Here is a 57671-nt window from a genome sequence, read left to right on the forward strand (position 1 = left end):
ACATCCCAAAGCCCTTCCTTAAACTGCTTAAGGATGCGCTGGAACTGACAAAAGAAGACCTAGTACCCGGAGGCCGTTATCATAATTTCAGCGACTTCTTCACTTTCCCAAATCCCGGGCGTAAAGAGTTGGAATATAAAGCACTTCCACCGTTGAAAAGTAAAGCCCTCGAAGAAAATAAGAACATTTTCGCCGGCTGGGCAAAGCGCGACTTTATCCTGCATTTCCCGTATCAAAAATACGACTACATTATTAACATACTCAATACTTCCGCGGAAGATCCGAAAGTCAAGGAGATTAAGATCTCTCAATACAGGCTTGCAAAGGATTCCGAGGTGGTTAAAGCGCTCGTTAATGCCCTCAAACATGGCAAAAAGGTCACCGTCTTCATGGAACTCAAAGCACGTTTCGATGAAGAATCTAATATGGAATATTCTAAACTGCTGGAAAGCGCCGGCGCGAGAGTGCTATATAGCCTGCCCGGGTTGAAAGTTCACAGCAAGACCGCCCTCATACTGCGCGAAGAGAAGGGCGAGTTAAAAAAATATGGCTACTTTGCAACCGGCAATTTCAATGAGAAGACAGCAAAACTCTATACCGATCTTGGACTACTTACATCCGACTCCCGCCTCGTAGATGAACTGGAAAAGGTGTTTGATCACCTCGAAGGAAATTCCGGTAAACCCGAATTCAAACATCTTCTTGTCGGCAAGTTCAACATGAGACATTCTTTTTACAATCTCATCGACCGCGAAACCGCAAACGCAAAAAAAGGTAAAGAAGCATACATCATTGCAAAAATGAACGGGCTCGAAGAACCAAACATTATCAAGCGCCTTTACGAAGCCAGTAATGCCGGGGTTACCATTAAACTTATCGTGCGGGGTATCTGCTGTCTAGTGCCCGGAGTAAAAGGCATGAGCGAAAATATCGAAGTTATCAGCATACTCGACCGCTTCCTCGAACACTCTCGCATGTATTACTTTTATAATGACGGTAAGGATGAAATGTACCTGGCTTCTGCCGACTGGATGAAACGCAACCTGAGAAAACGGATCGAAGTCGGATTTCCCGTTTACGATGAGAATATTAAAGAGATGTTAAAGGATTTGCTGGACATTCAATTGAGAGATAATACAAAAGCGCGGATCATCGATAAAAAACAGACAAACAAATACAAACAGGATGACAACATTATGAAAGTACGTACCCAGTACGCTACTTATGATTATATGAAGAAGAATTATTCGTAGTGCCCTCGCATCTCCTCTTTATCACATGCAGTATATTATCCTGAATATCCTTCATTATAGCCTTACACCATATCCTTGAGTAAAAATTAAACGACGTCGACATTACGAACTTGCTCGTCAGGTGTAATACCACACCACCTTCTACCGGCTCCAGCTCGTACTTACCTTCCAGCACGTCGAAGTACTTACTCCCCACCGTAACATGCTCATCCAGTGCCGTCAACGGGATAGAGTTCGGATCGGCATCTATTGTAAATGTAAATGACTTCTTCGGATCCCACTCCGTTACCGTCTCGGTAAAGTATAATCCCCTGTCGAACTCCGCTATTCTCACGCCCCCAATACCCTCTTTGTCCAGTTCAGCCTTTATTGGTCTGGGGAATCCCATAAAAAGAAAAAGTGTGCTTTCGTTCTCTTTCTCGTCTATCTCATATACCCTTACTATATTCTCCCATACCTTATCCTCTGTGGAATTTATCATTATCGAAGTCTGCTCAGTAACGAATTCCTTCCCAGGTTCCACTTTATTCTCAATGGGGATCGTTAAAAAAGGAAGCAATACTACGGAACATAATACAATCGTATTGATCTTCTTCCCCGCTCGTGAGACAAAGTATGCAGTCAGTCCTCCAAGTGAACCCATAATAAGAAATACAGGTAACGCCATTATTATGCATATTAATCCTTCCAGTGCGAATATAAATGAAAAGAAAAGGAGCAAAACAACCGTTATCCATGGGGCAAGCAGGCAATATACCAGTGAAGTACCGGGTTTTGCCACGTAGGCGGTTATATATCCCGCGGCAAACGGCATTACAAAAATAAACGCAAATGACATTAACGTAGTGCCCTGAAAAGCAAAGTCCGTCCAGTCGATCTGCAATCCGAATATTAATCTTGCAAACAGTGCATACAATACACCCGTTACAACTGCCAGCAGAAATACTAAATAACTTTTCATGCTGACTGGAATTGTTTTGTTGATTCCTCCACGCTGTAGATTTCCACTTCGTGTTCCTTTCCCTTGAGTAAAAATCTTCCCATAAGTTCCTTTCGGTACGCTTCAGGAAATTCCACTATGTCTAATACTTCCCTCGATATCAAAAAGTTGCTTCCGAGTGTGTTACACTCTTCCTGTATCCTTGAAGCTGTATTGATAACATCGCCGTGGTACACGATCTCTTTTTTTGAATCCCCTATTTCCCCTACTATAACCTTACCGAAATGCAATCCGGCTTTTATCTTTGGAAACATGCCGAACCGTTTTACGTAATCTTCCTGCAATGTGTCGAGCTTATGCTTTATTTTAAAGAAACACCTTATGCAATTCGCTTTTCGTAAACCGTTCTTCTTCGTCCATGTAATGACAACCTGATCTCCCGCGTATTGGAATATCTCACCCCTCGTGCTTACTATTGGATCGTTCACGTCAAAGAAATAATTGTTCAGAAATTTGTGATATTCTAATGGGCGTGTTCTTTCGGCAAGTGTTGTTGATGATGTCAGATCGAGAAACATAAAGAACCTTTCCTCCTCGATCGGCTTGTAGTATTTACCCGACATATACCTCATCAATACGTTCTGTCCAAGCAGGTAATTCATCTGGCTTATGTAAATTACCAGTATGCTCACCACTATTGCGAATATAAGTATCCTTAAAAATTCATCACGCAATATAAAATCCTTTACCTGCCCGCTTGTGATCACCTGCATGAATCCGGTATTCTCCAGTCTCGCTTCATTCAGTACCCATACTAATAGTACTGAGAATGACACAGCCGCGACATAAAATATCAGCCTGAACAACAGAATATAAGAAAACTTTAGCTTCCTGTATCTCGGACGAAAAAGATATATCTCGAACGCTGAGCTTAATGCAAAAATAAGGAATCCCATAAGCATTCCCTCGATAATGGAGTTCAGGCTTATCTTAAAAAAGATAAGAGAAAACACCATCCCAACAACTATTCCAATAAGCGCGGAATATAGTATCTGCAATAACTTTTCTCTGTTATTTTCTTTTCCGTTCTCCACTACTTCTTGAATTGGATCTCCTTATAATCTTTGAATAGGTCTTTTACCTTATTCCTCTGATATTTTCCGGTTGATGTTACCGGTATTGTATCCGAGAATATCACGACCTTCGGAGCTTTATGGAAAGGCAGTTTTGATTTGCATTCAGCAATTATTTTCTCTTTTAATTTTTCACTCTCCTCATCGGATGCAGGTGCTTCTTTCAGCATCACCAGCGCTCCAACCTCCTCACCATACCAGTCGTTATCGAATCCTACTGCTATCCCTGCTTTTACTTCGTCCAGTGAAGAAAGCACCTCGTCTATTTCCAGTGGCGATAAGTTTACCCCGCCTCGTATAATTAATTCCTTCAACCGTCCCGTAATAAAAAAATACGGTCTTCGGTTTTCATCGTATTTGAAAAATCCCTCGTCACCGCTCCTGAACCACCCGAACTCGAATGTCTTCCTGTTCACTTCATCATTATTAAAATAATACTTCATAACATTATGCCCTCTAATTACTATCTCACCTTTCTCATCTTCGTCCATTGAATTCCCCTTTTCGTCGTGGATCTGCATATCATTACAGTCTATCGGGATTCCTATAGCAGGAAATCCAAAATCGTTCTGCCACTTGTAATGTTCTTCTTTGGAAAGGTCAATTGGAATAAAACATGAATAACACGTCGTCTCCGAAAGCCCGTACCCGTGCACTATCCTGAGCCCGAACCTCTCTTCGAAATTCCTAGCGATCTCGCATGTAAGCGGTCCCGCTCCGCAAATAATATGTGAAAATCCGGACAGGTCATGCTTCGATGCATCTTCATCGGAGTGTAGAAGGAATTGCAATAACGTTGGAACAACACTCACCACTTTAACCTTCTCATCAGCGAGTCTTTTGAGAAATTTGTCTGTCTGAAATTTCTGATTAAGAACCATCCTCCCGCCATAAAACATCGTTGTCATTATCGTTACCACCGTCCCGTTAACGTGGTGTATCGGCAGTACGCACATCATCGTATCCCCGCGGTGTAGTCCATGCCACCCGGATATACTGTACGCATCTACCATTAAATTATACTGGGTTAAAACAACTCCTTTTGGATTACCTGTCGTCCCGGAAGTGTAAACGATCATCGCTTCCATTTCCTTATTTTCATATGGCGCTATCTTATTGTGAAGCTCCTCGTCACTCCAGCCATATTCATCGAAATTGAACACCTCAAATGCATCATTCTTGACCCCGGATAGCTTTTCAAGATACTCATTCCGGGTAAATACAATCTTTGTCTGTGAGTTTTCCAGAATGTATTTTACTCTATCTATCTCTTCACTTACATTTATGGGAACGATCACAGCACCTATATACCAGCAAGCAAAATACAATATTACTGTATCAGCGTGATTGTGTGAAAATGTTGCTATCCTGTCCTCTTTATTTATACCCTGATTCAGCAGATATTTCGCTAATATCCGTACTTTTTTGATAAATTCCCCGTAAGTATATGATTTCTTATCTCCTGCTTCATTATAGAAGACTAAGTACTCTTTATCTCTGTCCTTTTCTGCTCTCTCATCAAGCAGTTCTTTAATGTTTTGATATTTTACAAGGTAGTCCGTTGCGGACTTATCACTGAAATTATGCGCTTGTAAAATTGTATGCCTCGTAATTTCGTCCACTTAATTACTGTTAAATATATTCAAATTGTGGTGATTAATGTTTATTTTTTGAGCAAACGCTTTAAAAAAGTATCCTAAATATACTAAATTTATTGGTAATCTATAAATGAAAAAACAGTTAATCTTCCTCGCTTTAGCAATATTCGCCTTTGTTACATCTTGCTCTAACAATGACACTAAAACAGATAATATATTTTATCTAAACCAGCCTCTTGGTCTGGAAACCATGGAGCCGGTAATGTCAAACTCCAACCAGGTCATATGGGCGCTCTCGATTATGATGGAGGGACTTGTAGAATACAATCGCGAAAATGAGATCGTACCCGCTATCGCTAAAAAATGGGAGATATCTGAGGACGGTACTGTTTATACTTTCACTTTACGCGATGATGTCTTTTTCCATGACGATGCCTGTTTCCCGGACGGCAAAGGAAGGAAAGTTACCGCCGCCGATTTTAAATACTGCCTCGAACGTGTCAATGATCCGAAAACCAAAACCCGTGGCTCATGGGTATTCCGCGACAAAATAAAGGGCGTCCAGGAATACATAGACTCCCGTTCGGGTAAGTCCGCCGGAGCAAGCGAAGTAAAAGAGATAACTGGCATTAAAGCGTTAAATGATTCCACACTTCAGATAGAGCTTACACAGCCTTTTGCTCCTTTCCTGAGCATTCTCACTATGACATATGGCTTTGTTTATCCGCATGAGGCGGTCGAACACTATGGAGACAGTTTTAGCCAACATCCTGTCGGCACCGGTCCGTTTAAATTTAAACACTGGGACTTCGATAAAGAGCTTGTTTACGAAAAGAATCCTAACTACTGGGGAAAAGACTCAGCCGGGAATCAATATCCGTATCTCGACGGCATTCAAATGACATTTACACAGTCATCCGAGACCGAGTATCTCGATTTTGTAAATGGACGCTATGATTTCCACCTCCCCTCATCCGAAACTATCGACCAGCTTATCGACGAGAACGGCAACCTGACCGACCCCGGCTCTCGTGACTTCGACCTCGTCCGCAAACCGTGGCTCCAGACGGTCTTCTTTGGCATGATGCAGGATAAGAACCTCCCCGGTGGTATGACCGGTCCATTCGCAGGAAATAAAAAACTCCGCCAGGCGCTCAATTACGCCATCGATCGCGAAAAAATTATAAAATACGTACTAAAAAACCGTGGCACTCCCGCTCATAATGGTCCAATACCCGTCGGAATGCCCGGATACAATCCTGACATAAAAGGATATACTTACGATAAACAAAAAGCATTACAACTCCTGGATGAAGCAGGCTACCCAAACGGAAAAGGTCTCTCCCTCACGCTCTACATGGGTAACGATGAAATTCAAAAGACCATCGCTATCGCTGTACAGGATCAGCTGAAAGAACTTGGCATCGACCTCAAGCTCGAACAGATGTTGCAGGCTACTCTCATTTCTCAGCAGGAAGAAGGAAAATTCCCTTTCTGGCGGGCAAGCTGGGGTGCTGACTACTTCGACCCGGAAAATTTTATGGCGCTGTTTTACAGCAAAAACATCACACCAAATGGACCTAATCGTGTCGGCTACAGCAATCCCGAAGTGGATAAGCTTTATGAGGAAGGCTTAAAAGAAACTGATTTCGAAAAGCGCAAACAGATATATGATAAACTCCAGCAGATAGTAGTTGATGACGCCGCCTGGCTTTACATGTATTATAACCAGCAGGTATATCTTGTTAAGAAAAACATCGAAGGGTTTTATTTGAATGGACTTAATATTATCAATCTGAAGTATACAAAGAAACAATAAAAAAGCCCCATTGTCATAGGGGCTTCGGGGGAAAGATTTTGTAAATTTATTTTTCCGGTTTATTTAACCAACACCATTCTTTTTGTTTGTATGAAGCCGTCCGCTTCCAGTCTATAGAAATACACTCCGCTCGAATATCTCGATGCATTCCATGTCGCCTCATAGCTTCCGGCAGACATAAATCCATCATATAACGAAATTACTTCCCTGCCAAGCATATCGTATATCTTAAGCTTTACATTAGAATTTTCGGGTATGTCAAATCTTATCGTCGATGACGGGTTGAACGGATTTGGATAGTTCTGGTATAGTGTATATTTGGATGGAACTTCCGTACCATTTCCCACATTCGTGAGAACACTCAGAGTATCCAGTGTGAACGATACATTCGTATTTTGTGATACCATAAATAGCATTGTTATCGTCGAGTAACCCATCCTGTCCGCTATTAATGTATATTGCCCGGTCTCTATCGAATCGAAATAGAACTTTTGATCTTCCCCGCTGACATCATATGAATAAAAACTACCGCTTCTCTTTAAAAATACTATCGTACCCGCTTTGTAATCGAATGAACCGGTAGACGGATAACCCTCTGGTATATAGTTTAGATTTGCTGTTCCGTTTACTGAACCTATTGCCGACGATAGATCATCACTGCTTATTATCCTCTGTACATGAATATCTATGTTAGATAAACTCTGGAATAATGGTAATCTTGTCGCCGTTATCCATGAATTTGATTCTGGATAATATGTTGGTACATATATAAAATCAGAGGTTCCGGAAGGATAGCTGTCATCTTCATCGTCCGGAAACGTTAAGATAATGTCGCATTCTCCTTCCGGTACTCTGTCCAGGATGTATTCACCCGATTGATGGCCGACGCTTCCCACATCAGCCGTATCGAGATACACAATCTTTTTTGAATATATATCCAGCTTACACGCGTATACCACACCATGTGGAACTGGCTCGTTGTTGTCACTATATAAAATTCTTCCTTGGATCGTCCTGTAAGGTACAGGCTTCCATATTGCTATATTATATGCTGTATCTCCCCCTGCTGACCAGAAATTACCTGCCGCAACTATATTTGAATTATATGTCTTTATCGCGCTGACACTTCCGCTCATGCCACTTGCGAATTTCCCCCAGCTATTCCCATCCCAGCTTGCGATCCTGTTCACAAAAAATTGATCCTGAGAACTGCCGGCATACCTGAATTTACCTCCGGCTACTAACTTACCGCTTATTGTTTGAAGAGCATTTACATCATCTTCTACACCGGAACCGAGCGTCCACCATATACCGATCGAAAGCTGCGCGATGTGCTTACTAAACTTTCCGCCTGCAACTAGCTTACCATCTAAAACCGTGAGTGCATTCACTTCATCCGTTAATCCGATTCCGGCATTCTTCCAATCCGAACCGTGAAGCTCTGCGACTTTGCCTGTGAAATTTCCTCCGGCTGTCAGCATCCCGTCATTTACTATCAGTACGTTTACATCTGCATTCAAGCCGTCTCCTGTTTCAGACCATGACGATCCGCTCCATGTACCAACTCTCTTTACCTGTGTCGAACCAGAGCTTGTAAACTTACCGCCCGCTATGAGTTTGCTATTATATACAGTTAACGCGTTTACATTATTATTAAGACCGTTTCCGAGCGCTGACCAGCTTGTACCGTTCCATTTTGCTATGTTCTTCGCCGTAACTGCATCGATTACATTAAATTTTCCGCCGACCACTAATGATCCGTTCCATACAGCAAGCGAATATATCTCTGTATTCTTAACTGCGCCCATTGATTCCCAATGATCGCCCGTCCACCTTGCAAGTCCATAAACCGGCACACCGTTTATTGAGGAAAATGTTCCGCCCGCTATCAGGTCGCCGTTATAAACTTCTAAGGCTTTTATCTCTCCGTTAAATTTACTGTTCTGAAATTTTCTCCATCCATAATAATCATCAGCATAAATATACCCGCTGGAGAAAAATCCCGTCAGGATAGTAAGTAATAATATTTTAGTCCAGATTCTACTCAAGTTACAGTAAATTTAGTAAATTAATTTATAAACAATAGCAATTATTAGTTTTTTTACTTATTTTTATATACAAATCTAAGCTATAATATTGTATTTATATAAAAAAATCAATGCATCAGAAAAACTTTTTCTAATCCATTGATCATTTTTTTAAAGTCTTTTTAAATTCGTTTAGTGTCATAGACTCCTCCCATAGCTTATCAAATGTATAGCATATCAGATCGGCAAAGCTAGTGTTCTTAACTATAATGTCACTTGCTTCAGGTTTTCCCTTTACTTCTTTTAATATATTCAAAAAAACCGTTTCCCTATCAAACACCATTGCGTTCTGGGATACGGTTTTTGCAAATCTCGTCTTTACTCCGTCCTTTTCAAATTGCTCGCAAAGATCTATCAACTCCTCTTTAGTTATCTCGGTCCACTTGTTATCTATCTTGACCTTAAAATCTTTTGTTATCTCATAGATGGCTTTCAACTCGCCACCCCTTTTGAAGAACTTCTTTACTTCATCTCCCTGTTCTTTAGAAACAACCGCCCTTAACCTATTCATCAAAAGTATCTGCTCGTTTGAGCTCTTTATCAATTGCTCAACTCTTAACTGGCGGTGCTTATTAAAGCCCCGGAGAAGCTCGATATCGTGGGAACTTTCCTCTTCTGAGTCAGCTTTGTATAAAGCTTTGAACTCGTTAAAGGTGTTCTCGAGCGAATCGAGCCTCACCATATTGGACCTTTTTATCTCCCTTTCAATTTTGTCTTTTACTACCTCAGGATCAATGATCTCGTACTTGTTCTTCGTCGGTGTCTCTATCTCATTGCATATACCCTTTTCAGTGAACGATTTTAATATCTCATATACAGACGTCCTCGGAATATTAGCCGAATCAGCTATCTCGGTCGCGGTCATCACTTTGCCGCTCATTAGCGACATGAATACCTTCGACTCGTTTACAGTGAATCCTAGATTTTCTAGCTTTTGTATTTTGTCTTTCATCCTGGACTAAAAGCGGGAGGAACCCGGAGGCTCCTTCCTTAAACCGCCTTCTTCATTATTAAATGGTTTATTTTCCGCTTTATCAGTTTCCCCCACATGCTTTCGAGGAAACTCCTATTTTCTTTCGCCCAGTTTATCACCCCGTGGATCTTTCCGTCCGGCAATACACCCTCGATGATCGAGAGGTCAAGTGCAACCTTAACAGAGTATTCCCCATACTCTGCTATGAAATGAGGATAGTATAGGTTCGTGATCTTTTCAAAATTCATTGTGTATGTAACATCTTCTACTTCGTCTATAAATATGATCGCTTCCATTTTACCCTTCCCTTAATTTTTCTGTGACCTTGCCCCCGTGTTTGTAGATGGGAATATTATCCAATCTACATGGATTTTTCTCTCTGCCATGTTTTGGAAAGTTAGGTTTATTTTACCCCTTGGTATGCTGACCTACAATTTTTGTTGTTATAAGCCTAACAACAAAATATACGAAATAAACATTATTGTCAATAGTTTATTTTTGACCACATTATCGTCTAGTCCAGAATAGAAAGCCTATGGATAGGTATTGTTAAATTAATAATTAAGGATGAGGATAAAAAAAAAGACCCTTCCTTTTAAAGAAAGGGTCTTAAATTTATAAACTTATTTTGCAATTGCAGTAATATTAATACCGCTCATATCGGAGGTTACATTGATTGCCGTTGCGCCGCTTTGATCGGTAGCCGATGTGTACCATGTTGACACAAAATCTTCATCTTCGTCTTCTGGAAAGCATATTAGTAAATCTATTTCCCCTGATATACCTGTAAATGAATAGTTACCTCCACCGTCCGTTACAGTAGTACCTAAAACGTTTGACCTGTTATGTTGATAGATCATTACAGTTATTCCTGCAAGGGGTTGACCTTTGCCATAAACGGTTCCACTCACATTAGACTGTGGTTTAAAAGATGAGTCTGCATTTACATTAAAACTAAAAATAAATAGGACAGCAAAAAAAAGCGGAAACAAAAAGATTTTTGTGGTTTTCATATTTCTCATTTTTAAATTAATGAATGGTAGATTAAAATTACAATAACAATATATTATTGTCAAGTACCCAAAAAAAATCATTACTAAAAAACAAACAAAATATATTAAAATTTATTATTTCTTAATATTATCTAAAAATTCTTCCCGAACTTTATTACATTAAAATTATATTTCTCCCTTATCTTGTCTATTTTCTCCGTGATCTTTTCAAACTTATCCGTATCGTAGAATAAACTTTCCTGTATCGCTTTGTCTTCATCTATCAATTCATTGAACCTTACACCTATTAGCCTAACTTTCTTTCCCCTTTCCATTAACTTGTTTAGGAGTATCACCGCGTCACTATAAAAATCCGGTTCGAGATTGGAATACTTTACCGTCGTAAATGATTTTTGATTTATTTTAAAATCGAAGTACTTCACCTTCACCGTGATCGTCCTTGCCTTAATTCCATTCTTTCTCATAAGCGCGCATGACCTCTCCAATAAATAGTTCATCTGCTTCTTTAAAAATTCAATATCGTCCGTATTCTCATTCAGCGTCGTCTCCTTCGAAAGCGATTTCCTGTCACCGCTCTCTGTGTGGACTTCCCTGTTGTCGACACCATTAGCCACCCTCAATAAGAACGACGAATAATGCCCTATCTCCCTTTCATAAAACTCAACGTCATATTTCAATATATCACGAATGTATTCGATATTATATTTGAGAAGCTTCTCTTGTAACTTCTTACCGACCCCCGGTATTCTCTCTATCTTTAGACCGGCAAGGAACTCCTTTTCCTTTCCCGGCTCTACATAAGTTATCCCGTCCGGCTTGTTAAAATCCGATGCGATCTTCGAGCAAAGCTTCGTCCCCGATATTCCTATCGAACATGTAATGTCCAGCGTATTTTTTATTTCGTCCTTTATTGCTTGGGCTAGTTTCTGCGCGTCATACTCATAATTAAAAAGCACGTCCGTCACATCCATGTATGCTTCATCTATGCTGATCGGTTGTATCTGTGAAGTGTAATTCTCGAATATCACTCTCACCTTCTTTGAATAGTCGCCGTACAATCCCCTCGTCCCGCGGATGAACACCGCATCGGGTGCCAGCTTTATCGCCTTAAATAATGGCATCGCCGTCTTTACTCCCAGCTTCCTCGCCTTGTAATTCGGACACGTTACTATCCCCCGCAGATCCTTCTTCGTACCGCCGACCACAAGAGGCTTTTCCCTCAGCTTAGGATTGATCGCCTCTTCGCACGACGCAAAAAAAGCATCCATATCGATGTGGAATATAACACGCTTTTTTTCATTTGACCCAATATCCATAATAATCTAAGGTTATCTAAAATTAAACATTTCCTAAAACATTATCCACAGATTCCGAAGGAATATCAGTGTTCAAACTTATATGAAAATCATCTCTCAAGTATTAATTCTTAGTGGCCATGTGTAAATCATCGGCCCCGACGAGTCGGGGTAAAATTGTGAGGCTTTTTGCGCTCCTCCGATTCGTCGGAGGACGGGGAAATATTGTCCGAGCAATACTTACTAACAAATTATTTAAGTAATTAAATGCGAGTTTATTTCCCGAGCAAAAAACGGAACAATTGTTAGATGATTTACACCTTGAGCCTACATACCACTATGTATCAAGATTATGTTTAATTTCTTACCCATATTCCCTATTTTTCCGAAAACCCAAATCCCCTTTTCCCATGAGCAAATTCAAGTTTTCCCAGCGCCTCCATTACAAATTCGATAACATTATGTCCCGCGGCGCGGCGGCTCTTATCGGATGGCTCGGTATTGCATCGCTTTTGCTTATCGTCATTGCAAGCTTCATTGTGGTCGTCGGGCACATTCATCCGGCAGATACACCTGAAGATATGGGATTCATCGAAGCCACATGGCAGAGCCTGATGCGTGCAATAGATTCGGGAACTATAGGCGGTGATATAGGCTGGGGATACAGGATTGTAATGCTGGGCGTAACTGTGGGCGGTATATTCGTCGTCAGTATTCTTATAGGTGTAATAACAAGCGGTATAGAGTCCAGGCTCGATACCATGCGCAAGGGACGGTCATTCGTGATAGAGAAAGGACACACGCTCTTACTGGGCTGGTCTAATAAGATCGTACCCATAATATCAGAACTTATCGTAGCTAACGAAAACCAGAAAAACCCCTCCGTTGTCATACTTGCCGGTAAAGACAAAGTTGAAATGGAGGACGAGATACGTGAAAAAATTCCTAACTTAAAAAATACACGGGTGATCTGCCGGAGCGGAAGCCCCCTCGACCTTACCGACCTGCAGATCGTAAATCCAAACGATGCTAAATCCATTATCATACTTGCGCCGGAAGACAATAACCCCGACATCGATGTCATAAAAACCGTTCTCGCAATTACGAACAGTCCTAAACGAAAGACCGGAAAATACCACATCGTCGCCGAAATAAAAGACGAAAAGAATCTAGAGGTTGGAAGCATAGTCGGTGGTGAAGAAGCCGTGCTCCTGCTCGGCGAAGACCTCATCTCCCGTATTACAGTGCAGACGTGCCGGCAGTCCGGGCTCAGCGTTATCTATACGGAACTCCTGGACTACGGTGGTGACGAGATCTACTTCTCCCGCGAGCCAAAGCTCATCGGCAAAACATACAAAGACGCAATCTACTCTTACGAAGACTCTGCCATTATGGGCATAAAACAGGGCGACGGCGAAGTGCTGATTAATCCGCCGATGGATACGGTGCTGACCGACGGCGCCGAGGTAATTGCTGTCTCAGAAGATGACGACACCGTCCGCCATTCCGGGAAGACCTCATTCGGCACTATCGAAGACACCATCGTGAATCCCGTTCCCGCGGGGCAAAAGCCCGAACGGACTCTCATTATCGGGTGGAACCAGTCCGGCGACTCTATCGTGACGGAACTCGATACATACGTTGCGCCGGGATCGGAAGTCGTGATCGTGGCTGATACCCCCTTCGTAGAAAACGAGCTGAACAATATTAACCACAGGATCGGTAATCAGAAGATCACTCACATTCGCGGAAACACCACCTCGCGTGACATGCTCGAATCGCTGGATCTCCCGTCCTACGACCATATTATCGTCCTCTGCTACTCCCGTATATACGACATGCAAAAGTCCGACGCAATGACGCTCATCACGCTTCTCCATTTGCGCGATATTTCGCAGAAGCTCGGCACAACCTTTAATATAGTGAGTGAGATGCAGGACATCGGTAATAAGGAACTTGCGGAGGTCACAAAGGCGAACGACTTCATCGTTAGCGACCGTCTCATCAGCCTCATGCTTGCCCAGCTCTCCGAGAGCCGGGACTTAAAGGATGTCTTCGATCAACTGCTCAACGCGGAGGGTTCGGAGATATATCTAAAACCTGTGACGGACTATGTAAAGACCGGTGTGGAGATGGATTTTTATACGGTGCTGGAGTCGGCGGCGCGCAAGGGGCAGACCGCGCTCGGCTACCGCAAGTCCGAGCACTTCGACAGCCCGGAACACGCTTACGGTGTGAACCTCAACCCTGTAAAGTCAAAGAAAATTACATTCAATGAGCGCGATAAGGTGATCGTGCTGGCGGAGGATTAATAAATAACACCCGGTTGTCATTGCCTACCTGTCGCAGGCAGGCGAGGGAAGCGTAGCGAAGCCCTAGATAATTCTCCCGGTTGTCATTGCGAGGGAAGCGTAGCGACGAAGCAATCTCCTGATACCTTTGGACTTAAAAACGATTAAAACAAGTTTCTCTCTTTGCGTAAACTGAATGCGTAAAATACCATGATTAGAATAATTCTCCCCTTTGTCATTGCGAGGGAAGCGTAGCGACGAAGCAATCTCCTGACACCTTTGGACTTAAAGCGATTAAAACAAGTTTCTCTCTTTGCGTAAACTGAATGCGTTAAATACCATGCCAAGAAACTATTATATATACATTCTCGCAAATAAGACTCACTCTGTTCTATATACCGGTGTAACCAATAACCTCATTGCGCGTGTACTTCAGCATAAAGAACAAAAAACAGAGGGCTTTACTAAAAGGTACAAGGTTACAAAACTGGTTTACTACGAATCCACAACAGATGTCAGTCAAGCTATTACACGTGAGAAACAGATCAAAGGCGGATCGAGGCAAAAGAAAATAGAGCTGGTTAAATCACTAAATCCAGAATGGAAAGATCTCTCTAATGATTTCATATGAATTTAAGATTCTATGTTTACTCCTTGAGGGGATTGCCGCGCTCCGTTGCACTTCGCTCGCAATGACAAGCGTGGTAGTTTTTTCTTTTTTTCAGCAACAATAATATGATGTCAATGAGCGTCGTGCAGGTCGGCGAGGATCCGCTCCGCTGTGTGTGCAGGCGGTGAGGCAAGTGAACGCGCGCAGACCTTCCAGTATCAGGTGAAGACCTGACTATTTAACATATTTACTTTTCTATAATGGCAGAGAATCACCTCTCACCATGGTAGGTTGATTTAAAGAACGGTACGGGCGCCTCACGTGTCCGCCCAATTTACACATGTTCCAAGTATGGGTTGATTTAAAGTTCGGCGACAATAACTACCGAATCTTCTGCTATCGGTTGATTTCTCCGAAGGTCCATAGGACTCTTCGAGAGTGCCTACGGCAAAAGTTCGGCGACAATAATAGTGTTGTTGGTGACGGTTCATTTTTATTCACCTATAACACCAACAACGGCGTTTAAAGGGGTTTTATTTTTTAACCCCCCTCTTTCCCTCTACGAGGTCGTAGACCCACTTTCTAAAAGGGGGGATGTGTGATGTTATTGTCCCATTTTACACATGTTCTAATCCCGTCAAGGACGGAACGCGGAACGGATGCTTTCTAAGAAGAAAGCCTGCCGCTTGTAGGTTGATTAGGTAAGGCAAAGCCTTCCTGAAATTGGTATAAATTTAGATGGAAATAGTGATGGAAGCAAATGAGAAAGGGTTAGATACGTATATATACCTTTTATTGAAAGACGGAGAAGCATCAAAATCATTTAATTCTTTTATATTTATATTTATCTCTGATATGCTTACCTAAATATGTTCCTTTTGATCTTGCATCTAAGAAATTTTGAAAAATCATTTCAGAAACATTATAATATTCATATATAGATCTGTTCTTAAATTCTACAACTAGAATTTCTTCAACATAATCATATCCAATACTTCTTATTGTAGATGAACGAACATCTATCATTTCAATATTATTCATAGTGATTTAATTTAGTGCAAATTTCAGTATTCTTTCAACTAAATCAGACAATGTCTTAGATCTCACACCTTTATCCCACGCTATATCTAACATTTTTGCAATTGCCAATGGATTTTTTTTCAAATCGCCAACGTTGTCATAGAATTTAAAGGCTTCCCTCTTGTATATATCAAAATTTTCCCCTAATTCAACCTGAATTGTTTTTTCTATATTTTCTTTCCAACAGACTAAATTGTCTTTATAAATGTTTTCAGTTGGCCATTCGTCTTCGTTTTCATGACCTTGTATTTTTAATATATTTTTATTGTCTTCTCTATGTTTCGCAATCTCACTTTCACTAGTCTTATCTGTATCTCCATCAAATATCACAAAACAAGGAATTTCTAGAAGACGAGCAATTATTAGTGGCTTAATCAATCTATTTTTTCCATTTGTGTAAACTATATGACACCCAAGTTCTCTAAAATAATTTAATTTTTCTGTTAAAATTAAATATGATGTTAAATAAGCTAAATCCGCTTCACCTTCAACTAAAATTAATATTTTACAAAAATACATTTCATTTATTATAGGATTCAAAGACGGATACATTTTAGCAACAATCCCTGAAGATTTAACAGGTTTATCATCAATTTTAGCAAGCTCTTCAGCCAATTCTTCATACTTTAAATATTTTATTGTTGTAAAACTTGGATCACCATTCTCTTTCACGATTCTTATCTTTTCAAAATCATCGCCGGGAATAAATAATGGACTGTGAGTACATACAAGAATTTGTGAATCCTTTTCAGCCAAATCAATTAATGTTTCCGCAAGGTATCGTATTTGTGGCGGATGTTGGTAAATTTCTGGTTCTTCTATTCCCATTATGAGAGTGGGTGAATTCTCAACATCCAAAGTCGAAATTTCTTCTAACAATGCTAGCATGTATGAACGTTGCAACCCATGCCCAAATCTTGTTAATTCGCTTTCAAATCCTCGCTCTTTAATTTTTAAAAACGCATGTGGCTCATCAATGCTTATTGCTCTCTCCACATCACGCTTCCATTCAAGTAAAGCCTGAATATTTGGTTTGTACCATTTGGCAAGTCTTTTTTGAAGTTTTTCGGAAATGTCTTTCAACACTGCTTGATGATCATCTACCATTTTATTATACTTTTCAGTAACATCATTCATCATTTCTTTTATATTTTCATAAAAATTAACTCTTCCGCGTATTGTTCTCTCTAATAATACTCCGAGAGAAGAATATCTTGACTCTTCACTTTCTTCTATAAAATCCTTAGACGCGGGTATAAATACCCATTGAACGAAAGGTGCTAACTTACTCACCCTAGTAAAACCATAAAAATGATCTTCACTTTTTATCACTATACATTTGTCTTCCCTTTGAGATTCATATTCTTGCAAAGCATCTTTCATTCTAACTTTCGTTTTTACATTAGGAAGATCATTATATTTTTCTTTTAATTTACCATAGATATCTTTTAACTCATCGGCAGATGCATTTTCTTTAAACTTCTCAAAATATTTTCTAAAATCATTAAATCCTAAGCGATTCCCATACTGCTTTACTTCAACTTCCCCTGTTTCCTTATTGAATTTCGCCTCAGTTGTAATAATAAGTTTATCATGTCTAACATAATCTGACAGTTCTTCTTTTGCTTTATCAGACAGGTCTGTAAATGTAACAGTAATCCTAATATCGTCCTCTATATTTTTATGGTGAAAATCATCCATCGAAATGTTATTGACATCTATTTTTGTATCTTTAGAATGTCTAAAAAAGATGTTCAACGCACATAAAATAGTAGACTTTCCTGCACCATTAGCTCCAACAAAGCAATTATATTTATCAAAAAAGATTTCCTCTTCTTTAAAACAACGAAAATTCTCAATTTTTAATGATTCTACAATCATCCAATAGTTTAAAATTTTATTCAATTTACCCATTTTTGCCCCTTTTGTCCAAAGAATAATTTTTTTGAAAGTAGCGTAAAAATGAGTGCTGGAATTGAGGTTTTCTTAGTTTTTAAGCTGAATAGGGTATTTTCGGAGCAGAATTGAGGTAATTTTGTTGGATATAATCACAACTTTTTCCTGCTTTCGTGGGAATGACAAATGGGATGAGAACCGCCGTGCACACAGTCCGGCTCATTAGTACTTTTAAAATTAGGAGAGGGGCAGTACTTTTATTGCTTTTCGTCCAGGATCGCCTTGTATGCATTCGTTTCGAAGCCGTTCCAGGCACCCGTCGAAGCATCAACAATTATTCCAATAAGACCGGCGAGTATATCGAGTATCAACCAACCGGCGCCAAGTGAATACTGCAATACAAATAACTTCGTTTCAAATCCGTCCTTCCTGAATTCAATGTTATACTCTTTACCTTTCTTGAGATTCAAAGTGAGTGGTGTCTTACCTCTGTTTTGCCCGTTAACATAGACATTTGCTCCAGGAGGTTCGCTGGATAAGTCAACATCTTCCTTAGTTCCCTCAAAAATAGTCGCGCAACCGGCGAACATGTAGGAACTAACGGTAACTAATAAGATTAATGTGATGAGTTGTTTCATAATACTATTATTAATTTAATGGGGGAGATATACCCCTCTCCTATTTGCTAAAAAGGTGTTTGCGCTTCCTGAATAATAATAGTATCTAAAATGAGCAGGCTGTGATAGTGTAGCTATATGTACATGAGTAAGATAGCCAGACTTAGAAAAAAAATCAATCTTTAAAGGAAAAGAGAGGTCATAATAATTTGTTACTTACAGCACAAAATCGCAGGAAAAGATATTTTTTTAAAGAATGGAAATTATTCAGACAGGTTTGAACTGCTCGAAAGCCTGCTTGCAGTGATTGCAGTAGTGTATGGCACGGCAAAGTGTTGGACCGAAGGAGTTGCGGAGTTCGGTGTCCTTGCTTCCGCAGAAGGGGCATTCGGCGTCCTTTAGTATGTCTATCTGGACGAGCTGTTCCCCCAGCACGTGGGGCGGGGCGAAGCCGGACTCTTTTAGTATGCGCCTGCCCTCATCGGTGATCATATCCGTAGACCACCTTGTATCGAAGGAGACATTGACTTCAGCGGAATCTATCTCCGGCATGGCTTCGAGGCGCGTTTTGATGTCGTCTTTCATTACGTTGAGCGCGGGACATCCCGCGAAGGTCGGCGTCATTTGAACCCTTACGTTGGTAACTCCTACTGTGTTGTCCGATAGAATTTCGACTCCGGTTATCACACCGAGGTCTACTACGGAGAGCTTTGGTATCTCCGGGTCTTTTACATCGTGCAGGGCTGTCAGTATTTTTTCTTTCGTAAGCATTCTTTAAAGTCAAGGGTCAAATGTCAGAGGTCAGAGGCAAAGAATTCTCACGTTTCACCTCTCACTTTTCACCTGCTACCACTCGGCAGACGGGTCGATGCGGTAAACTTCCGTCATCTCGTCGAGGAGCGGTTTGAGATATTCCGTGTGGAAACCTTTTCTTCCGCCGTAATGGGGATCGATGGTGTTCACGTCCGGCATATTCAGATCTGCTTCCGCGAAGACGGGCTTTATCTGTTCCAGCCACACCTCGCGGAGTTTGGCTTCACCGGGAAAAATGCCGGCTTCGATAAGCGTGTCCTCATATTCCGAGGGCTCGAAAATGCCGAGAGCGAGAGGCATACATTCGTCGAGCGCAGACTGCATTCGCGCGCGGGATTCCTCACTTCCGTGACCGAGCTGTTTTATCCAGGTGTGGGCGTGCATAATGTGATAGCGGATCTCCCCGCGGAACTTCCTCGCCAGCTGAGCGAGCGGTTCGAAAGCGGAGTTCATCAGCATCTCCATACGTATGGCTTCAGCGTAATCGAAAAGGAAGTGGCGCATCAGGCTAAAATCGTATTCGCCGATGGGATATTCGACGAGGTGACAGCATTTGTATAAGTTCTCAATATTTTCGCTTACGCCTGCTCCCCTGTTGAAAGCGAGCGTGTCGGGATCGGCTTCACCCATGTCGTGCAATATGGTATAGTAAGCCTGCGCGTAGCCGAGCTTATCCTGCGCCATGGAGGAGAAGGCGATGTCTTCCTCGAGAATGGGACCGAGCCCCGTCCATTCGGAATTGCGGTGACCGAGAATGAGGTCATCGTCCGCTATCCTGTAGATGAGGTCTTTTACGGCTGTCTTTTCTATTTCGGAAAATTCTTTATTCACTTTTGTTCTTCTTCTTAAAAGCGTTTATCCTTTCCATAACTTTGAACCCGCCGGCTTCACGGTAGAGCTTTTCGTCGTTGCGGAGGAATAGTTCGGCGTCGTTTTCAGCAGTTACGATGACGGCTGTCTTCGCTACCCACAGCGACGTGACTTTGCTCCTGCGCCCGAACTGCTCTTTGGCTAGTATGTACGCCATCTCGCCGTTAGGGGCATGTACTGAACCCACGTGAGTGTGATGCGCGCCGGATTTTGCCTGCGTGAAGACTTCATAAGTCTGCCATTGATCCATGGCGGACTTATCGCTTGTAAGCTCCTGGTTTTCGGGAATACCGAGACGTGTGACCCTGGGGTCTAGTGATCTTATGGACATTACGGATGCTAATAAATTATGATAAAGGAACCATATACTTCTCGTCCTGTCTAGCTAATGCTTTGCGTACCCATTCGCCCTTTTCTTCAGCCATCTTTCTCACGGCAAGACGCTCTTTATTACAGGGACCGTCGCCGTTAATTACTCGTTTAAATTCATCCCAGTCGGGTTCGGTGTACTCCCACTCACCAGTCTCTTCGTTCTTTTTCAGCTTTGGATCGGGAATAGTAAGACCGAGGTCCCATATCTTCGGCACGTACATGTCGAGGAATTTCTGCCTCATCGCATCGTTGGAAGCCATCTTCACTTTCCAGCGCATGAGTGTTTCGGTATGCACGGATATCTTATCGGATGGTCCGAAGAAGTGCATTATCGGAGGCCACCAGCGGTTAAGCGCTTCCTGCACCATTTCTCTTTGCTTTGGCGTACCCGTCGCGAGAAATACAACATTGTCGTGCCCGTATTTTAGATGAAACGATTCTTCCTGACAGATGCGTTCCAAAGCACGGCAATAAGGCGCATACGAGCCCTTGGAATTCGCAACCTGGTTAATTATCGCGCCGGCATCGATGAGCCACGCAATGACAGCGGTATCAGCCCACGTCACAGCGGGATAGTTAAACACGTTTGAGTATTTTGATTTGCCGGAGATGAGATCGTCTATCATCTGCTCGCGTGGTTTTCCGAGAGTCTCTGCTGCGCTGTACAATAATTGTCCGTGGCCGACTTCATCCTGCACTTTTGCCATGAGCGCGAGTTTACGGCGGAAACCGGGAGCGCGAGTTATCCATGTGCCTTCCGGGAGCGCGCCGATTATTTCGGAATGCGCGTGCTGTTCTATCATGCGAATCAACTGCTTGCGGTATTCATGAGGCATCCAATCCGTGGGTTCGATCTTCTCGCCCGCAGCGATCTTCGCCTCAAACTCCTCGAGCTTTTTCGGGTCATCTACATTACCCTCGCCGTTGCCGGAGGGTTCGAATATATAGCCGCCACCATACATAATTTATTGTTTTTAGTTTATCTTATCTCTTTAATAATTAAAACCAGCTTCTCTCTATAATAATTCATTCTAATCTTATAAGAAATGCTAAATGCAGTAAATGGAGTTTTTTTTGAGTTATTAAAGTTTTTGGAGGAGTGCCGCACATAAAAATAAATTAGAATTATCATAAAATAACGCTTTAAGGGATATACTCTAGATTCCCGCTTCCGCAGGGAATGACAAAAAAAGTTGTGGAACAAACCAAAGTGTATCATGTTTAAAAACTAAAAGGTCAAAAACCTAACAAGAAAGGAGACCGAAAATGAAACAACTAAAACAAAAGAGAGAAGAACAAAAAAAGTTCTTCGAGTACAAGGGCGCAGAATTGAAGAACTTTTATAAGAAGTACGCAATGCGGGCGCTTATATTTTCGGTCGCATTTCACTTCGCTGTAGTAGGAGCTTGGTTTATGTCGTCAGTAATGAATGACGCAAACGCCGATAAAAAGGATGAGATAAAAGAAAGGATAATCATTCTTAATGAGGTACCGATGATCAATGAGCAGAAAGAAGTTCAGGAACCGGTAGCTATCGAGAAACCTAAAGTAACAGTGAAAAAGGATCTCGAATCACTGACACCTGTTCCGACAAGAAAAGTAGATTCTGAAAAATTGACAACGAAGTCACAGGACCAGCTGGATCAGGTAAAGGGATTGGTATCAAGTAACGGTGATGATAACGGAAGTACAAACATCACTGACGCAACGATAAAGATCGATAATACGAAGATAGATGCAAATATCAAAAAGGATCCGCCAAAAGTCGAACCTGAAAAGAACTTCCAGCCGTTTGAGGTTGAGAAAGCGCCTGTACCGGTAAATCTGAGCAGTGTAAAAAGCTCACTGCGCTATCCGCAAAGCGCGATAGACCAGGGAATCGAAGGTAAGATGGTTGCGAAGATACTCATCGGGAAAAACGGTGAAGTAATTAAAGTAGGAAGTATATCAGGACCGGACATATTTAAAGATGAGATCAGGGAAAAGGTAGATGACCTGGTGTTTACACCTGCGATGATGAATGGACAAACAGTAAAATGCTGGGTAACGGTTCCGTTTAACTTTAAACTAAAAAGCGGATTTAATCACTAAATAAGAGTTTGACATACGATGAACAGGAATAGAGTAACTTACTCCTTTATTTAAACAAAACCCCGCAGTAGAGTGCGGGGTTTTTAAATATATGAAACAATTAGTTCGTAAAAACGTTTAATTAAGAGCGACAAACAAAAGAGTCATTTAAGCGGCTCTTTAAATTAGGAGAACCCTGCTGACTTCACAGCGGGGTTTTGTTTTACGGGGAAACATCGAACATCGAAAAGACTCTTCCTTCTTTAAAAAGAAAGTCGAGCATAGAGGCAAGCACAACTGCATTCCATATGTTGAGAAGACTAATCGTACATTTTCTCTTCTCATCATTCTTCGACCAGAGGTGGATCTCACCATTTACATAACTCTTTACACAGTCCTTCCATTCCACAAAAGTTTCCTTCTTTTTAAACCATTTGTAAGTGGTAAGCTTCATTCCTGTCCGGGAAACCTCGCACCCTCCGGCTGTAAAATTCTTTCCGTTACGGATCTCGCTAATAGTGCGGTTCACCATTCCGCTAAGGATATTCACCCAAACCCCGGAAAGGATGGCATTATAGTGATCGTCGAGTGACTTATTGGTTTTCATAATGCTGGCTGAACCGAAGAAGATCTTTATCACTTTTTTATCCTGCGAACGGAATACTATCTCATACGTCTTACCCGCCTTGATGCCGTTAACGACTTGCTGTATGGAGCCATAGCGAATGTCACTTATACGGCTTATAAGCATAGAGTCACCGGCAAATTCGAGACGTTCCGGTGAGATAACAAGCTTCTTCACCCTTCGGTCAATGAAGTTGCGTTTTATATCAAAGGTAAACGTTCTGGGTTCAACATCGTGTTGAGGTGCGTGTGTAGTCATATTATAAAAACTCCTTCAGAAAGATTTTGTTCCTATAAAATTCTTTGGGATTCTTCATTTACTCTGAATTGCAAAAAAAGTTGTTTGTCATTCTGAGGAGTCCCGATTTATCGGGATGACGAAGAATCTCTAAAACCATCCATTTGATAAATCTTCCCAGCTCTTGTTTGTCTCTTCTATCAAAGCAATTTTTTTACTTCTTAGCCAGCCTTTTATTTGCTTTTCCCGTTGTATAGCAAGTCTTATATCGGTTGTTTCATCATAATAAACTAATTTTGTCACATTATACTTTTTTGTAAAACCCTCGATAAGTTTGTTCTTGTGTTCATATACTCTTCGAAGCAAATCTTTGGTTGCTCCGGTATATAAGACGGTATTTGTTTTATTTGTCATTATGTATACATAGTATCTTTTTCGCATTAGGATTTCTTAAGAGATTCTTCGTTTCACTCAGAATGACATGCTGCAATTTAAAAACGAGATTCTTCGCTACGCTCAGAATGACAAGATAATAGGCTACTCTTTAATTTCATCATCCCGTAATTCGACGGGTTTTGAGTTCTTTTTGCGGAGGCGCATATTGAGAAACTCGACAAACAGCGAGAACGCCATCGCGAAGTAAACGTAGCCTTTCGGTACCTCGATGTGGAATCCTTCGACGAATAATAACAGCCCTATCATTAGCAGGAAAGCAAGCGCGAGCATTTTGATAGTGGGATGCTTATGAATGAAATCACTGACCCACCGGGCAAATATCACCATAACGATCATCGCAAGGATTATTGCGACTATCATCACTTCGATATCTTTCACAAGACCTATTGCAGTAAGGATCGAATCAAAGGAGAAGACGATATCCAGCAGTGCGATCTGTATTATTGCGCCGGCGAAAGTATTAATCTTCGACTTTCTTTGCTTCTCTTCGTCGTCCTCTAGCTTATCGTGGATTTCGAGAGTGCTCTTTGTAAGCAGAAAGAGACCTCCCGCTATCAGGATAAGGTCTCTTCCCGTAAAATCATGTCCAAAAATTGTTATGAGAGGCTGCACCATATTGGTTATCCACACAATGCCAAAAAGCAGAGCAACCCTGAAAACAAGAGCAAGGGCAAGTCCCGTGATGCGGGCTTTTTCCTGCACTTCCTTTTTAAGCTTGCCGGTTACAATAGAGATAAAGATTATATTATCTATCCCCAGAACTATCTCCAGGAATGTAAGTGTGGCAAGACTTACATAAGTCTCAGGGCGTGTGAATATTTCAAAGAATTCCATATGTGCGCATGAAAATTATTATGCGGCTTCCTCCTTCTCCGCCTTGTATTGTTCGATGATCTTCATTTCCACTTCGCGCGGTACGTCCTCGTAGTGGGAAAATTTGCGCTTGTACGTTCCCCTGCCCTGCGTGAGCGAGCGAAGCGTAGATGAGTAACCGTTCATTTCGGAAAGAGGTATCTGCGCTTTAAGCTTTTGCAGGTGTCCTTCGGCTTCCATTCCCTGTATTCGTCCCCTTCTCGAAGATACATCGCCCGAGACAGCTCCCATGAACTCTTCCGGGAACACCACTTCGACGTCATAGATCGGCTCCATAATAACCGGAGCGGCTTCCATAAATCCTTTTCGGAATGCCATCGAGCCGGCAATCTTGAATGAATTTTCATCCGAATCAACGTTGTGGAAAGAGCCGTCGAATAGCGTTACCTTAACGTCAATGACCGGGCATCCAACAACGACGCCGTTTTTGAGAACTTCATTGATACCCTTTTCAACAGCCGGAACGAACCTGCCGGGAATAACACCGCCGACGATCTTATCGACGAATTCGAATCCCTGTCCTCTTTCGAGAGGCTCTATCTTTATATGAACGTGCCCGAACTGTCCGCGTCCGCCGGATTGTTTCTTGTGTTTGTATTCGATGTCATTTGCAGTCGAGCGTATAGTCTCACGGTAAGGAATCTTCGGGTCTTTTACTTCTACTTCTAGCTTATACTTTTCCTTCATTCTTTTTATAACAGTCTCGAGGTGTGATTCACCCTGCCCGCTGATAACTGTCTCTCTTGTTTCGGGAATAAATGAAGAAATGAACGTCGGGTCTTCCTCGTGGAATGAGTGGAGCGCCGTTGCAATCTTATCTTCGTCGCCTTTGTTTTTCGCATGGATAGCGAGTGTTATATTCGGATCGGGAAATTTGATATTAGGAAGTACAACCGGGTTGTTCTTAGAGCTAAGTGTATTATTTGTGTGAGTATCTTTTAGTTTAACAACGGCTCCAATATCTCCGCAGATAACAGCATCCATTTCTTTTCTGTTCTTTCCATTCATAGAGAAAAGCTGTGAAAGGCGTTCTGATTTTCCGTTAGCTTCATTTACCATGTCCATACCATGCGTGACCTTACCGGAATAGACACGGAAGAATGAAAGCTCACCGATGTTCTTTTCCGAGACGGTTTTGAATATGAAGATCGTCGGTTCACCATTCGGATCGGCTTTGACTTCGACCTCTGAATCACTACCGGGTTTATGCGCGTGTTCCGGATGTTTATCGAGCGGTGACTCGGTATAGTCAGCGATAAAATCCAAAATTGGTTTAATGCCGATATTTTTGTCGGCAGCGGCACAGAATACCGGGAATATCTTCCTTTCCTGCATACCGAGAAGAAGACCTTTCTCAATGTCTTCCGGCGCGAGATTTTCGTCTCCCTCGAAGAACTTTTCCATAAGTTCCTCGTCTTCCTCAGCGATATTTTCAACAAACCTCTGGTGGTACTCCTTTGCTTTGGCTTTCTGGTCTTCGGGTATATCTTCCTCGGTATAATTACCTGAACCGTCGGTGGAGAATTTCAGAAGCTTCATTTTAGCAACGTCAACAACGGCATTAAAACCGGTGCCGGAATTCACAGGAAACTGCATTACTGCCACACGCGAACCAAAACTTTCCCTAAGCTGGTCAATAACCTTCTCGAAATTTATATTTTCGTGGTCGAGTTTATTTATAACAAAGATGATGTTATTACGGTAATGCTTTGTGTTGTGAAAAGTGATCTCGGTGCCGACTTCCCTGCCTTTTGATGCATCGAGCGTAATAATGGAAGTATCTGAAACCCTCAGCGCGGATACGACTTCCCCGATATAATCCATAAAACCGGGTGTATCGATGAGGTTAATTTTTATTTTGTCGCCTTTGGACTTTTTCCAGAAGGCATTCATCACTGAGGCGTTGATGGACATTTGTTTTTCTATCTCGTCCTCGTGATAGTCACTAACTGTGTTACCCTCGGTAACGTTTCCCATTCGATTGGTTACTCCGGAACTGAAAAGAACTGCCTCACAAAAGGAAGTCTTTCCGGTTCCGGCATGGCCAATGACAGATACATTTCTGATTTGTTCTGATTTATAGTCAGGCATAAATAAATCTCCTTAAAAAATTTATTAATATTATTTTTTTGACTCTTTCTTTGTTACATCCAGCGGTATAGGCTGGTTTTTGTCATGTATCTGGAGCTGGAGTATATCAAACGGTATGTCTATTCCTTCCGCATCGAACTTCTCCTTAACTTCCTTTATCACGTCGCTCTTTACGTCGAACTGCGAGCGAGTAAGGTATCCATTATTGACCCAGAACCTAACCATAATATTTATTGAACTTGAACCAAAATCATTTAGAATAACATCCGGTGCGGGATCGTCCAGAACTTCCTTATTGTCTTGGAGAACGGATCGTACCGCCTGTACTGCTTTACCCAGGTCACTCGCGTATTCCACACCAACAATAAATTCATGACGGCGCGTGGGTTCCATAGTATAGTTAAGCACCGGGTTTTTTATTATCATCGAATTAGGGATAAAGACGTCGTTTCCGTCGAAAGTTTTTATAGTTGTCACGCGCATATCGACTTCCTTAACCGTCCCGGTATAGTCCTGTGAAACAATAACGTCACCGATATCGAACGGGCGGTTGAAGGCAAGTATTACGCCCGCGAGGAAATTCTCTCCTATGTCTTTGAACGCAAAACCAACTATTAGAGCGGAAGCACCAAGTCCCGCAAGCAGACCGCTCGCGACACCGCCGTATCCAAGAACGTTAACCGCAATGAATAAACCGATTAGAATGATCGTCCATCGAAGTATCCTTCCGAGAAAAACAGGAAGGAGCTGGTCCTCCATTCGCTTCAGTAGATTGCGTTTCAGCGTACGCCCGGCTAGTCCTGCAATAATAAAGAACACTATAATAACTATTAATGCTATAACTATTTGCGGAAGAGAATTGAGAAACCTCTCCCAATAGGACGCAAGCAGACCCACGTAATCTTTATCATCTTTACCTTGAAAAAGAGAAAATACGGACGCTAAGTATAGGATTAACGACATAAAATACGAACTTTTGTGAGATTACCGCAGTTTTGGTGCAAAGAAAGAAAATAACATATTGTATCAATAATATAAAGATAATTTACTAAAAATATGCAATTTTGAGGAAAGTCGGCGAGAAATGAACCTATGAGGAAAAACCGGGGTTTTACCCCCGGTTTTGTAAATATACTTTAAAAATCCCCTTTTTCTAGTGTAGTCCCGGGAGAACCCGATAAAAGGGTGTTTCCATAGAGGTAGTTGCCGGAGTGGAACAAATTCGTAAGATGAGCTGTCCCACAGTCTACCAAGGAAGAGCTTTGTGTTCCTAGAAAAACAGAATTAGTTACGCTAATGTAATCCATATCTTGGATCACCTCAATTAACACAGAATCATCTACCCTGCAAACACAATTATTGAATTCGATACCATTCATTTTTGCAAGATTATATATCTTACTATTGCTGGGAAGATTCAGCAGAACACAATTATTGAAAATTAAGCCTAAATCCTCCTGCGAGCCATACAGATGCAGAGAGATTGGATATACTAATTTACTGCCATCAATATAAAGATTATTAAAGATGACCTGTTTTACAGGACAAAACTGATTGCTGGGTGATTCATTAAGGAACCGCATGAAAAATGTCGGAGTAATATCGTCGGTATATATAACAGAAGAATTATTTACTTCCATCACCTGCGGCAATGTAAGTTCTGGTGGATTTTCGAGGGGCTGCTCTCTAATTGTAAACATAGTCTTGTTGTAACAATTAATATTATTAAAATTCCACTTTTTTATGCTAGATGTTTGAATAGTAATCACAGCACTTTCAATATTATTTCCATCATTTACCGATGCTAATCCATCAATGTTTAACATATCAATATTATAAGTATCACTATTGCCACCAATAAAAACAGGGTACACAACATTCTCTGTGTACATGTTCTTAATAACTATGTTTGCTCTTTCAATGAGTGAAGAATCAGACTCACCTTCTAAAGCGTTTGTATAGAAATCCACACCGCCATTGAGATTCAGAGCCCTGAAATTTTCAATCAAAACATTGCCTTTCATTCCTATACCCACACCTGTGTACTTTATAGCCGTCTGAGAATCAGGTATGCCTCCAATGGCGGTACAGTTTTTAAATATCACCGAGCCAGTAAACGATGCAAAAACAAACGCATGTTCACCAAGTTGAGGGGTAGTAACTGTTGCCGTGACATTTTCAATATTAACCTCCCATTGTTTTCCACCTTTGACGGTAGTCAATCCACCACATCTTATTGCATGCCGGATACCAACAAAATTGGAATCTCTAACTTTTGGATATGAACATGCATTCCCGATCATTACCCCATAGCCATAACCAAATAGGTTTGAATTATCAACCTCACATTTATCAACAAGCGGATTATAGCAGTTATAAAGTGCTATCGAAGCGAGTAATGAATTATTAAATTTAACATTAGAAATAACTGCATTATCACAATATTCAACATAAATTCCCTGTAAGTAATCTTCCACTTGTGGATCAACAGGACAAACCGGTTCAATTCGCGGGAATTCTATCTCTAAATCAAAAATCTTAAGCTTTGTAGCATTTACTTTAGCAATACTGAGGTTGTAACTTTCAGGCGGATCACTTACACTTTGCGGATCAACTAATTCATATGTATCAAACAAATAGTCATCGAAATACACTTTACTATCCTTATACAATTTAACCCTTTTCAATTCACCGACTTTTATGCCATCTCCGGCAAACTTATCCGAATATATTAAAACAAGGTCGCCTGTCTCCAGCCCATCGGTGGAAATGCCCGAACATTCTACAAAATTGGTTCCCCTTACCGCGACAGAATCGATCGCTCTTTGTGTTCCCAACGAGCCTAAAGCTGTCAAACCAATACCCGCGCTTGAAAAATCAAAAATCAGCTTTGAACCATTTCCTAATATCGTAAGCCCGTCAACACTTAGGGTCTCTTCTATAGTATAGACACCCCTGTCTTCGAGAACCAGGATCTGCTCTTCTCCACCATTTTGTGCTGCTAAAATAGCCTGTTCGAAGGCATAAGTAATGTCAGTTGGATACATCGCGATATAATCCTTTACAAATATCATTTTTTATTCTCCTTTATGTTTTTTATAATTAATGATTCTTTATACTTTATTTAATTAAGTATCACCATACTCTTTATCCGTCGAAGGAGAATTATTTATTAGTGTATTGCCATTTAAAACATTACCTGTATGGTAAAGTGTATCTAAATGACTGGAAGGATTATTTATCAGTGATGAACCAAGAGACCCTAAAAAGGAATTTCCGGACAGCCCAATATATCCAGCATCGGAATTTAGATCAATAAAACGGCTCCCATTCGTTTCATATACACAACCATTGAAAACCAGACCTTCAATACCTATATCATTCTTAAATCCAATAGAAGATGCCGGTATATTAGTAAAAGTGCAATTATTAAATACAAAGAAAAGCCCTGAACTTGTCGTCTCCGATACAGCTTGCACATAAAACAGTTTGCTTCCGTCTGTCTTAAGGTTATTAAAAACAATCGTACTTACCGGATACACATCCCCGGCATCCTGTGCCAGCATTAATAAATATTCGGAAGGAGAGCTTCCTGATAAAGCATCAGAGTATGTTAAAGAGGAGTTACTGATCACTAATTCCTGTGGAACCACAAACGTAGATCCGTCTATGTGGTCAATTTCCATCAGCCTTTTATTGTAACATTTAATATTATTAAAGTACCACTTATTGATAGAAGAATACCGGATCAAAATAGCCGGATACTGATGATCATATGAATCTTTATAACTGGTGGAAATTAGTCCATCGACAGAAAGGAGATCCAATTCTACATCATCACCGGATTCACCGACATAGACAGGGTATGCGACTTCTTCCGCATACATATCCTTAATCATGAGATTTAGGTTATCAACTTCATCACCAAGAACTTTGACACCGTATTTTAATGCAATAGTCCGGAAATTGTGAATTACTACATCACCTTTACATTTTATTTCAATTCCTCCATAGGTAAAATCGTCCGGATCTAACATTTCCCATTCGTCCAGATTTGAATTTGGAAGTTTACTCGTATCCGGATTATCAACACGGGCTTTAAACAATTTATAACCTCCATATAAATCCGGAGAGGAAACAATATCATCAGTTAAATATTCTGTTTCTTCCATCCATTGTGTAAATTCATCTATGTTCCACCCGCCAATGGCAGTACAATCCCTGAAAGTCATTGAAGCTGTAGTTTCTCCTATTGAGAACGCGGATTCTTCATCAAGGGTCATGATAGTTCCGCTTACATTATGAATACTGGCTTCCCATAGTAAACCCCTTTCCGCGGAATCACCGCTTGTTATAACTGCATGTCTGATACCTACAAAATTAGAATCTCTGACCGTCGAGTACATGCATGCGTTTTCCAGTAATACTCCATGACCTTCACCGGATAAATTAGAATTATCAACCTCACAATTATCGACTAAAGGATTGTAACAGCTTTTTAATCTTATTGCTGCTGCTTTTGCATTATTAAATTTTACCCCGGAAATTACGATGTTATCTCCGTACTTAACCTGTATACCTGCAGTTTCGGAATCTGTAGATTCTGGATCAGCATATTCAATTTCAAGATCATAAATCTTAAGTTTTACCGGGGAAATTTTTGCAACTACAGGGGAGTCGGAGTCTTCATAAGTATCAAATAAGTAATCATTGAAAAAAACCTTATCATTAGTATCATCGTACTTTTTAACTCTCTTAATCTCTCCAATCTTGACACTTGCAACGGTCGAATCGGAAGAAACAAGAACCAGATCCCCCGTCTCAAGGTTATCAGCGTCAATTGCACTGCTTACTACAAAACTCGTTCTTTTAGCTGCAGTCGAATCGCTCGCTCTGAGAGTACCGAGCGAGCCCTCTGCAATTAGACCAACCTCTGAGCTGTCCGAAAAGTCGAAAATTAATTTAGAACCATTACCCATGATCGTAAGTCCGCTTACATCAAGTGTACGCTCGATCGTATACTCCCTGCGATTCTCTAAAACAAGGATCTGTTCTTCACCGCTGTTCTTTGCGGCATCGATAGCATCCTCAAACTTATCTGTGATAGTTTCTCCCATTCCTGGGGGTAAAAAATCTTCAAGAAAAATCATTTCTTTCTCCTTTTAAATTTTTGTTTAAGAAGTTTTTGTGAATTACCTGTTTTGTTGGTTTAAAATTTGCTATAATACATTTGTGGTATGGTAGCTCTAGCAAAATAATCTAAATGTATTATACTGTCAAGAGGAGCAACACATTTTTATTATGGAATCCGCAAAAAGACTGGAAATACTAATATCGAAGCTTGGTCTTACAAAGAGAGAATTTGCTTTTAGAATTGGCAAGCTCCCCCAAAATATTAATACCTATATAAAGGGCGGTAGAAGTATTGGTAAAAACTTTGCGTCTGACGTTAAAGAAAAATTCCCAATCGTAAATACTGACTGGCTTTTATATGGAAACGGGGAGATGTTCATTCCTGACCACGTGGACTATTCAAAAAAGGAACTTATAAATGAGATTAATTATCTGAAAAATGAATTGGAGATTTTGAAAGAGAAATATGAGCAAAGTATTAATTTTATTAAGGATTTACAAAATGAAGCAAATGAATTTACTAAAAACAGATAGGTGTTTCTTTATTTAACATTTAAGAGATTTATATTAATTTACATTTTAGACAGCATTTAATATAACAATGAAAATATGAGCAAATATTTCCCCATAACGACGTACGGAATGGATATTTTGCGTAAGGAAACGCAGAAAATACAGGATGTTGACATTGACCTGATCCGCACCATCCAGAGAATGTTCGAGACTATGCATAATGCCGAGGGTATAGGACTCGCGGCACCGCAGGTGAATATACTCAAAGCCCTTACGGTGATAGACCTATCGGGATCTGAGGAATACAAGGAATTCAAACCTCTCACTATGATCAACCCGGAAATACTCGAAACACACGGCGAGATAGAGCGTGAGGAAGGATGCCTGAGCATCCCCGGACTACGAGCAGTGGTTACGCGACCGGAGAAGGTATTCTTCAGGTATCACGATATAGACATGAATGAAAAAACGATGGAGGCGGACGACCTGCTCGCGCGGGTTGTTCAGCATGAGATAGACCATCTTCATGGAAAGCTTTTCATCGATTACCTGGATGCCGACCAAATGAAGGAATTGAAAAAAGATCTGAAGGACATAAAGAATAAAAACATAGAAGCGTTTTATCCGCTGTTTATTCACTCCGAACTGGAATATTAATTTATCCTGATAATGAGAATAGTTTTCATGGGGACGCCGGAATTTGCTGTCCCCTCTTTAAATATTCTGCTTGAGAACGGATATGACGTCCCGGCGGTGGTGACTGTTCCCGACAAAAAGAAAGGACGCGGATTAAAAGAATCGTATTCCGACGTGAAAACATTTGCTTTGGAAAAAGGATTAAGGGTTCTTCAACCGGAGAAGCTTAAGGACGAAGAGTTCGTTAAACAGCTGACAGAAATACAGCCCGATCTGATCGTGGTCGTCGCGTTTAGAATACTGCCGAGAGAAGTTTACACGATACCCAAACTGGGCTCGTTCAATTTGCACGCATCGCTCCTGCCAAAATACCGCGGCGCAGCACCGATAAACTGGGCTATAATCAACGGCGAAAAAGAGAGTGGTGTTACGACGTTCTTTTTGCAGGATAAAGTTGATACAGGAAATATAATACTCCAGAAAAAAGTAAGGATAGATGAAGATGAGACAGCTGGGACATTACATGATAAGCTCTCATTCATTGGTGAGGAAGCGGTGCTGGAAACTGTGCAAAAAATAGAATCTGACAGTGTGCAGGTCAGCCCGCAGGATGATACACTTGCTTCACCCGCGCCGAAGATATTCAAAGAAGATTGTAAAATAGACTGGAGTCTGCCGGCGGAAAAGATTTACAATTTCATAAGGGGACTCTCCCCCTACCCTACCGCATGGACAACCCTCGATGGAGCGAACATGAAAATATACCTGGCGGGAATGACGGAAATGCAAAGCGACGGAGAGCCGGGATCAGTTCTTATAGAAGGAAAGAACATATTCGTAAACACGGCTGACAAGAAACTGGAGATAACTGAGCTTCAACTCGAAGGGAAAAAAAGAATATTTGCTTCAGATTTTATAAATGGATTGAGAACGACTAAAGAATTGAGACTCAATTAACTTTCTCAATTCCCTGCCTTAAACTATCTGGTGTTTCCAATTCCTTCTTCAGAGAATCTATCATAAATGAACTTGCTTCCAAAGTATTGCTTATCTTAGACAATGAATCATTAAGCTTCCCAACTGAATCATTCAAAGTCTTATTCTCGCTTATTAAAGTTAATTTTTCCGCATAGCGTGCTTCGGCAAGTACAAGGCTAAGACTATCCTTTTGAGTTACGGTAAGACTCAATGAATCATTTTGAGCCGAAAGAGAATTATTGGTTCCTACCAATTCTATGGCAAAATAAGTCACAATTGCGCATACAACCACTGTGGGTATAATAAACATTAAAATACTTATTCTTTTACTGCTTTTATCTTTCTGGCTTAATAAAACTTCAAAGTCAGTCTTCGAATTATCATGATCTGGTTTATCCATTCAAGATACTCCTTCGATATTTTTAAAAAATGGGATCTCCTTTTTCTTTGAGATGAGTGCATAATTTTTCTTTTCAACATAATAAAAATATTGTTCTACCTTACTGTCTAATTCCCAAAATTTATCCTCGAAATTAGATTCGTCTTCCAGATGCTTCAATTGCAGAGCTTTCTTTTTATATAATGCAAAAACTGTTATCTGGTCGTTAAAATTAATTAATTTATGGACGTCGATAGCACTGGTAGAGGAGATGAAAACACTTACCATGAGTGAAGCGATTCTTGTGGTTCCGTTACCTTCAAATACAAAAACAATAACAGAAATCAAAACTGCGAGGCATATTTTTACAATTAAAAGATTGAAATAGAATTTCTTGTTGTTTATCCGGGAATTTAAAATGTCTTCGATCTGACTAACTAAAAAATCAATATTTTCAGCAGCATTCTTCAATTAATGGGGAGCATTAAATGAATAATTATTAAGAATAAAGTTAAGCTAAAAATATTAATTATTCAATTTAGTTCATCCTAAGAACATTACCTCTTATCAGTTGTATATTCATTTTCTCGAAGAAGGAGGAAGGAGAAATAAAATAAAACCTTTGACAGCGCAAAATTATATCCTGTGCAGGAAGTGATGGTGTTTCCATTTTAAACCAACAATAAGCACACCTACAAGAATAAGGATCATCCCCATGTAGTCGAGCGGGTAAACCTTCTCACCGAAAAATATTCCAAGTAATAAGGCAACAAGCGAAGTATAGTAATTAGCCGTGCTGGCAAAGACAACGTTAGAGAGGAGTATCACCTTGTAATACATTACATAAGGTATCCCGGTAGATATTGCGCCAAGTATTGCAGAATAGCCGAGATATTTCCACACGTCGGGGTGAGATGACATTACCACCGGAAAATCAGACGCGATAAGATAGATTATACATGCCGGAGCAATTACCACAAATGACGCGGCAACGATAAGGACGGCATCCACGTCAGCGAGTTTGGCTTTAATGATGTTTACGCTGAATGAGAAGAGGACCATTGCGGCGACAAGATACAATATGTAAAAATTAAAATCACCGAACCCGCCATCAGCACCGACAAATCCGATGATCATACACCCTGCAAACCCTATTAAAACGCCGGCAAGCTGTGTGATCTTCCACTCGATCTTAAATACCATCACTGCTACGAGGAAAGTGAGAGCCGGATTAAGAGACATAAGAACGCCCGCCATAGAACTTCTAATATGTGTCTGCCCGATCACATAAAGCAGAAACGGCGCAAGGAAACCCATGTAACCGGATATAAGAATATAGACCCATTTTTCTTTAGGGATCTTTCTGAAATGCGGAAAGAAGAAGAATGACAAAACTACCGCGGCAAAAAGCATCCGCAGACACGTTACGATGTAAGGAGAAAATACTTCGAGGCTTCTGGATGCGAGAAGAAAGGCGCTCCCCCATAGGGCAGAAAGCACTATCATTAATATCCACGCCTGTGCATCTGGAGAGGTGTCTTTTTCGGTCATCTAAACTTTCGTATGTTTTCGTAATGAGGAACGTCCTTTCTGCTCAGGCGGTCAACTAAAACAACACCGATAAGTATAAGCGCCATACTTATAAAATTCATCGGGAAAAGCTTTTCGCCATCGATAACGCCCCACATTACCGCAAAGAATGTAACAAGATAAAGTACCGTCGATGAAAATTCAATGCTGGTACGAAAGAGAAGCCTATTGTAGAGAACAACACCGGCCATCATTGAGACCGTGCCCAGGATAAAGATAGCCCCCAGCGCAAGCCAGAGTTCTTCAGCCGGGACGTGTTTTACATGCACAGGATAATCAAATACGAAAAAATACATTATCATGACCGGGAAGAGAAAATATATTTTAATACAATAAGCTGGGTTGGGGTAAAGACCACCAATGCTTTTTTAACGAGGATGTAATCACTGCCCCATGCAAAAGCAATTACAACCAGTGAGATCCAGTCGATAAGTGTCGGATTACCGCCGGATGAAGATGTAGGAGTATTCAAGATTGTGATTCGTTAATTAATTAAAGATAACTTTAATTTTCCTCCAATTAAAGAATCACCTGACCTAATGCCGTGATATACAAAAATAGATTTTTAAGGATGATATTGCAACTCTTTAATTACTTTGCCTGACCCTTCTATTTGTGAGATACACACCGAATATAATGAGCGCCATGCCGACAAAGTGAAGCGGGAAGATCTCTTCACCGTCTATGACGCCCCACAACACCGCAACAACCGGCATGAGGTAGGTTACCATCGATGCGAAGACGGGTCCTGTGTTTTGTATAAGACGGTTAAAGAAGAAAAGAGCTAACGCCGTCCCGGTAATACCGAGCAGAGCCACATAACCAAGCGCCTCCCACCCGCCCGGAGTCTCAGTGATAACCGTAACAAAATCCGTTGTGACAAGGTACACGATGGCAAACGGTCCTATGAACATCATGGCACATGATGTCATTAGTAATGAATCTATATCTGAGAGCTTAGATTTGATAAGGTTAATATTAATGCCGTAAAGTATCGTCGCAATAACAATTAGGATAACGTATAGATTGATATTGCCGAAACCGCCTGTGCTATTGACCATACTAAGACCTACACAACCGAGAAACCCTAACATTATCCCGGTGATCTGCAAGCCGGTAACCTTTACACGGAAAGCCGTAACAGCGATCAGCAGGGTGAATAAAGGAGTAAGCGAATTAAAAATTCCGGCGAGAGAGCTGTTCACGTGAGTCTGGGCGAAAGCATATAAATAAGCCGGGAAGAAGTTACCTATCAATCCGGCAAGCAGAATTATTTTGAGTTTTTTCCGGGGGATCTTTTTGAGATTAAACAGCGCAATCCACATCATGGTAATGAACGCGAAGCCTATCCTGAGTGATGCCATCTGCATCGGTTGAAACACAACAAGCCCTTTTTTCATGAGTATATATGAGCTACCCCAGACCACTGCAAGAACAAGCAGGGTGATCCAGGATGAGAGTGAATATTTATTTTCGGTATTACTCATTTTTATTTAAGACAAATTAGACATCCCGGTGAATATCTTCCACCGTGAATTTAACAGGGAATTTTCGCGGTGATCTAATTGAGGATGTTTTCTTCGGCAGCGGTAAACGGTTTACCGTTACCGGATTCCAATAACAGATCGGTTTTTCTCTCTCCTATCTGCTGACGCCACATAGCATAGTAAAGCCCTTTAAGCTCTAAGAGTTCATTGTGTTTGCCTGATTCAATAATACGGCCGCGCTCCAGAACATAAATCGTGTCTGCGTGCATTATCGTTGAAAGCCTGTGAGCGATCAGGATCGTAATGTGATCCTTACTTTCGGATACGTCCCGGATAGTTTTGCTTATCTCTTCTTCCGTAAGAGAATCAAGCGCCGACGTCGCTTCATCAAACACAAGCAATGTCGGTTTGCGCAGTAAGGCACGCGCAATCGACAAACGTTGTTTTTCACCGCCGGAGACTTTAACCCCTCCTTCTCCTATTACAGTGTCCAGACCTTTATCTGCGCGGGCAAGGAGCGGCTGGCACGCGGCTTTTTTTAATACGTCCAGTATCTCTTCATCAGTAGCCTTCGGGTTCACAAAAAGAAGGTTTTCTCTTATTGTACCGGAAAATAACTGTGCGTCCTGTGTTACAAAGCCTATGTGCTCACGAAGGGTGTTCAGGTCGATCTCGTTTTGAGGTGTCCCGTTATAAAGGATATTCCCGGACATAGGATGATATAATCCAACGAGAAGCTTAACGAGGGTCGTTTTACCGGAGCCGGACGGACCTACAAAAGCTATAGTATGACCAATGCCGGTTTTGAAAGAAATATCCGTGAGAGCGTAATTAGTAGCTGAAAGATGTTTAAAGCTTACTTTATCGAACTCAAGATTATCGATGCTGTTTATCTCGACGGGGTCTTCCGGCTGGGGCTCGACAGGAGTATCCATGATCTTTTGGAAGTTCTCGAGCGAGACCTCCGTTTCACGGTACGTGTTAATTATATCGCCAAGCATCTGCAGAGGACCAAAGATAAAGAAAGAATAAATGAACAGTGAGAAAAACTGTCCGAAGGTTATCTGCTGATCGAAAATAAGATAGAGCATCGCGAACAGGATGACGTTACGAAGAAGATTTACAACGGAGCCCTGTATGAAGCTGAGCGTGCGGATGAACTTTACTTTTTTCAGCTCGAGCCCAAGGATCTTCATCGTGGTGTTATTGAGCCGTTCTATCTCCTGGTTGGCAAGTCCTAAGCTTTTTACAAGCTCGATATTGCGAAGTGACTCTGTGGTCGAACCCGCGAGAGCGGTTGTCTCCGATACGATATTCTTTTGTACCCTTTTAATACGCCGGCTGAGAATGGAACTGAGCCAGCCTATAAGCGGAGCTGTAATAATATACAGCGGAACGATAACCCAGTGTATTGTAAATGAATATACAATAACGAAGATCAATCCCACGAGCGTCGTAAAAAGCGTATTTACGCCCATGGTGATAAGCTTTTCAACATCGGAGCGGACTTTTTGCAGGATGCCGAGCGTTTCACCGCTTCGCTGATCCTCGAAAACCTGGTACGGAAGCTGGAGCGAGTGCCTCAGTCCGTCGGAATAGATACGAGCGCCTAATTTCTGGGTTATTGTATTTACGTAGTAGTCCTGGAAGTTCTTTGCTATGCGGGACACCAAAGCCACACCTACACCTGCAAGGAGGAGAAGCCCCACGCCCTTCCAGAACTGGTCGAATGTATATTGATCGAACTTTGTCGCGTAGTTATCTATGACGATCCTGAATATCCAGGGGTCGAGCAATGAGAAGACCTGGTTAACGGCTGCGAGAAACAATGCCAGGAAAACCAGCTTCCAGTAAAAGCCGAGATATTTATAAAGAATCTTCATTAATTGGATGAAGTAAAATTAGGTGAATTATACGGTAGAAAATATGTAAAAGTTGGAGGATAAAATAAGTCACGGAGACACAGAGGGTACAGAGATTATTGATTGAACTGAAAATAAAGGTAATCATAATTAACAGAATAGGAAGACGAACCATTTTTTTGGAGACTCCACACAACACTGTAAGCCCCGGCTCCATCACTTCCATTCATAAAAACAAAAACCGATTCGGAATTATTACCCCAAAAAGCACCCATACTAGTAGGGTCAATTCTAGGGTTATAAAAATTCTTATATATATCAGGATCGATATTGATTCGCTCATTATTAATCTTCAATAAAAATTTCTTTATTTGTTTTGCCGGAACATCCCCATCTGTTCCCCAAAAGTCTTTCCCATCAATCAAGCCTTCCCTGATATTGCTTATGTCGTGTGATGTCGTGTCAAAATATTCCAGAACGATAGTGAAAGAAAAATCATTCCCATTTTCCGATTTTTCAATTGTTATCGAATCCAAAGGAGATTTATCTTCTGATAAATTTTCTTCCAGGTATTCTACCTCAGGATCGGGCAAAGCATCCTCCTTTGGCTCCGCATCTTCATTCTTCGATTGCCGGCATGAAGTTAAAAATAAAACCCAGATTATTGATAAAAAAATAAATTTATTCATTTTCTTCTTTTACTCCACAATTTTTTCAGGCGCTCAAGGAATTTGCTTTCCTTACCCGATTCTTTTGGTTCGTAATATATCGCATCCTTCAATTCCTCCGGCAGATACACCTGATCGACGAAGTTGTCCTCGAACTGGTGCGCGTATTTATAATCTTTTCCATAATCGAGGTCTTTCATTAGTTTGGTCGGGGCATTCCGTAAGTGCAGAGGAACACCGTAAGCGGGTTTATTTTCCACGTCTTCATTTGCGGCTTTTAGTGCCATATACGAAGCGTTGCTCTTATCACAGCTCGCGAGGTACGTCGCGGTCTGCGCCAGCACAAGTTGTCCCTCCGGCATACCTATGTATGTTATTGCCGTGAAACAACTTGTGGCAAGTGTGAGCGCGTATGGATCGGCATTCCCGATGTCTTCCGATGCGAGAATGACCATCCTTCGCGCGATAAACTTCGGATCTTCTCCGCCTTTAAGCATGCGGGACATCCAGTAGAGAGCAGCATCGGGATCACTGCCCCGGATACTTTTTATGAATGCGGAGATGATATTATAATGCTCTTCACGGTCTTTATCGTAACGGATGTATTTAGCTTGAAACGCTTCTTTTATTTTATCCGTAGTTATATGGACTTTACCTTCGCTATCGGGTGAAGAAAGTTTAACCGCAAGCTCCAGCCCGTTGAGTAGTTTCCGCGCATCTCCGCCGGACAGCCCGATGAGTGAATCCTTATCTTCTACTGTAATGTCGAGCTTGCCCAGGGCTTCATCCTTTTCGAGAGCCTCATCTATTATCCGCGATAGATCATCCACGGAAAGCTCTTCCAGTACGTAAACCCTGCACCTCGAGAGAAGAGGTGAGATAACTTCGAATGAAGGATTCTCCGTCGTAGCGCCAATGAGAATAATAGTCCCCTGCTCCACACTGTGAAGAAGTGAGTCCTGCTGTGATTTATTAAAGCGGTGTATTTCGTCGATGAAAAGTATTGTCCTTTTGCCGGTACGCTCGAGGTTGTATTCGGCTTTTTCTATTGCGCTGCGGACGTCCTTTACTCCCGCGCTGACGGCTGAGAGCTGTATAAAATCTGCCTTTATCACGTGCGCGATAATTAGAGCCAGTGTGGTTTTTCCAACGCCGGGCGGTCCCCAGAATATCATCGAGACGAGTTCGCCCTTTTCCAGCATGGTGCGGATGGGTTTCCCTGCGCCAAGCAAGTGTGACTGCCCGAAGAAATCATCGAGCGAAGTCGGCCTCATTCGCTCCGCTAACGGACGGCTTTCTGCTTTTGCTTTCTTCTTATTTATTTCGTTTCCAAAAAGATCCATATTAAAAGAAGGCTCGTTTTATTACAACATATAATACAAAAGTTAAAAACACAGGGATAAATCCAATCGATGCATATTTTTTAAGCTCAGGCTTACCGAATATAAGACACATTGCATATTTAACCAGTGTATTGGAAGCGGCGGCAATAATTACCCCGGTGAAAGCGACGTTAATAGCCAGATTGACCCCGGCGAGGTTTGCCATAGATATAACTACCGCGTCCACATCAGTCAGACCGGATATTGCGCTGACGGCATATATCGCCCCGGTTCCTATGTATTCCTTAGCCAGCCCGACCAGAAGCAATATCGAAACGAAGACCGCTCCGAATTTCAGTGCTTCCGTAAGATTAAGCGGGTTCTTAGAAACAATTCCTCGTTCGGAATGAGTGACCTTGGAATTTCTTACGATAAGATAACCGATACCAATACCTATACCTGCAACAATTATCATCCCCGCAGCGCTCTGTTCAAAAAGTTCTTTATTCAAAATGTAGAGCAGGAACGCGATGCGAAGGAACATAATGGATGAAGCAACAATGACCGCGGCCGCCTGGTATGAAGGAACGCCCTTCCCGGCTTTGCTCTGGCGCGAGAAATGCCACGTTACAGCCGTGCTCGAAATAAATCCTCCGAGAATGCCCGTTAGGATCACACTCTTCCCTGTATTGATAAATTTACCAAGAAGATACCCGACGAAATTCAATCCTGTTAGAAGAACAATAATAAGACCGATCTTGAATGGATTAAGCACACCATCCGGTCCGTAATCTTCATCCGGCAAGAGCGGAAGCAACAGCGCCGCCATAATAACGAATTGTATGATAGCGTGTATGTCTTTTTCCGTAAGCTTACCAATCGCTTTGTGGATGCGAAGCTTAAACGCGAGGGTGATCGTAAGAAACACTCCAATGCCTACTGCAAGCAAAGTATAATCAAGGTACACCATAGCACCGAGGAGATATGCAATGACGACGGAGAATTCTGAGGTAGTACCGGTATGTCCCAGCTTTGAATTCCTGTAGTAAAACATGCCAACATATACCAAAACAGCCACAAGTGTTACAAAAAAGAGCCAGATGGTTAACGAAGCCGAAAGGAACATTATAATATAGCCCAGTAAAGTAATGATCGGGTATGTCCTGATACCTGCCATGAGGAGGTTATCACTTCCAGTTCGCTCCTCTTTTTTATGTGAATATTCCCGCTCGAGTCCAATTAATATCCCGATCCCTACCGAAACGAGCATCCCAATAATGAGCTTTTGTGTATCATAGCCCGTCGGGATACTAACCTGCAAAAATATCAATAAATGGGATATCATTACTAAATTTACCTTAATTATAAGACTTATTACATAGAAATAAGTGTTTTAATTCATTAATTTAAAGAATTACGTTAAAAAAATGTGTAAAAAATGGCTAAAGATACAACCGTAAATCCCACCAAAATACGCCTGGATGAAATCGAAAAAGAGCTTGCCGAACTCAAATCCCAGAGGGACGAGTTAACCGCACACTGGAATTTGGAGAAGGAGCTTATTAAAACCATACGGGCGTCCAAGGAGGAAATCGATAATCTAAAAGCCGAAGCCGAACGATATGAACGCGAAGGCGACCTGTCCAAAGTAGCGGAAATCAGGTACGGAAAAATCCCTGAACTCGAAAAGACCATAGAGACAAAGAACTCCGAACTGAAAAAAGTTCAAGAGAATAAGCAGATGCTGAAAGAGGAGGTAGATGCGGATGACATAGCGGAGATCGTCTCGAGGTGGACGGGAATACCGGTTAGCAAGATGCTGGAGGGCGAGCGTGAGAAGCTATTGAAGATGGAAGAAAACCTCGCACAGAGGCTGATAGGACAAAAGGAAGCGGTTGTTGCAGTATCGGAAGCAATACGAAGGTCACGTGCTGGACTCCAGGATGAGAACAGACCCATCGGGTCGTTTATTTTCCTTGGTACAACGGGTGTAGGTAAGACGGAGCTGGCGCGAGCGCTGGCTGAGTTTTTATTCGATGATGAAAAGGCGATCGTGAGAATAGATATGAGCGAATATATGGAGAAGTTCTCCGTGTCGCGTCTTATTGGCGCGCCTCCGGGATATGTAGGCTATGAGGAAGGCGGTCAGCTGACTGAAGCAGTCAGAAGGAGGCCATATTGTGTGGTGCTTCTCGACGAAATAGAAAAAGCTCACCCGGACGTTTACAATATTTTACTTCAGGTACTCGATGAAGGCAGGCTGACGGATTCAAAGGGAAAGACGGTGAACTTCAAGAATACGATAATCATAATGACGTCCAACATCGGCTCTCATATTATACAGGAAAGACTGCAAGACATAACCGAAAAGAACAGGGACGAAGTGATGAGCGAATTAAGGTCGAAGCTTTTCGACCTGCTAAAGGCAACCATACGACCGGAGTTTTTAAACAGGATAGACGAAATAATACTCTTTAAGCCTCTTACCGAAGGAGAGATAAGGCTCATAGTGGACCTACAGCTTGCAAGCGTACAGAGGATGCTACAGCACAACCAGATGGGTATGGAAGTAGATACGGATGTAAAGGACTGGTTAGGAAAGCTCGGGTTCGATATTAATTACGGGGCGCGGCCGCTAAAACGTACTATCCAAAAGTACATTACCAATCCCCTTTCGGAGAGGCTGCTTAACGGAGAGTTTCTGCCGGGCGACGATATCCATGTTAAGATGAAAGGTGAAGGGCAAATCGATTTTGAAAAAGCAAAAGGCGGTTCCAAAAAATAAATGATAAATTACACCGACAGCTTTTTTGACCTGAAACTCTTAAAGATAAACGACATCAAGCTTCACGAGGACACCGAAACAAAGCGGCTTCGTAATATTTACTCACGTATACGGCGCGACAAGCACCTCATTAACCCGATCATAGTAGCTCAATACAACAAAGACCTTATCCTCATCGACGGCGCGAACAGGTACAGTTCGCTCAAAGACATCGGCTGTAAGCTGGTGCTCGCGCAGATAATAGATTATAAGGACGGCCATACAAAGCTGTCAAAGTGGAATCACCTTGTTTACGACATGGATGATAATGTGATAAAGGATTACTGCGATAAGTACAAGCTAAAGTACACTTTCACGAGCGTAAAGAACGGCAAGAAAATACTTCACAATAACCTCAACAGAGTGCTGGTATCGGACATAAAAAAGAACGAGACGATGGTAATCACTTTATCAAAGGATTTCGGGAAGATGATAGACCAGCTTAATGACATTACACACCTGTACTTCAAGAAATATTCGTTCGACCGCTCCGAGCCGGAGATAAATTTTTCCGACCTTAAGAAGTTCACGCGCAGAAAAGGAACCCTGATCGAATTTCCGAAACTCAAAAAAGAGCATATAGTAAAGATCGCGAAGAGTAATAAGAAGATCCCTGCCGGTATAACCAGGCACATATTGAGGAACAGGGTTCTTCACGTAAAGTATGAGATAAAGAAGTTATTGACCGAGGGAAATGTCAAAGCCAAAACCAAGGAGCTCGAGCAGATGCTTCTAAATAAAATAGACAAGAACAAAGTAAGACAATACACGGAGTCGGTGATAGTATTCGACGAGTAAATTTAGAAGATGAGCGTAGAATATTTCATAGCGAGGCGGTACCTGTTTTCAAAGAAGCGGATGAATTTCATCACCATCATCTCGACCATCTCCATAGTCGGTGTAACAATCGGTGTCGCGGCAATGATAATCGTTCTTTCTGTATTCAACGGGTTCAATTCAAAGGTAACGTCACTTCTGGTTGCATTCGATCCGCACATAAGGATAGAATCGAAGAATTCTAACCAGCTAAGCAATTACCAGGAGCTGTCAGGGAAGATAAATGACATCGACATGAAGGCTTCCTCCCCTTTCACGCTGAATAAAGGACTCATAGCGACGAATGACGTTACAAAGGCGGTTTACATAAAAGGGATCGACGAGAAGAAGTACGGTGAAGTATCCGGGCTTGAACAGTCCACCATACTCGGTGAGCTTAACCTTAAAGATAAAGGTGACATAGGCGGGATAGTTCTCGGCAGGACACTTGCCGGGGAGCTTAGAAGTCTCGAAGGTGATACGGTTACAATGATAAGCACTGTCGGGCTGGAGAAATCCCTCACACAGTTCGTAGAGCCTATTACAAAGAAGTTCATAGTGCGGGGAATATTCGAATCGGACAATAAGGAATATGACAATAAATATGCGTTCATTTCGCTGGGAAACTCACAGCAGTTATTCGATCTGGGCGATAATGTTAATGGTATCGATATACGGTTAAACGATATAAAAGCATCCGAGTCGGTCAAAAAAGAGTTAGAAGAAAAACTTGGACCGGATTATACCGTTTCTACATGGTACGACCTGCACGCGGATTTCTACTCATTGATGAATATCGAGCGCTGGGTATCGTTCAGTATATTGAGCTTAATTATCGTTGTGGCTTCATTTAATATACTTACTTCCCTTACTATGACGGTTATCGAGAAGAAAAGGGATATAGGCGTATTAAAAGCGATCGGCGCAACGGAAAAAATGATAAGGAGAATATTCCTGTACGAAGGGATAACCGTGGGACTTATAGGGATGGTTGTAGGGACATTGCTGGGGCTTCTCACGATACTGGGACAAATACAATTTAAATTTTATCAGCTAGACCCCATGCGCTATGCAGTTGATGCGTTGCCGGTTGAGCTCAGAGTGATGGATTTTATAACCGTGCCCCTCGCAGCATTTTTGTTGTGTTTCTTTGCTTCTATATACCCGGCTTACAAAGCCGCTAAATCCGACCCGATACAATCGATCAGGTGGGAATAATTTTCAATTAATACGAATGGATAAAAAAGTAATACTATCAGCAAAAGACCTGAAGAAGTCTTATAAGATAACGAAGAAAAACTATCTCGACGTTTTAAAAGGGATAGATCTAGAAATATACGACAGCGAAGTGGTGGCAATCGTCGGTAAGTCCGGTACGGGGAAAAGCACACTTCTTCACATACTCGGCACGCTGGATAAACCCGATACGGGGCAGGTATTATTTGAGGGGAATGACATCTTCGCGATGCGAGAGAAGCAGATATCCGAATTCAGGAACAAAAGTTTAGGATTTATATTTCAATTTCATCATCTTCTGCCGGAATTCACGGCTCTCGAAAATGTACTCATTGCGTCGATGATAGGAGGAACTAAGAACGAAGACAGAGCGCGCGAGTTGATGAAGGAGGTCGGTATTTCGGAAAGAGAATCTCATAAGCCGTCGGAACTATCCGGGGGTGAGGCGCAGAGGGTTGCGATAGCACGCGCATTGATAAATTCGCCGCGGCTGGTACTCGCTGACGAGCCAACAGGTAACCTGGACAGCGAAAACGCTGATGCTATTATGGAGCTGTTATTTGGCTTAAGGGATAAGTTCGGTCATACCTTTGTAATAGTTACACATAACGAGGATTTCGCAGGAAGATGTGACAGGGTGATTCGCCTTCAGGATGGCATGGTAATAAAGTGATTTATTTGGGAATAATTCATATTTTCTAATATGTATAATTAATCCTGGGAGGATAGATGGCATCGGAATTCAGGCGTTCTTTCAGGAGCGATGTTTATATATCCAGGTATTACAAAAAGATCGTCATAACGGTTGTTCTTATAATTCTTTCTACGATATTTGGCACCGCCGGGTATATGCTGATCGAAAATTACGCTCTGATAGACGCGTTTTACATGACTGTTATTACTACGTCGACGGTGGGATTTCTGGAGGTCCAGCCACTTAGCGACGCAGGCAGGTTATTTACAACCCTTTTGATCGTTACTAATATTGGGATCTTCTTTTACGGAGTTACGACCATCGGCGGGTTTATCATTGAAGGTGAATTTAAAAATTTCTTCAAAACATTTAAAGTTTACAAGAAAATAGATAAGCTTGAAGGACATACAATAGTCTGCGGTTACGGCAGAAACGGAAAGCAGGTGTGCGAGGTGCTTCTCTCACGCGGAAATGATTTCGTTGTGATCGATAGCAAAAAGGAACTTGTCGAGGAGCTCCGTGACAGAGAAGATATGCTGTACATAGACGGTAATGCAACCGACGAGGACGTGCTCATAAGAGCCGGTATCAAACATGCTTCCTCTATAGTTTCTACTCTGCCGTCGGATCCGGATAACGTTTACGTAGTCCTTTCGGCAAAAGAGCTTAACCCTGGTATTAATATCATAAGCAGGGCATCTAATGAGGACTCCGTAAGCAAACTAAAAAGCGCCGGAGCCAATTATGTGATCATGCCTGAAAAGATCGGCGGTTCTCACATGGCAATACTAGTTACCGAGCCCGATATAATGCAATTCCTGGCAATGCTGACCGGGCGCGATACGGGCTTCAACATATCATTCGAAGAATTTTCGCTGGAAGGAATAAAAGATGAAAAGGTTACTATACGCAAGCTTGACCTGAGAAGGAAAACAGGGGCAAACGTAATAGGACTAAAGGATGAAGAAGGAAAGTACCTGGTGAATCCGGATATAGATATGGAACTGACAAGCCGTACAAAAGTCATAATCCTGGGTTCCCGTGAGCAAATAAAGAAAGCCAGGGAAGTAATAAAAAGCATGTAAGGGCTTTTTATTAACACAAATTTTACAGAGGAATTACCGCGTTTTGATTATTTTTTTGTATATTTCAATTTAATTTTCCTTATCATTGAGCAAACCTAAGATAGTTACAAAAGATCTCAACCTGTACTACGATAGAGGCAAGGTCCACGCTCTTAAAAATATTAACCTGGATATAGAGCCTAACAAGATCACTGCGCTCATCGGTCCGTCCGGGTGCGGTAAGTCTACTTTTCTCCGAACGCTCAACAGGCTCAATGATCTAATCGACGGCGTAACCATCAAAGGTAAGGTATTAATTGACGACGTAGATATTTATGATAAGCGGGTAGATGTTGTATCTCTGCGCAGACGGGTAGGCATGGTATTCCAAAAATCCAATCCATTCCCAAAATCCATTTACGAAAACGTAACCTACGGTCCAAAGATAAACGGGGTAAAGAACAAAAAACTATTGGACGAGATTGCTGAGGAAAGCTTTATTAAAGCCGCACTCTGGGACGAAGTGAAAGACCGTTTACATGAATCCGCGCTTGGACTATCGGGCGGACAGCAGCAGCGGCTCTGTATAGCGCGCGCCCTGGCTGTAAATCCAGAAATAATACTCATGGATGAACCGGCTAGCGCCCTGGATCCCATTTCGACCAATAAAATAGAAGAGTTAATATTTGAATTGAAAAAAAGTATTACCATTGTTATTGTAACACATAACATGCAGCAAGCATCACGGGTTAGTGATAATTGTGCATTTTTCCTGACCGGGGACGTAATAGAGTACGATTCGACGAAAAATATATTTACGAAACCCAAAAACGAAAAGACACAGAACTATATCACCGGAAAATTCGGTTAATAATAATAAACGCTTATGTACCAATACCTGGAAGAAGAACTTGATCAGTTAAAGGCAAGGATCATAAAAATGGGAAGCCTCGTTGAGGAGCAGATCGCTACCGCAATAAAGGGACTTCTTACCGGGGATAGGAGCGTCATCCAAAAGGTGGTTGACGGTGACGAACAGGTAGATAAGTTCGATGTCAAAATAGACAAACACTGCCAGAAGATATTTGCCCTCACACAGCCCGTTGCGATCGACCTTCGTTTAATAATGACCGCGCTCAAAATAAACAACGATCTTGAAAGAATGGGCGACCTAGCGGTTAATATTGCTCACAAGATCGAACCTCTTGCCGATCATACAGACCTGTTATTCGAGTTCAAGGTAGATGAAATGTCAGCCGCAGTTCAAAAAATAGTGAAGGGAAGCATAGACTCATTCGTAAATATAGATACTGAACTGGCTGTAGAAATAATAAAACTTGATGACGTAGTAGATGATATGGAAAGAGATATGTTCGACGAAGTGGTCGAAAAAATGAGGCACGATCAGCATTCCATAGAACCATGCTCTCACATACTCACGCTTGCTAAGAACCTTGAACGCCTTGCCGATCACGCTACTAATGTAGCGGAAGACGTAATATTCCTCACCGACGCGAAATTTATCAAACACAAAAAGAACATCGATAAATACGCGCATCCTCCCAAAGAGGACGACGATCTCTCCGACGAAGAACATTCGGACGAACCCAGCTCTGAAGATAACACATTCTAGTATTTTTTTTCAATTTCTATTAAACCATATATTAATTAGTATTGCAGGGTGAAGCTTTATCTTGCAATATTCCTCGTATTTTGCACAAATACCGTTTTTTCTCAAAACGGAGATAGTACCCGCACCCCATCATCCAATGATACAGTAAAGATACCTTTCGATGTGAACAAAATACCCGGCGCATACCGGCTCTCCAATACATCCGAAACCATCGGTATTAGCGACTGGATCTGGAATGATAAAAGGAATTTGGGAGAGATATTAAATGAAAGACCCGGGTATATGGTAAATTTTTTTGATGACGGTGGAAGGAATGTGATAAACTTTAACCGGATGGATGAAAAAGGTATCGGTATCTTTAAAGACGGGATACAAATTAATGACAACCTCTTTGGAGGATTTGACATCGAGAATATATCCGTGAATGAGATAGATACGATCGAAGAACTATCGAATATATCATCCTTCCTGTGGGGGTACAATACTCAAACAAAATCAATTAATATAATCACAAAGGATATTTTCCAGCCCGAATTATTCTCACAATTAAGGTTTTCGCAAGGCAGATACGGATCGGAAGACGCGGACGTATATTTCAGCCAGTCTTTTTCAAGGAAATTGAATTGGCAAATAGGAGCAAACAAGCGCTCGATAACCGGCAGATACACAAATTCCGACTTCGATGTGTGGCGCGCAAGAGGAAAAGTAAATTGGCTCATATCACCAAAGGCAAACATCCGTCTTAATATTAACTACGCAAACATTCAAAGAGGTCTAAACGGTGGGTTAATATATTCGACCGAAGATACATTACGAAGTGCGGACGATGCGCAGGTTGTAAACTCGGATGCGTATGAAAAACTTACTAATTTTTATTACGACTTTTCATACACCGGAAGGTTATTTAAAAACAGAAATTCATTAACAAAGGTCAGATTATATTCACAGAACTCTCTGCGAGAATACAGGGATGAGGAAAACAGAACGAATTCAAACGGTATATTCATCAGCAAAAATTTCCATGTGATACAATACGGGCTGGACGTCAAGCAGAATTTAGGGTTTAAGATAAGCAAAGACATAAATACCAACTTGCTCATCGGTGGAAATATGAGCCTGAATATATTTGATTTTGACTACCCAAACCCTACACTCGAAGGAGAAATAAACAGATTTAACGCAAATTATTACTCCGCAATTGGAAAATTGGACACCTACTACAAAGAACTGGTAATTACTCTTTCCGGAAGGTATGATAATCTCTATTCGCAGAGCTTCATTCAGTCGGGAATAGAAACTAATTACACCTTCTACAAAAATAATGATATATCTGTATCCGCATTTGGCGGTACAAGCGGGCAGTATGGTAACATCACATATTTATATCTATTGTGGTTTAATCCGGATTCATCGGGTGTTAATCCGATAAATACTACATCATCGAGGTACACAGAGGCGGGGATCAAATTCAGCTCAAAATATTTCTATGCTAAGCTGTATCAATACGGAAAATCCGCCCATGATAAAGTCAGATTAGCAGATGGAAATTATGAAGCCGGCTTATTAACAGAGTATATCGATGCCAGAGCAGTAGTAAATTACAACGAGGGATCTGTTGAACCAAACGAACCGGAGTTTTTTGTTAAGGGAGACATAAGCTTTCATGATCTTCTCTTCAAAGATAATTTAAATTTAAGAGTCGGAATAAATCTTAAATACTTACACAACCTTCTTACACAACCTTATAACCAGCTTTATTACGACCCTTACACCTTCAATTCACAACCAATAACTGATTCCACTTATATCGATAATCTCTTCAACATGGATTTCTACGTCTCCGCCCGTATTGGTAGCGCGAATATAGCTTTCACATTCGCCAACCTATTCGATAATTTCAACTACGACACATATCTCTACCCATGGGATGACCGCGGTGGAGCGTTCAATTCCCTATCGAGATTTACTATTACGTGGGATTTCCTTAACTAGAGAGATTTCGAGAGAAGCTTTCTGCACCCGTTATAGACTTCCTGTACACTTATCTGCCTGATACACTGAAACTCATCTTTTCCTTTCCATATACACTCAACGGGCTTTGGCGAATTATAAAAACAAGGACTGCATGATAAAAGCCGTCTTACAGTGAAATGCTCGGTCTGCCACGGATATAATTCTAGATAATTAGTATATCCAAAAATAGCTATGGTAGGAATTTTGAATGCGGCGGCGGAATGCATAAAGGCTGTGTCATTGGAAATAAACAGACCGCAGTGAGCCATACGAGCCATGGAATCCATATAATCGGATGTGGAGGCAATTACGGCTTCGCCGTTAAGCTTCTCATAAATATAATTATTAACGTCATGCTCTATACCAAACAAAAGTATCCTGGCATTAAAATCATTCATTAATCTCTTACCTATCTCGGCGTATCTGTCGGCATCCCATCTTTTGTGAATGTGGTTTTTCAAAGTAGATGAACCTGCATGAAACCCAACAAGGAGCTTACCGTCCGGATTTATCTCATCAATCCAGTCGAGCGCTTTTTCTTTATCCGTATCGCTCAGATAGATCTCCAGCCCTCCTGCGGACGAGTCATGCACAGGGGTAAGCTTTTTAATGAGATCGAGGTTCTGTAAGACGTTGTGACGGTTAGGAACCTCATTTACTAATGTATTATTAAGGAATTCCATTCGGCTAAAAGCCGTATGTGTATAGTGATGCGATATACGCTCCTTTGCTCCTATTAGGTAATTAAGAACATTATACTCGTAACGGTTTGCCGGGTATACATTGATACCAACATCATACTTCCTTGCTCTGATCTTCTTTATTGCGGAAAGTGATTTAAACTTTGACTGACGTAGAAAATCTATGAAGAATATCTCGTTAAGGTATGGATTGTGGGAATACATTTGTTTGACGGACTTGAACATGGCGAGCATGTTTATCTCCGCTTCGGGAAACTTCTCCTTGAGAAGCCTCAGGGAGGGAGAAAACATCAATGCATCACCATTCCCCGAAAGAGCATTTACTATTATCCTCATATGAGTACCTATTGAAGCATTTCCGGAGAATACTTCATTATCTTTTGCAGGTGACTCTGCGCTGTGACGGTGTCACCCGATTCCATCGCTAAACTATACAAATAATAATGAGCCAGTACATTGTAATCATCGACCTGCACCGCTTTTTCCAGGTTCTCGATACCTTTCTGCTTGTCGCCGAGTTTCAGGTACGACTCCCCTATGAACTGATACGGAGTACCGAACTGCGGAGGACCTTCATCTATTGTTTTTTGGAATAGAGCGATTGCCTCATTGGTCTTGGTCTTATCCCGTGAGAGGTTCATCCCCCCGGTGTAGTTATTGATAAAAGATTTTTTGTAGTTTGGATTGTCCGGGAATTTATTCGTATCAGCCTGTACCTCGGCATCGGATTTCCTTTTGTAAACTACATCGGAAAAGTTTTTGTCTTTGATCGTGAAATACGAAGGGAAATAATAATCCAGGAACTCATTATTTGTAAATAGAGCTCTTTCCGCATAAGCGCTGGGCTTTATTCCCGTTGAGAAATAAATATAATCAGGGTCGCGCGACATTATATAATCGACGTTATAGTTCCTTTCCTTCCAACCAACAAATCCCTCGGATATTTCGGGTATCGGCTGAGGATTATGCGCAACTTCCTCATCGGTCAGCCCCAGCATATCGATAATATTCACCTTATCGCCTGCGTAATAAGAAAGCGCACCGATGGTCGTCGCGCCTACATTGAGCGTCGCGCCTTTCTCTTGTTGCTTCTTATTGAACCACTCACCTGCTATCTGCATCTTCTGCACGAGACCGTTCTCCAATTGCATCTTTTGGTCTATTGCTTCCTTCTGGTTAGAATAATTATAATACGAATACAGGCAAACGGCTATCAGCACAACCGCCACCGCCCCGGCAGGCTTACCGCCGGTCATATTCTGTTTAATGTAAAAATAAACGAGCGTAAGGACTTTTCCGAAAAGAATGAATACAAGCGGTCCTACAAAAAAGAAAAATCTATATAAGGGAAGCACGTCACCGCCTATCGAAATGATGTAGATCGTGTAAAGAAAATACATCATAAATATCAGGAGCGTTTGCGAGAATATCTCTTTTCGTTTGAATAAAACCAGGGGCGAGATAAATGCGATACCCCACAACAGGTACCCGGATGTAAAATCCCAGAAATACCCCCATCCTGTTTCAAGGTACACTGCCGAAAAGCCTGTCTTTGCATAGAAGGTATTCGGGAATGGGTAGCCGTAATATGCCAAACGGAAAAGCATGAACAATATCATGGGAAGAACATATACGCTGTATGTAAGCAGGTTGTCCTTAGACAAAAGTGATTTTATTGCACCGCCTTTGTCCTTGCGGAAAGCCATGATGATCTTATGAAGGATGATTATACCGAAAACATACATTCCCTCCGGGCGTGTTAGCGACGCCAGGAATAAAGCAACGGGATATGTAAAGACTACACCCGGTTTATCCATGTCGCGCAGGTAATAATAGATACCAAGAAAAGAAAGTGCCACGAACATGGACGTTTCCATACCGCTGATAGACCAGTACTGGAATGCCCCGACGAATGCAGTGAGTATCACCGGGATCAGATCGAGGAGTTTAGCGGAGTTACCGCCGGAAACTGCCGGTGTCTTCGATTTCTTTGACGTTTTTGCTTCATCTTTAAGGCGGATCAGTACCGATATCTTAAATGTCATAATGAGTGTCATCACGCCAAAACCAACACTCAGATATTGTGAGATGTCGATTATATTCATTCCTAGCAAAGCAAAAAGACTCAGCAATAACAGCCAGAGAAAGTTAGTGTATCCCTCGACTTTCTCGCCTATGTTAAATACAAGCCCGTTACCGTGTATGAAGTTTTCCACGTAACGGAATGTGATAAACGCGTCGTCCTGTACGAATTTTGTCTGGAAGCAGAAATAAACGAAGATAGCGCATATCAGCCCCAGCAAAATATATACCGTGTTGTTATCATTTGTTGTTTTTGCTGTATGTGTAACCGTCTTTGCCGTTTTGCTCTTTGCCATTATCCTGTATTAAAAAATAATCCCGACGTGCGCCGGGATTATTATTATATCATTATTTAATTATGATCGCCAATCAATTTACTTTGTAGTATCGGTTTTTGTTGTATCAGGCGTCAAACTTCCGCCGCTCATTTTTCTCTGTACGTCCTGTATCTTTTGGGCAACAGACTGATCCTGCGGGTTCATTGCCTGAACACGCTGTAATATCTCGAGCTCGGCTCTGTAATCACCCAATCCATCATAAAGATCGATGAGTATTATATACGGATTGAACGATCCCCGCATATTGGCCGGATTTTCCTGCATATCTTTGTTAGCTCCTTCGATTGCCTGTCCCGCCCATTGCTTAAACTCCGTTTCATTACCCATCCTGAAATACATCATCGCTACCTCGTACTTCAGCCTGTAATCCATCGGGATAACATCCTGCGGGATCCTCTTTTCCATCTCAGCGACAACAGACGTTACTTCCGGCTGTGTAGCAGGATTCTTTGAGTATGCCAGCGCGAGCCTTAGGAATAGTGACCTGTAGGTCTGTATCATTCGCTCGGCATCCTGGTTATAGAATATGTTCTTATCATCCAGACCCTTGAATATGAATCCGTAATGCGGATCCGGGTAAGGTTTATCCGGCTGGTCAAACAAGCACTCGTGCATCACTTTCTCGTTGACCGCTAATCCTATTTCATCGGTGGCTTTATATGGAACGATCTTTTGGAGCATTCCCTGCGTAATAAGATACTCATTTAAACCAATGTAGTTATCTTCCGTCACCGTAAGCGAGAAGTAGATCGGTCTTTTCCAGTTATTAGCTCTTATAATATCATATACAATAATATCATTTACCTTAATTGCAGTTACGACCTGGTTGCCCTGTCTCTGCCTGATCGTCGGAGGCATAACAAAATCTATCTGTGTTGGGAGGTCGGGTCTGTTCTGCATCGAATCCGGGTAAGCCGTCTTCGGTACCTCGAGCGACATCATCTTATTGTCCGGCCATTGTGAAGGAAGCAGTTTATCTATCTGCTCATCGGTCATTGTCATGGGTACCGGCAGTGAGCCGTACGGACGTGAATTTTTCAACTGCTTAATGTACCACGGTGTCTGACCGAGCGAAAGGTTAACAACCCTTACGTCCTGGCGTATACCGTAAACTGCCTGTATACACCATATCGGGAATGTGTCGTTATCACCGTTCGTAAATATTATAGCGTCCTTCTCGGCGCTCTGCAGAATATTATAGGCATAATTATACGGGAAGTAGTTGTCGCTTCTATCGAGATAATGATAGTTCACCCGGAACATATTTATAGGTGCCGCTACCAACCCTATAATAACGACAGTACTTGCTATCGCCATACTTGGCTTTCCGTTCTTTATCCAATCCGAGAGCTGGTCTATCAATGCGACAACGCCGAAGCCTATCCACATCGCAAAGACCATAAACGCCCCGACATAAAAGTAATCCCTCTCTCTCGGCTGCGGGTCCTGCTGATTCTGGTAAAGGGCGGTAACCACACCCATCACCAGGAACATGACGAGGAAGACGAAAGCCAGCTTCCAGTCCTTTTTAAATTGGTAAAAGACTCCTATTAGCCCCAGTATAAATGGTATCGCAAAAAACTTACTGAAATCAACTCCATCACCCTGGTTGTATCCTTCCCTTCCAATGAATTGCCAGAAGAGGTACCTGTTAAACATTTCATTTATCTGGTATCTCCACATAAAATCCATATCACTGGTGTATAACTGCCATGTTCTCGTATGCTGAGGCTCCTGCGAATATCTTCTCGGCAGGAATAACGGCTGTTGTCCGTACTGCTCACGATTGAGATATGAGATCAGCTTTTCGATGTTGTCAGGCTGGTTCTCATCGATCGGCATGTCGGGAATTCCCGATCTTAGGACTACAGATGTATATGTAGAATAACCAAGGATTATTAAGAATATGGACATAGCGGCAAGATTAAGTACCGCTGATTTCTTTTGTATGGAAATATATATTCCCGCGATAAGCGCGCCAAATATCAATACTACGGCAAATACTCCCAACGAATCTATTAACTGCGGGATCTTTTTAACTATAAACGGATAAACTATAAAGAAAGCTACTGCAGAACCTACAAGCGCAAACAATAATGTTTTCTTAGTATACTCATATCTTCTAAAGTAAAATATTAAACCTGCGACTATAATACATTGTACTACAAGGAGGTGAATACCTATGGATAAACCAACCACGTAAGCCATGATAAGCAAATACTTGTCGCTTCCCTTTTCGTCCGCCTTTTCCCACCAGACCATAAGCAGGTAAATACATAAGGCTATGAGGAAAGTACCAAAGCCGTAAACTTCCGTTTCAAGAGCATTGAACCAAAATGTATCACTAAAAGCCAGGGCTAACGCGCCGATAGCCGAACCCCCGCAAACTGTAATAATATCAAATGTTGTTTTTGGGACTCCTCTCCAGTTTTTAATGGCTATGACGGATATCATATATAATAAACCGACCGTTCCGGCGCTGGAAAGCGCAGATAAGTAGTTCATTCTTAGACCGATATCCGCGGCAGATGGTATCATCATAAAGAGCTTACCCACCAAAATAAAGAATGGTCCACCGGGAGGATGCGGTACGCCTACGGTATAGGCACACGCTATAAATTCACCGCAGTCCCAGAAGGAAAATGTTGGCTGAACGGTAATTATATACGTAATCGCAGCAACAAGGAAAA

At 41.6% G+C, this 57671-nt stretch carries 51 protein-coding genes (2 of these 51 only partly in view); 16 read left to right on the top strand and 35 right to left on the bottom strand.

The genetic code is table 11. The features are described from left to right. On the top strand, positions 1-1253 hold the 3' portion of the coding sequence (gene ppk1, locus H6614_07400) for a polyphosphate kinase 1 (GenBank protein MCB9243479.1). Its footprint begins 814 nt before the window's first position; the window shows 1253 of its 2067 coding nt (coding positions 815-2067); its start codon lies beyond the left edge, outside the window; the stop codon is at positions 1251-1253. On the opposite strand, the gene H6614_07405 is transcribed toward ppk1, so the two are convergent. Genes H6614_07405 through H6614_07415 form a run of 3 tightly spaced genes read right to left on the bottom strand, consistent with a single transcriptional unit; the run spans position 1219 to position 4948 of the window. Continuing rightward, positions 1219-2214, bottom strand: a complete 996-nt coding sequence (locus tag H6614_07405; GenBank protein MCB9243480.1) for a hypothetical protein — start codon at positions 2212-2214, stop codon at positions 1219-1221. The genes ppk1 and H6614_07405 overlap by 35 nt on opposite strands. After that, positions 2211-3287, bottom strand: coding sequence for an adenylate/guanylate cyclase domain-containing protein (locus H6614_07410; protein ID MCB9243481.1), 1077 nt, complete (start codon positions 3285-3287; stop codon positions 2211-2213). Before H6614_07410 ends, H6614_07405 begins: the two co-directional genes overlap by 4 nt. After that, entirely contained in the window at positions 3287-4948 is a 1662-nt protein-coding gene (locus H6614_07415; GenBank protein ID MCB9243482.1) for an acyl--CoA ligase, read from the bottom strand. Before H6614_07415 ends, H6614_07410 begins: the two co-directional genes overlap by 1 nt. Positions 4949-5054: 106 nt before the next feature. Here H6614_07415 and H6614_07420 point away from each other — a divergent pair, with 106 nt between their 5' ends. Continuing rightward, positions 5055-6743 carry an ABC transporter substrate-binding protein gene (locus tag H6614_07420; GenBank protein MCB9243483.1) on the top strand — a complete coding sequence of 563 codons (1689 nt, stop codon included), beginning with the start codon at positions 5055-5057 and terminating at the stop codon, positions 6741-6743. Between the two features lie 59 nt (positions 6744-6802). Here H6614_07420 and H6614_07425 read toward each other — a convergent pair whose 3' ends face one another. From H6614_07425 to dinB, 5 genes are all read right to left on the bottom strand, one after another. Continuing rightward, positions 6803-8791, bottom strand: a complete 1989-nt coding sequence (locus tag H6614_07425) for a T9SS type A sorting domain-containing protein (protein MCB9243484.1) — start codon at positions 8789-8791, stop codon at positions 6803-6805. A 142-nt stretch (positions 8792-8933) separates the two neighbouring features. After that, positions 8934-9782 carry a TrmB family transcriptional regulator gene (locus tag H6614_07430; protein MCB9243485.1) on the bottom strand — a complete coding sequence of 283 codons (849 nt, stop codon included), beginning with the start codon at positions 9780-9782 and terminating at the stop codon, positions 8934-8936. Positions 9783-9820: 38 nt separating this feature from the next. After that, on the bottom strand, positions 9821-10099 hold the full coding sequence (locus tag H6614_07435) for a DUF4160 domain-containing protein (protein ID MCB9243486.1): 279 nt from the start codon (positions 10097-10099) through the stop codon (positions 9821-9823). Positions 10100-10426: 327 nt separating this feature from the next. Then, positions 10427-10816, bottom strand: coding sequence for a carboxypeptidase regulatory-like domain-containing protein (locus H6614_07440; protein MCB9243487.1), 390 nt, complete (start codon positions 10814-10816; stop codon positions 10427-10429). Between the two features lie 131 nt (positions 10817-10947). Then, on the bottom strand, positions 10948-12132 hold the full coding sequence (gene dinB, locus H6614_07445; GenBank protein ID MCB9243488.1) for a DNA polymerase IV: 1185 nt from the start codon (positions 12130-12132) through the stop codon (positions 10948-10950). Positions 12133-12521: 389 nt separating this feature from the next. Here dinB and H6614_07450 point away from each other — a divergent pair, with 389 nt between their 5' ends. Continuing rightward, on the top strand, positions 12522-14423 hold the full coding sequence (locus H6614_07450; GenBank protein MCB9243489.1) for an NAD-binding protein: 1902 nt from the start codon (positions 12522-12524) through the stop codon (positions 14421-14423). A gap of 319 nt (positions 14424-14742) precedes the next feature. Further along, positions 14743-15033, top strand: a complete 291-nt coding sequence (locus tag H6614_07455) for a GIY-YIG nuclease family protein (GenBank protein ID MCB9243490.1) — start codon at positions 14743-14745, stop codon at positions 15031-15033. 798 nt (positions 15034-15831) lie between these two features. Here the strand turns inward: H6614_07455 and H6614_07460 are convergent. From H6614_07460 to paaA, 7 genes are all read right to left on the bottom strand, one after another. Further along, complete coding sequence (locus tag H6614_07460; GenBank protein ID MCB9243491.1) at positions 15832-16053, bottom strand: KTSC domain-containing protein; 222 nt, start codon at positions 16051-16053, stop codon at positions 15832-15834. Between the two features lie 6 nt (positions 16054-16059). Further along, the gene (locus H6614_07465; GenBank protein MCB9243492.1) at positions 16060-17973 is read right to left on the bottom strand and encodes an AAA family ATPase; all 1914 of its coding nucleotides are present in this window, start codon (positions 17971-17973) and stop codon (positions 16060-16062) included. Between the two features lie 272 nt (positions 17974-18245). Further along, complete coding sequence (locus tag H6614_07470; protein ID MCB9243493.1) at positions 18246-18626, bottom strand: PEGA domain-containing protein; 381 nt, start codon at positions 18624-18626, stop codon at positions 18246-18248. 246 nt (positions 18627-18872) lie between these two features. Beyond that, positions 18873-19376, bottom strand: a complete 504-nt coding sequence (gene paaJ / locus H6614_07475; GenBank protein ID MCB9243494.1) for a phenylacetate-CoA oxygenase subunit PaaJ — start codon at positions 19374-19376, stop codon at positions 18873-18875. A gap of 75 nt (positions 19377-19451) precedes the next feature. Then, the gene (paaC, locus tag H6614_07480; GenBank protein ID MCB9243495.1) at positions 19452-20228 is read right to left on the bottom strand and encodes a phenylacetate-CoA oxygenase subunit PaaC; all 777 of its coding nucleotides are present in this window, start codon (positions 20226-20228) and stop codon (positions 19452-19454) included. A gap of 13 nt (positions 20229-20241) precedes the next feature. Then, a complete protein-coding gene (locus tag H6614_07485; protein MCB9243496.1) occupies positions 20242-20619 on the bottom strand; it encodes a hypothetical protein in 378 nt (125 codons plus the stop codon). Positions 20620-20635: 16 nt separating this feature from the next. Continuing rightward, on the bottom strand, positions 20636-21622 hold the full coding sequence (paaA, locus tag H6614_07490) for a 1,2-phenylacetyl-CoA epoxidase subunit A (GenBank protein MCB9243497.1): 987 nt from the start codon (positions 21620-21622) through the stop codon (positions 20636-20638). Between the two features lie 304 nt (positions 21623-21926). Here paaA and H6614_07495 point away from each other — a divergent pair, with 304 nt between their 5' ends. Continuing rightward, positions 21927-22751 (top strand): TonB family protein, encoded by an 825-nt coding sequence (locus H6614_07495; GenBank protein MCB9243498.1) that lies wholly within the window; start codon positions 21927-21929, stop codon positions 22749-22751. 202 nt (positions 22752-22953) lie between these two features. Here the strand turns inward: H6614_07495 and H6614_07500 are convergent, their stop codons facing one another. The 7 genes from H6614_07500 to H6614_07530 form a co-directional block, all read right to left on the bottom strand. Beyond that, complete coding sequence (locus H6614_07500; GenBank protein ID MCB9243499.1) at positions 22954-23613, bottom strand: hypothetical protein; 660 nt, start codon at positions 23611-23613, stop codon at positions 22954-22956. A gap of 129 nt (positions 23614-23742) precedes the next feature. Beyond that, complete coding sequence (locus tag H6614_07505; GenBank protein MCB9243500.1) at positions 23743-24033, bottom strand: GIY-YIG nuclease family protein; 291 nt, start codon at positions 24031-24033, stop codon at positions 23743-23745. Positions 24034-24129: 96 nt separating this feature from the next. Then, positions 24130-24882 (bottom strand): TerC family protein, encoded by a 753-nt coding sequence (locus H6614_07510; protein ID MCB9243501.1) that lies wholly within the window; start codon positions 24880-24882, stop codon positions 24130-24132. A gap of 18 nt (positions 24883-24900) precedes the next feature. Next, positions 24901-27012: an elongation factor G gene (gene fusA / locus H6614_07515; protein ID MCB9243502.1), complete on the bottom strand. Its 2112-nt coding sequence runs from the start codon at positions 27010-27012 to the stop codon at positions 24901-24903. A 30-nt stretch (positions 27013-27042) separates the two neighbouring features. Continuing rightward, positions 27043-27975, bottom strand: a complete 933-nt coding sequence (locus H6614_07520; protein MCB9243503.1) for a mechanosensitive ion channel family protein — start codon at positions 27973-27975, stop codon at positions 27043-27045. 173 nt (positions 27976-28148) lie between these two features. Then, complete coding sequence (locus H6614_07525; protein MCB9243504.1) at positions 28149-30086, bottom strand: hypothetical protein; 1938 nt, start codon at positions 30084-30086, stop codon at positions 28149-28151. Between the two features lie 54 nt (positions 30087-30140). After that, positions 30141-32129, bottom strand: a complete 1989-nt coding sequence (locus tag H6614_07530) for a right-handed parallel beta-helix repeat-containing protein (protein ID MCB9243505.1) — start codon at positions 32127-32129, stop codon at positions 30141-30143. A gap of 184 nt (positions 32130-32313) precedes the next feature. Here H6614_07530 and H6614_07535 point away from each other — a divergent pair, with 184 nt between their 5' ends. The 3 genes from H6614_07535 (at position 32314) to H6614_07545 (ending at position 34251) form a co-directional block, all read left to right on the top strand. Then, positions 32314-32679: a hypothetical protein gene (locus H6614_07535; protein ID MCB9243506.1), complete on the top strand. Its 366-nt coding sequence runs from the start codon at positions 32314-32316 to the stop codon at positions 32677-32679. Between the two features lie 75 nt (positions 32680-32754). Beyond that, a complete protein-coding gene (def, locus tag H6614_07540; GenBank protein ID MCB9243507.1) occupies positions 32755-33315 on the top strand; it encodes a peptide deformylase in 561 nt (186 codons plus the stop codon). A gap of 12 nt (positions 33316-33327) precedes the next feature. Continuing rightward, positions 33328-34251, top strand: a complete 924-nt coding sequence (locus H6614_07545) for a methionyl-tRNA formyltransferase (GenBank protein MCB9243508.1) — start codon at positions 33328-33330, stop codon at positions 34249-34251. Here the strand turns inward: H6614_07545 and H6614_07550 are convergent. The 10 genes from H6614_07550 to H6614_07595 all read right to left on the bottom strand — a co-directional run bounded on the left by H6614_07550 (position 34244) and on the right by H6614_07595 (position 42925). Beyond that, positions 34244-34672, bottom strand: a complete 429-nt coding sequence (locus H6614_07550; GenBank protein ID MCB9243509.1) for a hypothetical protein — start codon at positions 34670-34672, stop codon at positions 34244-34246. The two genes, H6614_07545 and H6614_07550, sit on opposite strands and share 8 nt — an antisense overlap. Continuing rightward, positions 34673-35122, bottom strand: coding sequence for a hypothetical protein (locus tag H6614_07555; GenBank protein ID MCB9243510.1), 450 nt, complete (start codon positions 35120-35122; stop codon positions 34673-34675). It lies immediately after the preceding gene. 165 nt (positions 35123-35287) lie between these two features. Further along, positions 35288-36202 (bottom strand): DMT family transporter, encoded by a 915-nt coding sequence (locus H6614_07560; protein ID MCB9243511.1) that lies wholly within the window; start codon positions 36200-36202, stop codon positions 35288-35290. Further along, positions 36199-36537, bottom strand: coding sequence for an EamA family transporter (locus H6614_07565; GenBank protein MCB9243512.1), 339 nt, complete (start codon positions 36535-36537; stop codon positions 36199-36201). Before H6614_07565 ends, H6614_07560 begins: the two co-directional genes overlap by 4 nt. 2 nt (positions 36538-36539) lie before the next feature. Then, positions 36540-36713: a hypothetical protein gene (locus H6614_07570; protein ID MCB9243513.1), complete on the bottom strand. Its 174-nt coding sequence runs from the start codon at positions 36711-36713 to the stop codon at positions 36540-36542. Between the two features lie 115 nt (positions 36714-36828). Continuing rightward, positions 36829-37728 carry an EamA family transporter gene (locus H6614_07575; protein MCB9243514.1) on the bottom strand — a complete coding sequence of 300 codons (900 nt, stop codon included), beginning with the start codon at positions 37726-37728 and terminating at the stop codon, positions 36829-36831. 74 nt (positions 37729-37802) lie between these two features. After that, complete coding sequence (locus tag H6614_07580) at positions 37803-39611, bottom strand: ABC transporter ATP-binding protein (protein MCB9243515.1); 1809 nt, start codon at positions 39609-39611, stop codon at positions 37803-37805. A 95-nt stretch (positions 39612-39706) separates the two neighbouring features. Next, positions 39707-40279: a hypothetical protein gene (locus H6614_07585; GenBank protein MCB9243516.1), complete on the bottom strand. Its 573-nt coding sequence runs from the start codon at positions 40277-40279 to the stop codon at positions 39707-39709. Further along, a complete protein-coding gene (locus H6614_07590) occupies positions 40276-41601 on the bottom strand; it encodes a replication-associated recombination protein A (GenBank protein ID MCB9243517.1) in 1326 nt (441 codons plus the stop codon). The genes H6614_07585 and H6614_07590 overlap by 4 nt, the downstream gene beginning before the upstream one ends. Position 41602: 1 nt before the next feature. Further along, positions 41603-42925 carry an MgtC/SapB family protein gene (locus H6614_07595; GenBank protein MCB9243518.1) on the bottom strand — a complete coding sequence of 441 codons (1323 nt, stop codon included), beginning with the start codon at positions 42923-42925 and terminating at the stop codon, positions 41603-41605. Positions 42926-43018: 93 nt separating this feature from the next. On the opposite strand from H6614_07595, the gene H6614_07600 reads away from it, so the two are divergent. The 8 genes from H6614_07600 (at position 43019) to H6614_07635 (ending at position 51839) form a co-directional block, all read left to right on the top strand. After that, a complete protein-coding gene (locus H6614_07600; GenBank protein ID MCB9243519.1) occupies positions 43019-44365 on the top strand; it encodes an AAA family ATPase in 1347 nt (448 codons plus the stop codon). Next, positions 44366-45202, top strand: coding sequence for a hypothetical protein (locus tag H6614_07605; GenBank protein ID MCB9243520.1), 837 nt, complete (start codon positions 44366-44368; stop codon positions 45200-45202). Positions 45203-45211: 9 nt separating this feature from the next. After that, positions 45212-46438, top strand: coding sequence for an ABC transporter permease (locus tag H6614_07610; protein ID MCB9243521.1), 1227 nt, complete (start codon positions 45212-45214; stop codon positions 46436-46438). A gap of 16 nt (positions 46439-46454) precedes the next feature. Continuing rightward, positions 46455-47129, top strand: a complete 675-nt coding sequence (locus H6614_07615) for an ABC transporter ATP-binding protein (protein ID MCB9243522.1) — start codon at positions 46455-46457, stop codon at positions 47127-47129. A 56-nt stretch (positions 47130-47185) separates the two neighbouring features. Then, complete coding sequence (locus H6614_07620; protein ID MCB9243523.1) at positions 47186-48235, top strand: potassium channel protein; 1050 nt, start codon at positions 47186-47188, stop codon at positions 48233-48235. Positions 48236-48320: 85 nt separating this feature from the next. Then, on the top strand, positions 48321-49085 hold the full coding sequence (gene pstB, locus H6614_07625) for a phosphate ABC transporter ATP-binding protein (GenBank protein ID MCB9243524.1): 765 nt from the start codon (positions 48321-48323) through the stop codon (positions 49083-49085). Positions 49086-49100: 15 nt separating this feature from the next. Continuing rightward, the gene (gene phoU / locus H6614_07630) at positions 49101-49847 is read left to right on the top strand and encodes a phosphate signaling complex protein PhoU (GenBank protein MCB9243525.1); all 747 of its coding nucleotides are present in this window, start codon (positions 49101-49103) and stop codon (positions 49845-49847) included. Positions 49848-49895: 48 nt separating this feature from the next. Beyond that, positions 49896-51839 carry a TonB-dependent receptor plug domain-containing protein gene (locus H6614_07635; protein MCB9243526.1) on the top strand — a complete coding sequence of 648 codons (1944 nt, stop codon included), beginning with the start codon at positions 49896-49898 and terminating at the stop codon, positions 51837-51839. On the opposite strand, the gene H6614_07640 is transcribed toward H6614_07635, so the two are convergent. From H6614_07640 to H6614_07650, 3 genes are all read right to left on the bottom strand, one after another. Further along, a complete protein-coding gene (locus H6614_07640; protein MCB9243527.1) occupies positions 51836-52897 on the bottom strand; it encodes a glycosyltransferase family 9 protein in 1062 nt (353 codons plus the stop codon). The two genes, H6614_07635 and H6614_07640, sit on opposite strands and share 4 nt — an antisense overlap. A gap of 8 nt (positions 52898-52905) precedes the next feature. Continuing rightward, positions 52906-54939 (bottom strand): hypothetical protein, encoded by a 2034-nt coding sequence (locus H6614_07645; GenBank protein ID MCB9243528.1) that lies wholly within the window; start codon positions 54937-54939, stop codon positions 52906-52908. A 78-nt stretch (positions 54940-55017) separates the two neighbouring features. Further along, on the bottom strand, positions 55018-57671 hold the 3' portion of the coding sequence (locus H6614_07650; GenBank protein MCB9243529.1) for a DUF2723 domain-containing protein. The gene runs 40 nt beyond the window's last position; the window shows 2654 of its 2694 coding nt (coding positions 41-2694); its start codon lies beyond the right edge, outside the window — the gene reads right to left on this strand; it ends in the stop codon at positions 55018-55020.

Source organism: Ignavibacteriales bacterium, assembly GCA_020635255.1.
Taxonomy (GTDB): Bacteria; Bacteroidota; Ignavibacteria; order Tepidaquicellales; family Tepidaquicellaceae; genus JAEYVS01.

Coding starts and splice junctions, on each gene's coding strand:
- H6614_07470 (MCB9243493.1), bottom strand. CDS start 18,626: ATGAAACAACTCATCACATTAATCTTATTAGTTACCGTTAGTTCCTAC.
- H6614_07620 (MCB9243523.1), top strand. CDS start 47,186: ATGGCATCGGAATTCAGGCGTTCTTTCAGGAGCGATGTTTATATATCC.
- H6614_07610 (MCB9243521.1), top strand. CDS start 45,212: ATGAGCGTAGAATATTTCATAGCGAGGCGGTACCTGTTTTCAAAGAAG.
- H6614_07450 (MCB9243489.1), top strand. CDS start 12,522: ATGAGCAAATTCAAGTTTTCCCAGCGCCTCCATTACAAATTCGATAAC.
- H6614_07435 (MCB9243486.1), bottom strand. CDS start 10,099: ATGGAAGCGATCATATTTATAGACGAAGTAGAAGATGTTACATACACA.
- H6614_07455 (MCB9243490.1), top strand. CDS start 14,743: ATGCCAAGAAACTATTATATATACATTCTCGCAAATAAGACTCACTCT.
- H6614_07565 (MCB9243512.1), bottom strand. CDS start 36,537: ATGTATTTTTTCGTATTTGATTATCCTGTGCATGTAAAACACGTCCCG.
- H6614_07465 (MCB9243492.1), bottom strand. CDS start 17,973: ATGATTGTAGAATCATTAAAAATTGAGAATTTTCGTTGTTTTAAAGAA.
- H6614_07595 (MCB9243518.1), bottom strand. CDS start 42,925: ATGATATCCCATTTATTGATATTTTTGCAGGTTAGTATCCCGACGGGC.
- H6614_07640 (MCB9243527.1), bottom strand. CDS start 52,897: ATGAGGATAATAGTAAATGCTCTTTCGGGGAATGGTGATGCATTGATG.
- H6614_07545 (MCB9243508.1), top strand. CDS start 33,328: ATGAGAATAGTTTTCATGGGGACGCCGGAATTTGCTGTCCCCTCTTTA.
- H6614_07500 (MCB9243499.1), bottom strand. CDS start 23,613: ATGACTACACACGCACCTCAACACGATGTTGAACCCAGAACGTTTACC.
- H6614_07550 (MCB9243509.1), bottom strand. CDS start 34,672: ATGGATAAACCAGATCATGATAATTCGAAGACTGACTTTGAAGTTTTA.
- H6614_07580 (MCB9243515.1), bottom strand. CDS start 39,611: ATGAAGATTCTTTATAAATATCTCGGCTTTTACTGGAAGCTGGTTTTC.
- paaJ (MCB9243494.1), bottom strand. CDS start 19,376: ATGCTTACGAAAGAAAAAATACTGACAGCCCTGCACGATGTAAAAGAC.
- H6614_07535 (MCB9243506.1), top strand. CDS start 32,314: ATGGAATCCGCAAAAAGACTGGAAATACTAATATCGAAGCTTGGTCTT.
- H6614_07485 (MCB9243496.1), bottom strand. CDS start 20,619: ATGTCCATAAGATCACTAGACCCCAGGGTCACACGTCTCGGTATTCCC.
- H6614_07510 (MCB9243501.1), bottom strand. CDS start 24,882: ATGGAATTCTTTGAAATATTCACACGCCCTGAGACTTATGTAAGTCTT.
- def (MCB9243507.1), top strand. CDS start 32,755: ATGAGCAAATATTTCCCCATAACGACGTACGGAATGGATATTTTGCGT.
- H6614_07420 (MCB9243483.1), top strand. CDS start 5,055: ATGAAAAAACAGTTAATCTTCCTCGCTTTAGCAATATTCGCCTTTGTT.
- H6614_07495 (MCB9243498.1), top strand. CDS start 21,927: ATGAAACAACTAAAACAAAAGAGAGAAGAACAAAAAAAGTTCTTCGAG.
- fusA (MCB9243502.1), bottom strand. CDS start 27,012: ATGCCTGACTATAAATCAGAACAAATCAGAAATGTATCTGTCATTGGC.
- H6614_07560 (MCB9243511.1), bottom strand. CDS start 36,202: ATGACCGAAAAAGACACCTCTCCAGATGCACAGGCGTGGATATTAATG.
- H6614_07585 (MCB9243516.1), bottom strand. CDS start 40,279: ATGAATAAATTTATTTTTTTATCAATAATCTGGGTTTTATTTTTAACT.
- H6614_07460 (MCB9243491.1), bottom strand. CDS start 16,053: ATGAATAATATTGAAATGATAGATGTTCGTTCATCTACAATAAGAAGT.
- H6614_07525 (MCB9243504.1), bottom strand. CDS start 30,086: ATGATATTTGTAAAGGATTATATCGCGATGTATCCAACTGACATTACT.
- H6614_07440 (MCB9243487.1), bottom strand. CDS start 10,816: ATGAAAACCACAAAAATCTTTTTGTTTCCGCTTTTTTTTGCTGTCCTA.
- H6614_07600 (MCB9243519.1), top strand. CDS start 43,019: ATGGCTAAAGATACAACCGTAAATCCCACCAAAATACGCCTGGATGAA.
- H6614_07605 (MCB9243520.1), top strand. CDS start 44,366: ATGATAAATTACACCGACAGCTTTTTTGACCTGAAACTCTTAAAGATA.
- H6614_07530 (MCB9243505.1), bottom strand. CDS start 32,129: ATGGGAGAAACTATCACAGATAAGTTTGAGGATGCTATCGATGCCGCA.
- H6614_07590 (MCB9243517.1), bottom strand. CDS start 41,601: ATGGATCTTTTTGGAAACGAAATAAATAAGAAGAAAGCAAAAGCAGAA.
- H6614_07405 (MCB9243480.1), bottom strand. CDS start 2,214: ATGAAAAGTTATTTAGTATTTCTGCTGGCAGTTGTAACGGGTGTATTG.
- H6614_07430 (MCB9243485.1), bottom strand. CDS start 9,782: ATGAAAGACAAAATACAAAAGCTAGAAAATCTAGGATTCACTGTAAAC.
- paaA (MCB9243497.1), bottom strand. CDS start 21,622: ATGTATGGTGGCGGCTATATATTCGAACCCTCCGGCAACGGCGAGGGT.
- phoU (MCB9243525.1), top strand. CDS start 49,101: ATGTACCAATACCTGGAAGAAGAACTTGATCAGTTAAAGGCAAGGATC.
- H6614_07615 (MCB9243522.1), top strand. CDS start 46,455: ATGGATAAAAAAGTAATACTATCAGCAAAAGACCTGAAGAAGTCTTAT.
- H6614_07575 (MCB9243514.1), bottom strand. CDS start 37,728: ATGAGTAATACCGAAAATAAATATTCACTCTCATCCTGGATCACCCTG.
- H6614_07505 (MCB9243500.1), bottom strand. CDS start 24,033: ATGCGAAAAAGATACTATGTATACATAATGACAAATAAAACAAATACC.
- dinB (MCB9243488.1), bottom strand. CDS start 12,132: ATGGATATTGGGTCAAATGAAAAAAAGCGTGTTATATTCCACATCGAT.
- H6614_07520 (MCB9243503.1), bottom strand. CDS start 27,975: ATGTCGTTAATCCTATACTTAGCGTCCGTATTTTCTCTTTTTCAAGGT.
- H6614_07645 (MCB9243528.1), bottom strand. CDS start 54,939: ATGGCAAAGAGCAAAACGGCAAAGACGGTTACACATACAGCAAAAACA.